At 68.6% G+C, this 55,987-nt stretch carries 55 protein-coding genes (2 of these 55 cut by a window edge); 19 read left to right on the plus strand and 36 right to left on the minus strand.

The window, feature by feature from the left end; all coding sequences use genetic code 11:
• The 3 genes in view from J2W14_RS10320 to J2W14_RS10330 are tightly spaced (at most 6 nt apart) and all read left to right on the plus strand, a layout consistent with a single transcriptional unit that may run on beyond the window.
• Window positions 1–447, plus strand: partial view of a Gfo/Idh/MocA family protein gene (locus J2W14_RS10320; RefSeq protein WP_307461994.1) — the 3' end only. Its footprint begins 732 nt before the window's first position; 447 of the gene's 1,179 nt are visible here — the last part of the coding sequence; its start codon lies off the left edge, out of view; the stop codon is at window positions 445–447.
• Window positions 444–1,463 (plus strand): sugar phosphate isomerase/epimerase family protein, encoded by a 1,020-nt coding sequence (locus J2W14_RS10325; protein WP_307461996.1) that lies wholly within the window; start codon window positions 444–446, stop codon window positions 1,461–1,463. The genes J2W14_RS10320 and J2W14_RS10325 overlap by 4 nt, the downstream gene beginning before the upstream one ends.
• Before the next feature lie 6 nt (window positions 1,464–1,469).
• On the plus strand, window positions 1,470–2,510 hold the full coding sequence (locus tag J2W14_RS10330; protein ID WP_307461999.1) for a Gfo/Idh/MocA family protein: 1,041 nt from the start codon (window positions 1,470–1,472) through the stop codon (window positions 2,508–2,510).
• Window positions 2,511–2,515: 5 nt separating this feature from the next.
• Here the strand turns inward: J2W14_RS10330 and tgt are convergent, their stop codons facing one another.
• The 8 genes from tgt to J2W14_RS10370 all read right to left on the minus strand — a co-directional run bounded on the left by tgt (window position 2,516) and on the right by J2W14_RS10370 (window position 10,101).
• Entirely contained in the window at window positions 2,516–3,814 is a 1,299-nt protein-coding gene (gene tgt / locus J2W14_RS10335; RefSeq protein WP_307462002.1) for a tRNA guanosine(34) transglycosylase Tgt, read from the minus strand.
• Between the two features lie 33 nt (window positions 3,815–3,847).
• Window positions 3,848–4,573 carry an SRPBCC domain-containing protein gene (locus J2W14_RS10340; protein ID WP_307462005.1) on the minus strand — a complete coding sequence of 242 codons (726 nt, stop codon included), beginning with the start codon at window positions 4,571–4,573 and terminating at the stop codon, window positions 3,848–3,850.
• Window positions 4,574–4,621: 48 nt separating this feature from the next.
• Entirely contained in the window at window positions 4,622–5,683 is a 1,062-nt protein-coding gene (locus tag J2W14_RS10345) for a DUF6707 family protein (protein ID WP_307462007.1), read from the minus strand.
• A gap of 104 nt (window positions 5,684–5,787) precedes the next feature.
• On the minus strand, window positions 5,788–6,327 hold the full coding sequence (locus tag J2W14_RS10350; RefSeq protein WP_282378028.1) for an NUDIX hydrolase family protein: 540 nt from the start codon (window positions 6,325–6,327) through the stop codon (window positions 5,788–5,790).
• Window positions 6,328–6,371: 44 nt separating this feature from the next.
• Window positions 6,372–6,980 carry an RraA family protein gene (locus J2W14_RS10355; protein ID WP_307462011.1) on the minus strand — a complete coding sequence of 203 codons (609 nt, stop codon included), beginning with the start codon at window positions 6,978–6,980 and terminating at the stop codon, window positions 6,372–6,374.
• Window positions 6,977–7,423 carry a RidA family protein gene (locus tag J2W14_RS10360; RefSeq protein ID WP_307462015.1) on the minus strand — a complete coding sequence of 149 codons (447 nt, stop codon included), beginning with the start codon at window positions 7,421–7,423 and terminating at the stop codon, window positions 6,977–6,979. The genes J2W14_RS10355 and J2W14_RS10360 overlap by 4 nt, the downstream gene beginning before the upstream one ends.
• Entirely contained in the window at window positions 7,420–8,784 is a 1,365-nt protein-coding gene (locus J2W14_RS10365) for an MFS transporter (protein WP_307462018.1), read from the minus strand. Before J2W14_RS10365 ends, J2W14_RS10360 begins: the two co-directional genes overlap by 4 nt.
• A 132-nt stretch (window positions 8,785–8,916) precedes the next feature.
• A complete protein-coding gene (locus tag J2W14_RS10370) occupies window positions 8,917–10,101 on the minus strand; it encodes a PucR family transcriptional regulator (protein WP_307462021.1) in 1,185 nt (394 codons plus the stop codon).
• A 178-nt stretch (window positions 10,102–10,279) separates the two neighbouring features.
• Between J2W14_RS10370 and J2W14_RS10375 the strand changes: the two genes are divergently transcribed.
• Genes J2W14_RS10375 through J2W14_RS10395 form a run of 5 tightly spaced genes read left to right on the plus strand, consistent with a single transcriptional unit; the run spans window position 10,280 to window position 17,719 of the window.
• A complete protein-coding gene (locus J2W14_RS10375; RefSeq protein ID WP_307462024.1) occupies window positions 10,280–11,614 on the plus strand; it encodes an MFS transporter in 1,335 nt (444 codons plus the stop codon).
• Window positions 11,611–13,236, plus strand: a complete 1,626-nt coding sequence (locus J2W14_RS10380) for a thiamine pyrophosphate-dependent enzyme (protein ID WP_307462027.1) — start codon at window positions 11,611–11,613, stop codon at window positions 13,234–13,236. Before J2W14_RS10375 ends, J2W14_RS10380 begins: the two co-directional genes overlap by 4 nt.
• Window positions 13,237–13,248: 12 nt before the next feature.
• The gene (locus J2W14_RS10385) at window positions 13,249–14,676 is read left to right on the plus strand and encodes a gamma-aminobutyraldehyde dehydrogenase (protein ID WP_307462031.1); all 1,428 of its coding nucleotides are present in this window, start codon (window positions 13,249–13,251) and stop codon (window positions 14,674–14,676) included.
• A gap of 19 nt (window positions 14,677–14,695) precedes the next feature.
• Entirely contained in the window at window positions 14,696–16,447 is a 1,752-nt protein-coding gene (locus J2W14_RS10390) for an amidohydrolase (RefSeq protein WP_307462034.1), read from the plus strand.
• Between the two features lie 9 nt (window positions 16,448–16,456).
• Complete coding sequence (locus tag J2W14_RS10395) at window positions 16,457–17,719, plus strand: M20 family metallo-hydrolase (protein WP_307462037.1); 1,263 nt, start codon at window positions 16,457–16,459, stop codon at window positions 17,717–17,719.
• A gap of 24 nt (window positions 17,720–17,743) precedes the next feature.
• Here the strand turns inward: J2W14_RS10395 and J2W14_RS10400 are convergent, their stop codons facing one another.
• Window positions 17,744–18,517, minus strand: a complete 774-nt coding sequence (locus tag J2W14_RS10400) for a VOC family protein (protein ID WP_307462040.1) — start codon at window positions 18,515–18,517, stop codon at window positions 17,744–17,746.
• 95 nt (window positions 18,518–18,612) lie between these two features.
• Here J2W14_RS10400 and J2W14_RS10405 point away from each other — a divergent pair, with 95 nt between their 5' ends.
• The gene (locus J2W14_RS10405) at window positions 18,613–19,212 is read left to right on the plus strand and encodes a YdeI/OmpD-associated family protein (protein WP_307462042.1); all 600 of its coding nucleotides are present in this window, start codon (window positions 18,613–18,615) and stop codon (window positions 19,210–19,212) included.
• Between the two features lie 30 nt (window positions 19,213–19,242).
• On the opposite strand, the gene J2W14_RS10410 is transcribed toward J2W14_RS10405, so the two are convergent.
• The 5 genes from J2W14_RS10410 to J2W14_RS10430 form a co-directional block, all read right to left on the minus strand.
• Entirely contained in the window at window positions 19,243–21,141 is a 1,899-nt protein-coding gene (locus tag J2W14_RS10410; protein WP_307462046.1) for a glycogen debranching N-terminal domain-containing protein, read from the minus strand.
• 57 nt (window positions 21,142–21,198) lie between these two features.
• Window positions 21,199–22,374, minus strand: a complete 1,176-nt coding sequence (locus tag J2W14_RS10415; RefSeq protein ID WP_307462049.1) for an ABC transporter ATP-binding protein — start codon at window positions 22,372–22,374, stop codon at window positions 21,199–21,201.
• Window positions 22,371–23,963 carry an ABC transporter permease gene (locus J2W14_RS10420; protein WP_307462050.1) on the minus strand — a complete coding sequence of 531 codons (1,593 nt, stop codon included), beginning with the start codon at window positions 23,961–23,963 and terminating at the stop codon, window positions 22,371–22,373. The genes J2W14_RS10415 and J2W14_RS10420 overlap by 4 nt, the downstream gene beginning before the upstream one ends.
• A gap of 4 nt (window positions 23,964–23,967) precedes the next feature.
• Entirely contained in the window at window positions 23,968–25,023 is a 1,056-nt protein-coding gene (locus J2W14_RS10425; protein ID WP_307462054.1) for an iron ABC transporter substrate-binding protein, read from the minus strand.
• Between the two features lie 165 nt (window positions 25,024–25,188).
• Entirely contained in the window at window positions 25,189–26,376 is a 1,188-nt protein-coding gene (locus tag J2W14_RS10430) for a glycoside hydrolase family 76 protein (protein ID WP_307462057.1), read from the minus strand.
• A 139-nt stretch (window positions 26,377–26,515) separates the two neighbouring features.
• Here J2W14_RS10430 and J2W14_RS10435 point away from each other — a divergent pair, with 139 nt between their 5' ends.
• Window positions 26,516–27,346: an SDR family NAD(P)-dependent oxidoreductase gene (locus J2W14_RS10435; RefSeq protein WP_307462060.1), complete on the plus strand. Its 831-nt coding sequence runs from the start codon at window positions 26,516–26,518 to the stop codon at window positions 27,344–27,346.
• Complete coding sequence (locus J2W14_RS10440; protein ID WP_307462063.1) at window positions 27,343–28,569, plus strand: acyl-CoA dehydrogenase family protein; 1,227 nt, start codon at window positions 27,343–27,345, stop codon at window positions 28,567–28,569. Before J2W14_RS10435 ends, J2W14_RS10440 begins: the two co-directional genes overlap by 4 nt.
• 7 nt (window positions 28,570–28,576) lie before the next feature.
• Here J2W14_RS10440 and J2W14_RS10445 read toward each other — a convergent pair whose 3' ends face one another.
• Both J2W14_RS10445 and J2W14_RS10450 read right to left on the minus strand, forming a co-directional pair.
• A complete protein-coding gene (locus tag J2W14_RS10445; RefSeq protein WP_307462067.1) occupies window positions 28,577–29,419 on the minus strand; it encodes a DUF1684 domain-containing protein in 843 nt (280 codons plus the stop codon).
• Window positions 29,416–30,027 (minus strand): TetR/AcrR family transcriptional regulator, encoded by a 612-nt coding sequence (locus tag J2W14_RS10450; RefSeq protein WP_307462070.1) that lies wholly within the window; start codon window positions 30,025–30,027, stop codon window positions 29,416–29,418. The genes J2W14_RS10445 and J2W14_RS10450 overlap by 4 nt, the downstream gene beginning before the upstream one ends.
• Before the next feature lie 147 nt (window positions 30,028–30,174).
• Here J2W14_RS10450 and J2W14_RS10455 point away from each other — a divergent pair, with 147 nt between their 5' ends.
• On the plus strand, window positions 30,175–30,855 hold the full coding sequence (locus J2W14_RS10455; RefSeq protein ID WP_307462072.1) for an NADPH-dependent F420 reductase: 681 nt from the start codon (window positions 30,175–30,177) through the stop codon (window positions 30,853–30,855).
• A gap of 228 nt (window positions 30,856–31,083) precedes the next feature.
• Window positions 31,084–33,900 (plus strand): phosphoenolpyruvate carboxylase, encoded by a 2,817-nt coding sequence (gene ppc, locus J2W14_RS10460; RefSeq protein WP_307462075.1) that lies wholly within the window; start codon window positions 31,084–31,086, stop codon window positions 33,898–33,900.
• Window positions 33,901–33,912: 12 nt separating this feature from the next.
• Here ppc and J2W14_RS10465 read toward each other — a convergent pair whose 3' ends face one another.
• From J2W14_RS10465 to J2W14_RS10475, 3 genes are read right to left on the minus strand one after another with little or no spacing between them, the layout of a single operon-like run.
• On the minus strand, window positions 33,913–34,689 hold the full coding sequence (locus J2W14_RS10465; RefSeq protein WP_307462076.1) for an ABC transporter ATP-binding protein: 777 nt from the start codon (window positions 34,687–34,689) through the stop codon (window positions 33,913–33,915).
• On the minus strand, window positions 34,682–35,791 hold the full coding sequence (locus tag J2W14_RS10470; protein ID WP_307462078.1) for a FecCD family ABC transporter permease: 1,110 nt from the start codon (window positions 35,789–35,791) through the stop codon (window positions 34,682–34,684). The genes J2W14_RS10465 and J2W14_RS10470 overlap by 8 nt, the downstream gene beginning before the upstream one ends.
• Window positions 35,781–36,935 (minus strand): ABC transporter substrate-binding protein, encoded by a 1,155-nt coding sequence (locus J2W14_RS10475; RefSeq protein WP_307462080.1) that lies wholly within the window; start codon window positions 36,933–36,935, stop codon window positions 35,781–35,783. Before J2W14_RS10475 ends, J2W14_RS10470 begins: the two co-directional genes overlap by 11 nt.
• Window positions 36,936–37,076: 141 nt before the next feature.
• Here J2W14_RS10475 and J2W14_RS10480 point away from each other — a divergent pair, with 141 nt between their 5' ends.
• Window positions 37,077–37,850 (plus strand): DUF6390 family protein, encoded by a 774-nt coding sequence (locus J2W14_RS10480; protein ID WP_307462083.1) that lies wholly within the window; start codon window positions 37,077–37,079, stop codon window positions 37,848–37,850.
• Window positions 37,851–37,861: 11 nt separating this feature from the next.
• Here the strand turns inward: J2W14_RS10480 and J2W14_RS10485 are convergent, their stop codons facing one another.
• The 12 genes from J2W14_RS10485 to J2W14_RS10535 are packed head-to-tail and all read right to left on the minus strand — an operon-like array spanning window position 37,862 to window position 47,036.
• Window positions 37,862–38,200 (minus strand): hypothetical protein, encoded by a 339-nt coding sequence (locus tag J2W14_RS10485; protein ID WP_307462087.1) that lies wholly within the window; start codon window positions 38,198–38,200, stop codon window positions 37,862–37,864.
• Between the two features lie 47 nt (window positions 38,201–38,247).
• Window positions 38,248–38,505, minus strand: coding sequence for a HypC/HybG/HupF family hydrogenase formation chaperone (locus tag J2W14_RS10490; RefSeq protein ID WP_307462090.1), 258 nt, complete (start codon window positions 38,503–38,505; stop codon window positions 38,248–38,250).
• Window positions 38,506–38,557: 52 nt separating this feature from the next.
• Entirely contained in the window at window positions 38,558–39,124 is a 567-nt protein-coding gene (locus J2W14_RS10495) for a hydrogenase maturation protease (protein ID WP_307462092.1), read from the minus strand.
• On the minus strand, window positions 39,121–39,240 hold the full coding sequence (locus J2W14_RS21215; RefSeq protein ID WP_370871252.1) for a DUF6893 family small protein: 120 nt from the start codon (window positions 39,238–39,240) through the stop codon (window positions 39,121–39,123). The genes J2W14_RS10495 and J2W14_RS21215 overlap by 4 nt, the downstream gene beginning before the upstream one ends.
• Window positions 39,237–40,622 carry a hypothetical protein gene (locus tag J2W14_RS10500; protein ID WP_307462096.1) on the minus strand — a complete coding sequence of 462 codons (1,386 nt, stop codon included), beginning with the start codon at window positions 40,620–40,622 and terminating at the stop codon, window positions 39,237–39,239. Before J2W14_RS10500 ends, J2W14_RS21215 begins: the two co-directional genes overlap by 4 nt.
• Window positions 40,619–41,275 carry a DUF6084 family protein gene (locus J2W14_RS10505; RefSeq protein WP_307462099.1) on the minus strand — a complete coding sequence of 219 codons (657 nt, stop codon included), beginning with the start codon at window positions 41,273–41,275 and terminating at the stop codon, window positions 40,619–40,621. Before J2W14_RS10505 ends, J2W14_RS10500 begins: the two co-directional genes overlap by 4 nt.
• On the minus strand, window positions 41,272–41,982 hold the full coding sequence (locus tag J2W14_RS10510) for a DUF5947 family protein (RefSeq protein ID WP_307462103.1): 711 nt from the start codon (window positions 41,980–41,982) through the stop codon (window positions 41,272–41,274). The genes J2W14_RS10505 and J2W14_RS10510 overlap by 4 nt, the downstream gene beginning before the upstream one ends.
• Complete coding sequence (locus tag J2W14_RS10515) at window positions 41,983–42,948, minus strand: NifU family protein (RefSeq protein WP_307462106.1); 966 nt, start codon at window positions 42,946–42,948, stop codon at window positions 41,983–41,985. It lies immediately after the preceding gene.
• 5 nt (window positions 42,949–42,953) lie between these two features.
• Complete coding sequence (locus tag J2W14_RS10520) at window positions 42,954–44,747, minus strand: nickel-dependent hydrogenase large subunit (protein ID WP_307462109.1); 1,794 nt, start codon at window positions 44,745–44,747, stop codon at window positions 42,954–42,956.
• Window positions 44,748–44,773: 26 nt separating this feature from the next.
• Window positions 44,774–45,832, minus strand: a complete 1,059-nt coding sequence (locus tag J2W14_RS10525; protein ID WP_301225608.1) for a hydrogenase expression protein HypE — start codon at window positions 45,830–45,832, stop codon at window positions 44,774–44,776.
• A gap of 22 nt (window positions 45,833–45,854) precedes the next feature.
• Window positions 45,855–46,703 (minus strand): hydrogenase nickel incorporation protein HypB, encoded by an 849-nt coding sequence (gene hypB / locus J2W14_RS10530; RefSeq protein ID WP_307462112.1) that lies wholly within the window; start codon window positions 46,701–46,703, stop codon window positions 45,855–45,857.
• A 3-nt stretch (window positions 46,704–46,706) separates the two neighbouring features.
• The gene (locus J2W14_RS10535) at window positions 46,707–47,036 is read right to left on the minus strand and encodes a hydrogenase maturation nickel metallochaperone HypA/HybF (RefSeq protein ID WP_307462115.1); all 330 of its coding nucleotides are present in this window, start codon (window positions 47,034–47,036) and stop codon (window positions 46,707–46,709) included.
• Window positions 47,037–47,172: 136 nt separating this feature from the next.
• On the opposite strand from J2W14_RS10535, the gene J2W14_RS10540 reads away from it, so the two are divergent.
• Both J2W14_RS10540 and J2W14_RS10545 read left to right on the plus strand, forming a co-directional pair.
• Window positions 47,173–48,306, plus strand: coding sequence for a HoxN/HupN/NixA family nickel/cobalt transporter (locus tag J2W14_RS10540; protein ID WP_307462118.1), 1,134 nt, complete (start codon window positions 47,173–47,175; stop codon window positions 48,304–48,306).
• Between the two features lie 36 nt (window positions 48,307–48,342).
• Window positions 48,343–48,648: a hypothetical protein gene (locus J2W14_RS10545; protein ID WP_307462120.1), complete on the plus strand. Its 306-nt coding sequence runs from the start codon at window positions 48,343–48,345 to the stop codon at window positions 48,646–48,648.
• Between the two features lie 16 nt (window positions 48,649–48,664).
• Here J2W14_RS10545 and J2W14_RS10550 read toward each other — a convergent pair whose 3' ends face one another.
• The gene (locus tag J2W14_RS10550) at window positions 48,665–49,291 is read right to left on the minus strand and encodes a DedA family protein (protein ID WP_307462123.1); all 627 of its coding nucleotides are present in this window, start codon (window positions 49,289–49,291) and stop codon (window positions 48,665–48,667) included.
• Window positions 49,292–49,359: 68 nt separating this feature from the next.
• Window positions 49,360–50,337, minus strand: coding sequence for an RluA family pseudouridine synthase (locus J2W14_RS10555; protein ID WP_307462373.1), 978 nt, complete (start codon window positions 50,335–50,337; stop codon window positions 49,360–49,362).
• A gap of 200 nt (window positions 50,338–50,537) precedes the next feature.
• Here J2W14_RS10555 and J2W14_RS10560 point away from each other — a divergent pair, with 200 nt between their 5' ends.
• Both J2W14_RS10560 and J2W14_RS10565 read left to right on the plus strand, forming a co-directional pair.
• The gene (locus J2W14_RS10560; protein ID WP_307462126.1) at window positions 50,538–51,200 is read left to right on the plus strand and encodes a winged helix-turn-helix domain-containing protein; all 663 of its coding nucleotides are present in this window, start codon (window positions 50,538–50,540) and stop codon (window positions 51,198–51,200) included.
• A complete protein-coding gene (locus J2W14_RS10565) occupies window positions 51,193–51,885 on the plus strand; it encodes an SRPBCC domain-containing protein (RefSeq protein ID WP_307462129.1) in 693 nt (230 codons plus the stop codon). The genes J2W14_RS10560 and J2W14_RS10565 overlap by 8 nt, the downstream gene beginning before the upstream one ends.
• A 246-nt stretch (window positions 51,886–52,131) precedes the next feature.
• On the opposite strand, the gene yczR is transcribed toward J2W14_RS10565, so the two are convergent.
• Entirely contained in the window at window positions 52,132–53,643 is a 1,512-nt protein-coding gene (yczR, locus tag J2W14_RS10570; RefSeq protein WP_307462134.1) for a MocR-like transcription factor YczR, read from the minus strand.
• 61 nt (window positions 53,644–53,704) lie between these two features.
• Between yczR and yczE the strand changes: the two genes are divergently transcribed.
• Window positions 53,705–54,352, plus strand: coding sequence for a membrane protein YczE (yczE, locus tag J2W14_RS10575; protein ID WP_307462135.1), 648 nt, complete (start codon window positions 53,705–53,707; stop codon window positions 54,350–54,352).
• Between the two features lie 101 nt (window positions 54,353–54,453).
• Here the strand turns inward: yczE and J2W14_RS10580 are convergent, their stop codons facing one another.
• Both J2W14_RS10580 and J2W14_RS10585 read right to left on the minus strand, forming a co-directional pair.
• Window positions 54,454–55,320: a DNA-formamidopyrimidine glycosylase family protein gene (locus J2W14_RS10580; protein WP_307462137.1), complete on the minus strand. Its 867-nt coding sequence runs from the start codon at window positions 55,318–55,320 to the stop codon at window positions 54,454–54,456.
• Window positions 55,313–55,987, minus strand: partial view of an Lhr family ATP-dependent helicase gene (locus tag J2W14_RS10585; protein WP_307462140.1) — the final stretch only. It continues 4,488 nt past the right edge of the window; only the last 675 of its 5,163 coding nucleotides appear in the window; its start codon lies beyond the right edge, outside the window; it ends in the stop codon at window positions 55,313–55,315. Before J2W14_RS10585 ends, J2W14_RS10580 begins: the two co-directional genes overlap by 8 nt.

A 55,987-nucleotide genomic window follows, 5' to 3' on the forward strand; every position in this document is an offset into this window, starting at 1 on the left:
GACGACTACGCCGCCTTCTCCGCCGAATTCGAGAACGGTGCCGGCGGCTTCGAGGTCTCGCGTGTCGCGGCCGGGCACGCCAACAGCCTCATCTTCGAGGTCTTCTGCGAGAACGGCGCCGCCAGGTTCGACCAGCGCCGCCCCGCGGAGATCGAACTGTTCCTCAACGACGGACCGGCCAACGAAAACGGCTACCGCCAGGTCATCCTCGGCCCCGGACACCCCTACATCGCCGGCGGCCTGGCCATGGACGCGCCCAGCGTCGGCTTCGGCCAGAACGATGCCTTCGGATATCAGGCCCGCGCGTTCCTCGAGGAAGTCGCCGGCATCAACGAGGAATCCTCGCTGCCGCGCTGCGCCACCTTCGACGAGGGCGTGCGCAACATGGAACTCCTCGGTGCGGTCACCGAATCGGCGCTCAACAACGGAAAGAAAGTCACACTATGAAACTCGGTGTCTACAACGCCATCCTGCACGACCGGCCCCTTCCCGAGGCCCTCAAGGTCATTGCCGACCTGGGGCTGACCGGCATCGAGATCAACACGGGTGGATTCCTGCCGGCCGTCCACGTCCCCAACATGGACCAGATCCTCGAAAGCGACGCGGCCCGCGACGACTATCTCGCCATCTTCGAGGGAACCGGCGTCTCAATCGCCGGCCTGAACTGCAACGGCAACCCGCTGCACCCCAAGCGTGAGATCGGCGAGAAACATGCCGAGGACATCCGCCGCTCCATCCGGCTGGCGCACCGGCTGGGACAGGACCGCGTGGTGACCATGTCCGGCCTGCCCGGCGGGGAGCCCGGCGCCACCATGGTCAACTGGGTCGTCAACGCCTGGAACTCGGCGGCCTTGGACGTGCTCGACTACCAGTGGGGCATCGCGGCCGACTTCTGGAAGGAAACCGACCGGCTCGCGGCCGACCACGGAGTGAAGGTGGCCCTCGAGCTGCACCCGCAGAACATCGTGTTCAACACCGCCGATGTCCACAAGCTCATCGAGCTCACCGGCGCGACCCACGTCGGCGTCGAGTTGGACGCCTCGCACCTCTTCTGGCAGCAGATGGATCCGGTCGCGGTTATCCGCGAACTCGGCCCGCTGGTCTTCCAGGCGGCGGCGAAGGACGTGCGCATCAACACCGGGAACGCCGCACTCTACGGAGTCCTCGACAACAGCTTCCGCCGGCTCTCCCCGGAGGAAAACCGCACCAATCTCGGCGGCGAAGAATGGGCGAACGAATGGCCCAAGGACTCGGCGTGGGACTTCGTGGCCCTGGGGCGCGGGCACGACACCGCATACTGGACCGAGTTCCTGCGCGCGCTGTACGAGGTGGACCCGGACATGCTCGTCAACATCGAGCACGAGGACGTGTCCTTGGGCCGGATCGAGGGCCTGCAGGTGGCGGCCAAGGTCCTGCGCGACGCCGACGCGGCGCTCTCGGCGTCGCTGCACCTCACGAACTGACCGCGCGTGCGAATCGGAATCGTCGGCTACGGAGCCGGCGGCAGGTACTTCCATGCCCCCTTCATCGATGCGGCCGACGGCGTCGAACTCGCCGGAATCGTGGCCCGTTCGGCGGACAAACGCGCGGCGGCCGCCGCGGATTATCCCGGCCTTCCGGTCTACGGGAGCCTGGCGGAGATGCTCGACGCCGGGGTGGACGCCGTCACCATCACGACGCCCCCGCACACACGCCGCGAACTGGTGCTCGAGGCCGTCGAGGCCGGCGTCCACGTCGTGGCGGACAAACCGTTCGCCCCCGATGCCGCCTCAGCCCGGGAGCTTGCCGACGCCGCCCAACGGGCGGGCGTGGTCCTGAACGTCTACCACAACCGCCGCCGCGACGCGGATATCCTCACCCTCGCCGGGGTCCTCGCCTCGGGTGACATCGGGGAGGTGTGGCGGGTTCACTCGATCATGGACCAGGACGGTGCCGCCACCCTCGAGACCGGTGCCGCGGGCGGACTCCTGCGCGACCTGGGCAGCCACCTCGTGGACCAGATGCTGTGGCTGTTGGGCCCGGCAACCCACGTCTACGGCACCCTCGACTGGACCGACCGCTTCGGCGAGAGCACGGACTGCGGCTTTTTCGTGACCCTGACCCACGATTCCGGAGCCTTCTCGACGGTTTCGGCCAGCAAACTCAACCACTCCACCACGCGTGAACTGCGCGCCTACGGCAGCAATGGCAGCTACCTTGCCTCGGGCGCCGACGTCCAGGCCGAAGCCCTGGCCGCCGGCCGCCGCCCGGCCCTGGAGCCGGCCACGTGGGGGATCGACGTTCCGGAAAACTGGGGGACCCTGGCGGTCGCCGGTGGCCGGTCCCAGGTCGCCTCGAAGCAGGGTAACTACGCCGGGTTCTACACGGAGTTCGCCCGCGCGGTCCGGGACGGCGGGCCCGGACCCGTGCCGGCCGCCGAAGGGGTGCGGACCCTGGAGGTCCTCGACGCCGTCCGGCGCAGCGCGCTGGAGAACAGGGTCGTGGAGCTGGGTGGCGCCCAGGAGGTGTGAGGCCCCTAGGAGTAGTACTGCCCCAGGGTTTCGGCCTTGAACTCGAAGAAGTTGCCGGCCTCGATGGCGAGACGGGCGTCGTCGACCATCTTCACCACGAAGCGCTCGTTGTGGATCGAGATCAGTGTGGCGGAGACCATTTCCTTGGCCTTGAACAGGTGGTGGATGTAGGCCCGGGAGTAGTTCAGGCAGGCATAGCAGTCGCAGCCTTCCTGCAGCGGGCCGAAGTCGCGCTTGTACATGGCGCCGGACAGGTTGTACCGGCCGGTGGGGTGGTAGAACGCCGAATTCCTGGCGACCCGGGTCGGGGAGACACAGTCGAAGGTGTCTGCGCCGTTTTCGATCGCGGTGAAGATGTCGTCCGGCTCGGAGATGCCGAGGAGGTGCCGGGGCTTATTCTCCGGCAGTTCCTCGTTGCACCAGCGCACGATCGTGCCCAGGTTCTCCTTCTCCAGGGCTCCGCCGATGCCGAAGCCGTCGAAGTTCATCGCGCCGAGGTCGCGGCAGGCCTTGCGGCGCAGGTCCTCGTACTGGGCGCCCTGGATGACCCCGAAGAGCGCCTGGTAGGGCTTGCCGGCACGCTCGGACGTGAGCCGGAAGTGTTCGGTGATGCAGCGTTCGGCCCAGCGCCGGGTGCGCTCCAGGGATTCCTCCTGGTACCCGCGGGAGTTCTGCAGGGTGGTGAGCTCGTCGAACGCGAACATGATGTCCGCGCCGATCTGGTGCTGGACGTTCATGGAGATTTCGGGGCTGAAGCGGTGCCGGTCGCCGTTGAGGTGGCTCTTGAACCACACGCCTTCCTCGTCCACATGGGCCAGGCGTTCCTTGCCGGGCGCGACGGCGTCGTCGGGTCCGGAGTTGTCGACCGATTTCATGTCGATGACCTTCTTGAACCCCGAACCCAGGCTCATCACCTGGAATCCGCCGGAGTCCGTGAACGTAGGCCCGTGCCAGTTCATGAAGGCGCCCAGCCCGCCGGCCTCGTCCAGGATGTCCGCGCCCGGCTGCAGGTACAGGTGGTAGGCGTTGGCCAGTACGGCCTGCGCGCCCAGCTCGGCGACCGACTCCGGGAGAACCGACTTCACCGTGGCCTTGGTGCCGACCGCGATGAACGCGGGGGTCTGGATCTCGCCGTGCGGTGTGGTGATGGTGCCGGTGCGGCCGAGGAACTCCCCGCCGTTGGCGCTGACCTGGGCCGCCGACGGCGAGCAGCTTTCGCTCAGGCGTTTGCCCACGCGGAAGGAAAACTCCGACTGCTGGGCCGGCGGGAGCGGTGGCACGGGTGTTTCGGGATTGGCTGGCACCGTTCAAGTGTGCCAGCTAACAGCCGCCAACCCTTAGTGCAGCGGATCGGATGTGGGGTAGTTCTCAGCCCGCCACTTGTCCCAGTAGTTGCGGATGGACTCCAGCTGGTGCGCCCCGAGGTCATAGGTGGAGACGATGACCAGGGCTCCGCCCTGGGGACGGATGTCCTTGATGACCGGCTGGTCCGCCACGATCACCAGGCCCTCGCCGTGTTCCGCGTAGTGGTGGACCGTGAGCCCCACCTGGTGGTTGCTGCGGAACCAGACCTTGCCGGAGACTTCCTCGCCCGTGGCCAGAGTGAGCGAGTACGGTTCGCCGGGCTTGGGGACGTCGGACAGGCCCAGCTTTTCGATCGCGGACCCTTCGTTCCCGGGGACGGAGAAGAAGAAGGTCCGGCGTTTGCCGTGCGGATGCCGTTCGAGGGCGAAGCGGAGCTGCTGGAGGAAGGTCAGCCAGCCCTGCGTGATGTCCTCGTCCCAGGCCGCCCACTCGGAATTGTGGTCCACCGCCGCCCGCGTGACACTGACTTCCGTGCCGCCCGGCACCGGCTTCAAGGTGAACACGTCCCCGCCGTCGACCACCAGGGACGTGTGGTCCGCGCCTTCGATCACATTGGGGCTGAAGTAGATCGCATTGATCTCGGCCGCCTGGTCGTCGGCTTCCCAGCCGTGCCACTGGGCTACCTTGGCGGGCTCGCGCAGCATTGTCCAAACCTGCTGCGCGTCAGAGTTGATCACAACGCTCAGATTGTTCGTCATGGGGTGAATCTACAACGCCCGGCCGGAAGGGGGTAGGGGTCAAATGCCTTAGGAACGGACGGACTCGAGTTCGTTGCCGATCCGGCGGTCCAGCTCCGGGGCGCCGATGGTTTCCGAGCCGCCGTGGGCGCGCAGGAAGAGCAGCGCCTCGAGCCGCAGGAGCCGCCACTCGCGTTCCGCATCCGGGTTCGAGTTGTCCATCGAGCGGAAGATTTCCTTGTCGTACAGATTCGGTTCGTTGAGCGATCGCTGGCGGACCTTGGCGTTGATCCGGGCCTTGAACGGGTCCGTTTCCATGGCATCGGGGGCGCGCAGGAACTTCTCGTAGACAGCAGCGCGCTCCTCCTGGCCGAGCTGGCGGCAGATGTAGCTGGACAGGGCGAGGGAGGCCTCCACCGAGGCCCAGCGGCCGCGGTTGCCGTCGAAGGGCAGCACATTGAGCAGGTCCGCGACGGCGAGGGCGCTTTCGGCGTCCTTGAGGATGATGAACAGCTCCTGCGCGAGGTCGCTGAGGTCCTTGAGGCAGCTGCCGGACTTCGTGTTGATGCCCTTGGCCAGCCGTTCGCTGAGCAGCAGCACCCCCGCCGAGTTCGGGTGGGCCTCGGCCACAGCCTGCACCACGGACTCTGGCGTGCCCTCAAGGGCTGGGATCAGCGCCAGGTCCTCTTCGCTGGGGCCGCTCGCCGCCGGCGGAACCGGCGGCAGCGGAGGGACGACGACGGCGGGAGCGGCGGCTTCCTCGGGCAGGTCCTCGCCCTGGACGCCGGCCGGGAGGCTGCCGGCGACACTGCTCTGGCTGCCGGCCGCATCGGTGGCGGCATCGGCGGCCGGTTCGTGGGACGGCAGCGGGGAGCCGGCTTCCGCGGCGGTGGGTTCCTCCGTGCCGGCGGCGCCGACGATCAGGACGGTGGAGGACGCCGCGATCCGGAGTCCGCCGCCTCCCGTGAGGGTCGCCAGGACCATGGCAGGGGTGCCGAAATCGTCGGTTTCGACGTCAACGCGCTGGATTTCGGCGGAGCGGTTGCCGTCGGGCAAGAGCAGATGATCGCCGCTCTGCAGAAATCCAGCCTGCTGTTCGATGTAGTTCGGGGCGGCCGGGGGGTGGGTCATTGCAGTCCTTAGATTCTTTTGCGGTCCGCCCAACAGTCTACAAAGGCGCGCGCGGGAAGTCGGGGACGCAGCCGCCGTCGGTCGGTTCCCGCAGCCGCCGTCGGTCAGTTCCCGACGCCGGCGAAGGCCAGGGCCTGGCGGATCAGGGCGCCGCGGCCGCCGCTGAATTCCAGCTGGACATCCGAGCTCATGACTTCCTGCGGGGTCATCCAGGTCAGTTCCAGCGCGTCCTGCCGCGGCGAGCAGTCGCCGGTGACGGGGATGATGTACGCCAGGGCGACGGCGTGCTGGCGGTCGTCGGTGAATCCGGTGTGGGACGGGGACGGGAAGTATTCGGCCACCGTGAACGGCACCGGGCTGATCGGCAGCTGCGGGAAGGCCAGCGGGCCGAGGTCCTTCTCCATATGGCGCAGCAGGGCCGCGCGGATGGTCTCGCGGTACAGGACCCGGCCGGACACCAGGGAGCGGACCATCGTGCCGTCCTCGTCGGCCTGCAGGAGCGTGCCCACCTCGTTCACAAACCCGAGCGGATCCAGCCGGACCGGGACGGCCTCGACGTAGACCATGGGCAGCCGGCCGCGCGCCTCGAACAAATCTTCGTCGGAGAGCCAGCCGGGGTTCGGGTCAGGAGTGCGAACGTTCATGGTTAAGTTCTACCCCATCCCTGACCCGTTCCCCGCGCCGTCCGTCAGATCGCCAGCACCGATTCCAGCGCCTCGCCGGCTGCGATCCGGGCCAGCAACGCCGGTTCGGCGGCGTCGGAGGCCAGAGCGGCACCCAGGACATCGGCTGCCGCCTGGGGTGTCAGGACAATGACGCCGTTGTCGTCACCGAGCACCCAGTCGCCCGGATTCACCAGGATGCCGCCGCAGTGCACCGGGACGTTCACGGCGGAGCCGCCGCTGTGGGTCCGTTTTGTGGTCAGGCACGAGGTCCCGCGGGCGAAGACCGGCAGGCCGGTGGCCCGGAGCTCAAGGATGTCCGTGGCCACGCCGTCGACGACGACGGCGGCGGCGCCCTGCGCGGTTGCCGCCGCCGCTGTGACAGCACCGACGGGCGCATGCCGGTGATCGCCGGACATGTCCACCACCAGCACTGCGCCGGGGTAAAGCGCCAGCAGCGCCCGGTTCATCGCGTAAGCGTCCCGGTCCGCTATCCGGACCGTGACGGCTGGTCCCGCGACCTTGACACCGTCGAGCAGCGACCGGATGGCCGGGTCAACAAATCCGTCCGCCAGGAAGTGCCCGATCGTAGGGTAGCTGACGGCGGCGAGCCCCTCGGCTAGCCCGGCGCTCACAACGCCACCGCGTCTGCCCCGCCGGCCACGACGGCAACGCAGTCGATTTCCAGCGCCACGCCCCAAAGACTGACGCAAACGGTGGTCCGCGCCGGCCGGGCCGCGCCGAAGTACTCGGCATAGACCCGGTTGTAGTCTTCGAGCCGGCCGGGGTCGGTGAGATAGGCGTTGACCTTAACCACATGGTCCAGGCCTGATCCTGCCGCCTCCAGCACGGCGCGGAGATTGAGGATGGTCTGCCGTACCTGGTCCTCGAACGTGTCCGGCTGGTGGTCCAGCCCACTGATCGCCGGGATCTGGCCGGCGGTGAACACGAAACCGTTGGCGACAACGGCCTGGGAGAAAGGGCCGACGGCGGCTGCTCCGCCCGGGATCTCCGCGACCCGGCGGACAGCCCCGGTTACGGGAAGACCAGGTGCAGGCCCTGCGGGAAGGACTGTCACTTGGCAGCCGCCGCTTCGGCAGTCGCCTCGGCCGGGGCCATATCGACGGCGTCGATGTTGCCGTGCCGGGTTTCCGTGAGAACGAACAAGGCACACAGCGACACGAGGGCGGCGGCCATGATGTACCACGCAACGGAGGAACTCTGGCGGGTCACGCCGAGCAGCCACGTGGTGATGAACGGTGTCGCAGCACTGCCGAGCAGCCCGGAGAGCATGTAGGCGACGGACAGCCCCGAGTAGCGGACCTTGGAACCGAAGAGCTCGGCGAGGAAGGTGGCGATCGGGCCGTAGTTGGCGGCGAAGGCGGTCATCATTGCGAGATAGGCGACGAAGAGCAGCGGAACGGACTTGGTGTCCATCAGCCAGAACATGGGGAAGGCCAGGGCCGCCTCCGCGGCCACGCCGGCGTAGATGATCGGCTTGCGGCCGTATGTGTCCGAGAGCCGGCCGAAGAATGGGATCAGGACGAAGCACAGGGCGCAGGCTGCCAGGACCACCCAGAGCATGAGGGCCTCCGAGTGACCGAGTTCCTTCTTGCCGTAGGACACTCCGGAGGCCACGAGCAGCGTGAAGGTGCTTCCGGTGGACAATGTGGCGACGCCACCCAGGACAACCTGCTTCCAGTACTTGGCCATCAGGGCCGCGAAGGGCAGCTTGGCCTTGGCTCCGGCGTCTTTCACTGCCTGGAACGACGGGGTTTCCTCGATGTGCAGCCGGATGTAGATGCCCACGGCCACCAGCAGGGCGGAGGCGAGGAACGGGATGCGCCAGCCCCAGCTGAGGAGGTCCTCGGTGCTGACACTCGAGGCGACAATGAGGAACGCGACATTGGCGATCAGGGTCCCGGCGGGCACGCCCACCTGGACCAGGGAACCGTAGAACCCGCGTTTGGACGGGGGAGCATGCTCGACTGTCATCAGGACGGCGCCACCCCACTCGCCTCCCAGGGCCAGGCCCTGGATGACGCGCAGGAAGAGCAGCAGCAGCGGTGCCATGATGCCGATGCTGTTGTAGTCCGGCAACAGGCCGATGGCGAAGGTGGCGGCGCCCATGGTCAGCAGCGAAATCAGCAGCATGGATTTCCGGCCGAGCCTGTCTCCGAAGTGGCCGAAGATGATGGCACCGACCATGCGCGCGACGTAAGCGGAAGCGAAGGTTCCGAAGGCCAGCATGGTGCCGACAATGGGGTCGAAGCTGGGGAAGAAGATCTTGTTGAACACGAGCGCGGAGGCTGTGCCGAAAACGAAGAGGTCGTACCACTCGACGGTGGTGCCGATGACGCTTGCGAGGGCGATCTTGCGCATTTTGGCCAGGTCGAGCCGGGCGGCGGCGGGGGAGTTGGTTTCTACCAGTTGAGCCATCAGTATCTCCAGATGGGGTGCGGGGACGAATGTCCTGTGCAAGGTAGTAGCCAACTATTCTGTGCTGGTGATCACAGCTCAATGGCGATAATCCCACCAAAAATGGCCACGAAGTGTGCGTTCACACAACTCCTAGGCCCAGGCCACCACCAGCCGGGCTGCCTGGGCCGGAACGGTGAGGTCGATTCCGGTCAGTTCCTCGAAACGGTTGAGCCGGTTGAGGATGGTGTTCCGGTGGCAGAACAGCTGCTCGGCCGTGGCCGTGATGTTCCCGGTGGACAGGTAATGCCGCACAGTCTCGGTGAGGCGCTCGCGTTCCCCGCCTCGGCATGCCTCCAGTGCCTCCTCCAGCTGGGCGGCGAGGTCGAGGCCTGCGTCCTGGAGGTTTTGCTGGGCTAGCCGCGGCCACGCCGCATCCGCGGAGAGCGGCCCGGCGTCGGCCGGGCGAAGCAGCGCGGCGAGGCTTTCTGCCGTCCGGGCGGCAGAGGGGAGGCCGCGCAGTCCGTGCACCTCCGGGACATACCCGCACGGGATGTCCGCCAGTGACGGGGGCAACAGTTGCCCCGTGCCCCGCGATGCCCGGGTCGTGCGCGCGGACAGCGGCCAGAACAGGTACGTGTTTCCGCCTGATTCATGGAGGAATAGCCGGTGGCGTCGCTGGCCGGAGCCGAACTGGGTTGCGGCAGCTCGGAGCCGGGCGCCCGGCTCTCCGCTGGCGGCCACGAGGCCGCAGCGGGCGTCCGGCCCGATGCCCAGGGCCGAGCCGACCTGGGCGGATGTTTCGGCCGAGGGCGTGCTTTGGTTGAACAGCCGGGCGATGAATTCGCGCTGGATGCTGGATTCCTCCTGCGCCATGCGGACCCGCTCCGTCAGGTAGCTCATGTGCGTCCGGGTCGCGAATTCGTCGACGACCCGCCACACTTGGTCCACCCGGGAGGCAAGTAGTGCAGCGTCCCCTGGTGCGGCGATCTCCAGCAGGTCGGCCCACAGGATGCTGAAGTCCAGCCTTACGGCAGATGTCAGGGATTCCGGCGGAATCCCGGCCCGGGCGCGTTTGGAGCCGAGATCCGAGGCGAACTCGAGCAGTCCGTCCCGGGCCTCGTCCTCCTGGCCGCCGCGCAGCCCGTGGATGAGCCTGCGGAACGTCTCACGGGCGGTGTCCCGGATTTCCGGGACGGTCACCTGGCTGTCCCCGTATTCAGGGATTTGTCTGACCAGGGCCGTGAAGGCCTGGGCCAGGACATCCAGCCGTCCCTCCAGCTGGTCCACCAGTTCGCTCCAGCGGAGACCGTCTCCTGATGATTCAAAATTGTGCATTCTCACATCCTAAGGGCCCGGATGCGTGGCGCAATGCTAGTTATTTTGGAAAAAGCTACTGGCAGAATGGAACGAAGCGCCGGGTGAGCCTCATCACAACCCTTCGGAAGCGTCTCCGTTCCCGGGGCGTGACCGCGCCGGCAACAGCAAAGACCAGTCACATTTCTTTGGAGTAATCATGGCAAGCAGCGCAAGCAACGCCACCATCGTCAGCCCCCAGACCCCCGCAGTCGTCGACGAGACCGTCGCCAAGAAAGTCGCACTCGCGGCCCTCGTCGGAACGGCGCTGGAGTGGTACGACTTCTTTCTGTTCACCACCGCCGCGGCCCTGGTGTTCAACGCGCAGTACTTCGTGTCCCAGGACCCCTTCGTTTCGGCGATGAGCTCCTTCGCCACGCTGGCCGTGGGTTTCGTGGCCCGGCCGATTGGCGGCTTCATCTTCGGCTCACTGGGCGACAAGATCGGCCGCAAGAAGATCCTCATGGTCACGATCGTGGGCATCGGCGTCGTCACCGGCCTGATCGGTCTCCTGCCCAACTACATGACCATCGGCGTCGCGGCCCCCATCCTGCTGGTTGCGCTGCGGATCCTGCAGGGCCTGGCCGTCGGCGGCGAATGGAGCGGTGCGGTAATCATCGCCGTCGAAAACGCCCCGGTTGCCAAACGCGCCCGTTATGCGGCCTTGCCGCAACTCGGCTCCCCGATCGGCACGATCCTGTCCTCGGGCGGCTTCTTCGGCATGCTGTACCTGGTGGGCCAGGCCAACTTTGACGCCTGGGGCTGGCGCATCCCGTTCATTGCGGCGATCCCGCTGCTGGCCATCTCCATGTGGATCCGTAGCAAGCTCAGCGAGTCCCCGGAGTTCGAAGCCCTCATGGAGTCCGGCGAGACCGAGCACGCCCCCATCCGCGGTGTGCTGACGAAGAGCTGGCGCCAGATTCTGGTCGGCATGTGCTCCGCGCTGCTTGGCATTGGCGGTTTCTACCTCATCACCAGTTTCGTGGTCTTCTACGGCACCAAGGTTCTCAAAATGCCGTACGAAACCCTGCTGCTCGGCTCTCTCCTGGCTGCCGTGGTGGAGATCTTCGCCCTGATCTGGGCCGGCCGCATGGGTGAGAAGTTCGGCGCCAGCAAGGTCATTCTCTGGGGTGGCGTCGCGTCCGCCGTCATTGCCGTCCCCGTGTTCCTGGCCATCGACACCGCTAACCCCGTCCTGGTCATCCTGGCCATGATCGTCGGTGTGTCCACGCTGTCCATCCCGTACGCCGTGTCCGGAACGGCGCTCACCGCACTCTTCGCCACAAAGGTCCGCTACACGGGCGTCGCCATCACGTCGAACAGCGCCGGCGTCATCTCCGGCTTTGTGCCACTCATCGCCACGGCCCTCGTGGCCGCCAACGGCAACTCTTTCTGGCCCGGCGCCATCATCCTGTTGGTGGTTTCCGTGTTGACCGCCCTGTCCGGATTGTTCCTCCCCGCACTCAGCATCGAAGAAGAGGGAATGAAGCATTGAGCACCACAACCACGGCCGGGCACCTGATCGTCGCCCAGCTCGAACGGGCCGGCATCCAGCGCGTCTACGGCGTCCCCGGGGAAAGCTTCCTGGACGTCCTGGACGGCCTGCACGGCTCCTCCATCGAAACCGTGGTGACCCGCCACGAAGGGGGCGCCGGGTTCATGGCACTCGCCGAAGGCCGGCTCACAGAGCTTCCGGGCGTCGCCATGGTGACCCGGGGACCGGGTGCCGCCAACGCCTTCATCGCCATCCACACCGCGCACCAGGACGCCACGCCGATGATCCTGTTCGTCGGCCTCATCCCGGTCGCCGACCGCGGACGGGAGTCGTTCCAGGAATTCGACATCAATGCCTGGTTCGGCAGCACGGCCAAGAAAGTCGTAACGCTCGACGACGCCGCCTCCGCCGCCCGCGTGGTGGACGACGCCATCTTCACGGCGCTCAGCGGCCGGCCCGGCCCCGTGGTGATCGGTCTTCCCGAGGACGTGCTGGTCCACGCCATTGAATCCGGCACCGTGGAACCGCGCACCGTGCCCCGGAGCGAACCTGCCGCAGCGGACCTCGCCGACCTCGAGACGAAGCTGGCCGCGGCCAGGAAACCCCTCATCGTGGTGGGCGGCGAAGGCTGGGACCAATCGTCTTCCGACGCGCTGGCCGGCTGGGCCTCCCACCACGGGGTTCCCGTGCTCGCGGACTTCCGCGCCTATGACGCCGTCCCGCACAGCAGCGACGCCTACGCCGGCTACCTCGGCTACGCCCGCAGCGACGCCAACGCGCGCCGCCTCGACGAGGCCGATCTGCTGGTCTTTGTCGGCTGCGTCCGCGCCGATGTGCTCTCCGACGGCTACAAGTGTGGACTCGATGCCGTCACCGTGGTCGTGAACCCCGACGCCGATCTGCTCGGCCACTTTGGCCGGCTGGACCAGCACATTCCGGCCCACGTCGCGTCCTTCGCCAGGGCCCTAGCGGCCACGGCCTCGGCCGTGGAACCCGCAGCCTCCTGGTTGGCCGACGCCCGCGCGGACTACGAAAAGTTCTCCACGGCGCAGCCGGACGGCGGAACTGATGTGGACCTCGCCGTCGTGATGGAAATCCTCAAGCAGGAAATGGACCCCGACGCCATCATCACCTACGGGGCCGGGAACCACTCGCTCTGGCCGGCCCGCTACCTGAGGCACAACACGGCGAACTCACTCGCCGCACCCCGGAACGGGGCCATGGGCATGGGGATCCCGGCGGCGGTGGCTGCCTCCCTGGCCTACCCCGGCCGCCAGGTGATCTCCGTGGCCGGTGACGGCTGCTTCCTGATGAACGGGCAGGAAATGGCCACCGCCATGAGCCATGGGGGGAAGTTCATTGCGCTCGTGGTGGACAACGGCATCTTTGCGACCATCCGCGAACACCAAGAAGGCCACTACCCGGGCCGCCCCTCAGGAACCCACATGACGAACCCGGACTTTGCCGCGCTGGCCCGGTCCTACGGCGGCTACGGCGAACGCGTGGAGAAGGCCGAGGACTTCGGCGCCGCCTTCCGCCGCGCCGTCGAATCCGGACTGCCGGCGGTCCTGCACCTCCCGCAGGATCCCACCACCCGCTCACCCAAAACCGCCAGCAACTGACCGGAGCCCGCCATGATCACCCTGCACAACATCATCAACGGTGAGATCGTCCACGGGAGCGTGTCAGAGGGAACAGCCGGGGCCACCCTGCCGTTCTTCGACCCCTCCACGGGAGTCCAGCTCGGCACCGCCCCGGACAGCGACGCCGCCACCGTGGACCGCGCGTTCCAGGCCGCTCACGCCGCGTTCCGGAGTTACAAACGGACCACCCCGGCCGAACGCCAGGCGATGATGCTCAAACTCGCGGACCTCATCGAAGCCAATGTGGACCGGCTGCTGGAGGCCGAAGTGGCCTGCACCGGCAAGCCCAGGCAGATCACCCGCGAGATCGAGATCCTCCGCGGCGCCGACCAGCTCCGCTTCTTTGCCGGCGCCTGCCGGGTGGTGTCCGGGACCGCGCAGACCGAGTACGTCCGCGGCTTTTCCTCCACCGTCCGGCGGGAGCCGCTCGGGGTGGTCGCCCAGATCACTCCCTGGAACTACCCGTTCATGATGGCCATCTGGAAGATCGGTCCGGCGCTTGCCGCGGGCAACACCCTCGTGCTGAAACCGGCGGACACCACTCCCTGGTCCACCGTGGTCCTGGGCGAGCTGGCGCAGGAGGCCTACCCGGCCGGCGTCGTGAATGTCATCTGCGGCGGCCGCGGCACCGGCGCCGCCATGGTGGATCACGAGATCCCGGAAATGGTGTCCATCACCGGCTCCACCCGGGCCGGGGCGCAGGTGATGTCCGCGGCGTCGAAGACCCTCAAAGATGTCCACCTGGAGCTGGGCGGCAAGGCGCCGGCGATCGTCTTCGCCGACACCGACATTGACCTGGCGGCCCGGGAGATCGCACTCGGTGCGTTCTTCAACGCCGGACAGGACTGCACCGCGGTGACGCGGGTGCTAGTGGAGGAATCGATCCACCACGAGTTTGCGGCCGCGCTCGCCGGGGCGGCCGCCGCGCTCAAGGTCGGCGGCGACGCCGCGGACCTGGGGCCGCTGAACAGCGCCGCGCAGCTGGACCGCGTGGAGGGCTTTATGTCCCGGCTGCCAGCCAACGCCAAGGTCCTTGCCGGGGGCAAGCGGACGGGTGCAGGCTTCCACTTCGAGCCGACCGTGATCGACGGAGTGTTCCAGGCGGACGAAGTGGTGTGCGAGGAAATCTTCGGGCCCGTGGTCACCGTCCAACCCTTCGCCACGGAGGGGGAAGCCATCGAGCTCGCCAACGGGACGAAATACGCGCTGGCCTCCAGCGTCTGGTCGAACAACCACGGCGTCGTCACCCGAGTGTCCAACGAGCTGGACTTCGGCGCAGTATGGATCAACTGCCACCAAGTGATTCCCGCCGAGGCCCCGCACGGCGGCTTCAAGCACTCCGGCACCGGCAAGGACCTCTCCGTCTTTGGCCTCGAGGATTACACCCGCATCAAGTCAGTCACCACCTCCCACCGCTGAGACCCACGCTAGGTAACCCATGAAACTCGATCTGCTGCTGCGTAACGCGGACATCATCACCATGGACGGGCGCCGCCCGCAGGCCACCTCGCTGGGGGTTTGGCAGGGCCGGATTGTGGGCCTCGACGAAGACCTGGACGGACTGGACGCCGCCGAGGTCGTGGACCTTGCTGGCGCCACCGTGACCCCCGGCTTCATCGACGCCCACTGCCACACCACCTGGTTCGGGCTCGGCCTCGGTGAAGTGGACGTTTCCTCGGCGCGCGGACTGAACCAGCTCTACGCCCTGCTGGAGGCCGGCATTGCGGCAGACAGCGCCCCCGGGCCCGGGACAGTGCCCGCCCCCGGCACGGCGGCGGGTTGGCTCCTGGCCACCGGCTTCAGCCAGCAGCAGCACGGCGGCGAGTTTCCGGACATTGCCGTCCTGGACCGGGTCACCGGCAACAGGCCGCTGTTTATGCGGCACAACTCGGGCCATATGGCAGTCGTCAACACCGCAGCGCTCCGGCTCGCGCACGCTGACCAGGCGTCGTTCCCGGATCCCGACGGCGGCGTGATCGTCCGCGACGCCGGCGGCCGCCCCACCGGTCTGGTCCAGGAAACGGCGCAGCAGCTGATCCAGGAGCTGATCTTGCCCTACTCCAGCGAGGCGATCGAAGACGCACTGGACCGGGCCACGAGCTACTATGCCGCGGAGGGCATCACGAGCTTCACCGAGGCCGGGATCGGCGGCGGCTGGATCGGCCACAGCCCGGAGGAGCTGGCTGCCTACCAGCGGGCGGCGTCCGCGGGCAGGCTCCACGCACGGGCCCAGCTGATGCCGGTCCTGGACATGCTGCACCCGCTCGGCGGGCAGCACCCACCGGACACCAGGCCTGCAGGCCTGGACCTGGGCATCACCAGCGGCTTCGGCGACGACTTCCTGTCCCTGGGCCCAGCGAAGGTGTTCCTGGACGGTTCACTGCTCGGCGAAACAGCGGCGGTCAGCCAGGATTACTGCAGCCATGGACACACGGACAACACGGGCAACACAGGCTACTTCCAAGCGGAGCCGGAGGAGATCCGGGGCAAGATCGAGGCCGCCTACGCGGCGGGCTGGTCGATCGCGGCGCACGCCATCGGCGACCGCGCCGTTGACCTCGCAATAGACATCATCACCGCCTGTGCGGCGAAGTTTCCGCCCAGGGCCATGCCCAACCGGATCGAACACGCCTCGATGACCAGGCCGGAACAGCTTCAACGGTTGGCCGCCGCTCGCATAGCCGTCACCCCGCAGGCCAGCTTCTTCTCCGACGGCGGGGACGGCATGACCGCCTCCCTCGGCGCGGAACGGCTCGGCTGGGCCTACCGTGCCGCGTCGTTCCTGACCGCGGGTGTGACACTCGCCGGCAGCTCGGACCGGCCCGTGGCGGACGGAAACGTGCTCCGCGGAATGCAGGCCTTCGTGGACCGGCGCACCGCCTCCGGTGCCGTTTTCGGAAACCCGGACGAGCGGCTCACTCCGCTCCAGGCCCTGGCGGCGTACACGACGGGAGCCGCCGCAGCCACAGGTACCACGCACATCAAAGGCTCCTTGAGCCCCGGGAAACTCGCCGACTTCACCGTCCTGTCCGGGTCCCCGCTCTCCGCAGGCAGCATCGCGGAGCTCAAAGTCCTCGCTACCGCCGTCGGGGGTGCCTTTTCGTTCCAAGCGCCCGGCATCGGCTCCCGTGCCGTCGGCGATTCCGCCGCAGCCACCACCATCTTCTGCACAGCTACCAACCGTTCATAGGGGAACAGCGTGACCACTCAGACCACTTTCAGCACCCGCGACGCCGCATTCATCCGCGACTTCCACATCATGAGCGAATTCGGCGCCACCGAGAACGGCGGTGTGGAGCGGCAGGCGGCCAGCGTGCCTGACGGTCAGCAGCGGCAGTGGCTTACGGCTCTGCTCGAGGCCCGGGGCTTCACCGTACGGTTCGACCGTGCCGGCAACCAGTGGGGCCTGTACGAGGCCGTGCCGGGTGCACCGTTCGTCGTGGTGGGGTCCCACATGGATTCCCAGCCGACGGCGGGGCGTTACGACGGCGCGTACGGCGTCCTTGCCGCAGCCCACGCGGCGTTCCGGCTCGTGGAGCAGTGGGCCGCGGCCGGGCCCGCCGGGCAGCCCCGGTTCAACATCGCGGTGGTCAACTGGTTCAACGAGGAGGGCTCCCGCTTCAAGCCGTCCATGATGGGGTCCTCCGTCTATACGGGAAAGCTCGAACTCGACACGGCACTGGCCACCACGGACGCGGACGGAGTCTCGGTCCGCGAGGCGCTGGACGCGGTCGGCTGCCGGGGCAGCTACAAGGGCCCCGAAGCCGCATACTGCGCCGAAATCCACATTGAGCAGGGACGGAGCATGGAGCGCGAAGGCATCACCATCGGCCTCGTGAACTCCAACTGGGCGGCCAACAAATACGAGTTCGTGGTCCACGGCGAGCAGGCCCACACGGGGTCCACCGTCATTGCCGATCGGAAAGACGCCCTGCTGGGCGCGTCCATGATGGTCGTCGCCGCCCGCGAACTCGCCGACACCTTCCCCGGCGTGCTGCACACCTCCGTCGGGCAGCTGACCGTTTACCCCAACTCGCCCGTGGTGGTGCCGTCCCGGGTGAGTTTGCTCCTTGACCTGCGCAGCGCCGACGAAGCCGTCCTGGCCGAAGCGGACGCCCTGCTGCACCAGCGGATTGCCGCGATCGAACAGTTGGCGAATGTCACCGTGGAGCGCCACGACGCCCACTCCTGGCCCGTAACCCCGTACCAGCCCGAGGGTGTCGAGCTGGCCGCGAAGGTAGCTGCTGACCTGGGCTTGGCGAACAAGCAGGTCATGACCCTGGCCGGCCACGATTCGACGAACATGAAAGACCTCGTGCCTACGGTGATGCTCTTCGTTCCCAGCGTGGACGGGATCTCCCACAACGAGCACGAATACACCACCGATGAGGACATCGTCGCCGGGCTGACGATGCTCACCGAGGTCGTCAACCGGCTCTGCAACGGAGTGCTGGAGGACTGACGCCGGAAAGCCGGCCGGTCCCACTCACCCCGCGGACGGCGCCGCGGAAATCCAGAGTGGCGGGTGGCCGGCGGTGCCATCGGCATCGGGGTTGGCCACGTGCAGGGTGGGGATGGCGGCTTCCTCGATGACCGCGGCCTCGTTCCCGGCCTCGTTCAGACGCTCGCGGAGTGCGGCCAGGTCGCCGGCGTATTCGAAGCCCAGGCCGGCAATCCCGGTTCCGGAGCCTGCGCCGACCATCAGGATCCCGCCGTTCTTCGCCATGAAGGCCTCGGATTCGGCTGTGTTCATGTCGGCGTTGCCGACGCCTCCACTGCCCGGCAGCGGGCGGGGCTGGGCGCCGATGTCGCGCAGGGTCCGGGCCGCCGCCACGGCGTCCTCGGAGAACCAGACCCCGACGACGGCGATGCCCGGGTCCGCTTCCGCCGATCCGCCCCAGCTGCCGTCCGTGGCGCGGGTGGCCGGGTCGGCGAGGAAACTGAAGCCGTCCGCGGCCGTGATGCGGCAGGAGGGGCCGTGCTCGGCGTCGAAGAGTTCCGCGGTGGTGCCACCTTCTGCCGCGCCGGACTCCTTGGTCCTCCGCGCGAATTCCTTCAGGTCGCCGACCTCGACGCCGAGGGATGTGGTGCCGTCCTGGGCCGAGCCCTGCTCGACAAAGTGGAGGGCGAGCCGGCCGGAGCCGGCGTCGAACTCCCGCCAGGTGGGCTCGTCGACGGTCTTGACCATGCCAAGTCCGGTGAGAAGCCGCTCCCATTCATCAAGACGGGAGGTGAAGTGGATCGGGCGGACACGCAGCATCTTTGCTCCTCAGGGTCGTGACGGTTTTCGGCTCTCAGGGATATAGTCCCACCAAATCGGTGTCCGTGGTCAGTGCTGAGCGGCACAATGGTGCCATGGCTGGTGAACTTGAGGAACTGCTGGTGAAGGATGCCGCCGAGTGGCGGGCGTGGCTGGAGCGCCACCATGCGGAGAGCCCCGGTGTGTGGCTGGTGCTGCACAAGAAAGGCGGCTCGGTGACGGAGCTGGACTACGAGGCCGCCCTGCAGGAGGCCCTGTGCTTCGGCTGGATCGACGGCCAGGGCCGGCGGCGCGATGAGGAGAGCTCGTTCCAGCGGATGACCCGCCGGGGCCGGAAAAGTATGTGGTCGGCCCGGAATGTGGAGCGGATCGGTCGCCTCGAGGCCGCAGGCAGGATGGCGCCTGCCGGCCGCGCCGCCGTCGAGAGCGCCAAGGCGGACGGCCGCTGGGAAGCCGCGTACTCCGGCGCGGCGACGGCGGAGGTGCCCGAGGACCTGGCCGCGGCCATCGCCGCAGAGCCCCGGGCGCAGGCGATGTTCGATGTCCTGACCTCGGTGAACAGGTTCGCCCTGATTTACCGGACCAACGCCGTCAAGCAGGCCGCCACGAGGGCCCGGAAGATCGCGGGATTCGTCGAGATGCTCGCCCGGCACGAAACGCCCTACCCGCAGAACCAACGCCCGCCGGCCCCCTGACCGGCCCGGCCCCCGCCCTCCGGCCCGTCCTTAGAACCCGACGCCCATGGCCTGGGCGATCACCACGGCAGACGCCGAGGACCACGCCTGCGGATGGCACGACGCCGGATAGGGCACCGCGAGGCCGGACTCCTCGGCGCTAATGCCGGCGAAGAGTTCCGGGAGGCGGTGTCCGAAGGAGCCGGACGCGGCCAGCAGGCCCGCGGCGATGGTCCGGGCTTCGGCGAGGAATCCCTCGGCGAGCAGCCCCCGGACCGCGATCGCCGTGTCGTGGCTCCAGACCGAACCGCAGTGGTAGCTGAACGGCCAGAAACCGGCGGCGCGCCGGGAAATCGTGTGCACCCCGTAGCCGGAGAATAGCTCGGGGCTGAGCAGCCGGTCCGCCACCAGCCGGGCCTCCGAGGCGTCCAGGATTCCGGTGCCGAGCAGGTGCCCCATGTTGGAACCCGGGATGTCCAGCGGCTCGCCGTGCCCGTCGAGGGCCATCGCGGGGAAAGGGCCGTCGTCGTCCTCGACCCAGAAGCGCTCGCGGAAGTTCTGTTGCAGCACTTCGGCAAAGTCCCGCAGCGCCTGGGCGCCGGGCTCGCCGTAGGCGTCAAAGAGATCGGCGGTGTCCACGGCGGCCTGGTAGGCGTAGCCCTGCACCTCGGAGAGCGCGATCGGGCCGTCGGCCTGCCGGCCGTCGCGGAACTGCATGGCGTCCCCGGAGTCCTTCCAGCCCTGGTTGCTGAGCCCGTGGCCGGTGGCGTCCTGGTAGCTGAGGAACCCGCCGTTCGTGGTTCCGGGCGCACCTGCGGCGGCCAGCAGCCATTCCACCGCCCGGGCCGCGTTGGGCAGCAGTGAGCGGACCGCGGCGTCGTCCAGGCCGGCCTGGCCGAGCTCGGCCAGCAGGCACAGCCACAGCGGGGTGGAATCCACGGCGCCGTAGTAGACCGGGGGCAGGCGCAGGCCCTGGCTCTCCAGGATGAGTTCCTTGGCCCGGAGCTCGTGCAGGATCTTGCCGGGTTCCTCGGCGGCACCCGGATCGTTCTTCGTGCCCTGGAACGCCGCCAGGGCGCGCAGGGTGCCGGCGGCGAGCCCGGGATCGAGCGGCAGGAGCAGCCGGGCAGCCCAGAGTGAATCACGTCCGAACAGGGTGAAGTACCAGGGCGCCCCGGCGGCGGCGAACGGCGCGTCCGGCAGGGCGCGGGTGGCCAGGCGGAGGCCGGCGAGCTCGTCGAGCGCGTTGTCCAGCAGCAGGCCCAGGGCGCCGGACGGTTCGGCGCGGACCCGGCGCGAGGCGGGCGGCGGGGCTGCCACCACGGCGTCCTCGCTGTCGGCCAGGACGGCCTGCCATTCCACCTCGAACGGGCGGCCGCGGCCTGCCTTGCCGCGCCAGAGGAGCCGTTCGCCGGACGCGACGCTGCCGGGGGCGGCGACGGTCAGGGTCCGGGCGCCGTCGCGCCAGCGCAGCGTGGAATCGTCGGCGGCGAACGGCTCGGAGGGCTCCCGGAAGCGGCTGAGCCGGATGGCGGCCATGTCGGTGAAGTCCGCGGCGAGCTGGATCTCAATTTCCACGTCGAGCGCCTCGAGGGAGGTGCTCAGCTGCAGGGAGTGCCGGACGACGCCGGGCGTGACCGTCCAGGTCTGGAGAAGTTCGACGGCGGGGTCCTCGGTGGGTCCCGGGATGCCGCGGACCAGCCCCCGCACGCGCATTACACCGCCGGCCTCGGCCTCCACCGTGGCGGGCTCCGGCTCCAGGCCGTTCACCCGCACCTCGGCCCGGGACAGCATCCGGGTGTCCCCGTGCAGCAGGCCGGTGAACCAGCCGCCGCCGGCGGCGTCGGCGGAGCCGTGGCCGCTGGCGAGCCGCCCCTCGGCGTCGAGCCACAACTGGGTGGGGGCGGCAACGGAGCAGTGCTGGCGGTGGAGCGCTGGCTGAACAGTCATGCGCCCCACCCTATGCCGGGAGCCGGACCGGCTCAACGACGGTCCGGCCCGCGGCGGCTAAGCCGGGGGCAGGTCCTCCATCGGGAAGGCCACCGCTTCGCCGACGACACGGAGGCACAGTTCCGTGCCCGGGCGGGCGATCGAGGCGTTCCAGTGCCGGATGGTGATGATTTCTCCGCCGCCGGGGTAGCGGTGGTCCGCCACGGCTCCTTCGGCGAGGACGGGAGGGACGGCGAGCTTGAGCCGCACGGTGGTTTCGGGCCCGAAGTAATCGGTGTCCACCACAACGCCGCGGATGGGCCCGTCCTCGGCGATCCGGATCTGTTCCGGCCGCAGCATGAGCTGGACCCGCCCCTGCGCCGGGGGCCGGCGCACCGGGATGCCGCCCAGGGAACAGGTGGCGAGGGAGCCTTCCATCCAGGCGTCGAGGATGACGGCGTCGCCCAGGAATTCCGCGGTGGCGCGGTCCGCGGGGCGCGTGTAGACGATGAACGGGTTGCCGATCTGCGCGAGCCGTCCGCCGCGCATCACCGCGACCTGGTCCGCAAACGACAGCGCCTCGCCCTGGTCATGGGTGACCAGGATGGTGGTGACACCGGCGTCCTGGAGCACCTTGCCCACCGCGCGGCGGGTCGCCACTCGCAGGCCCGCGTCCAGGGCGGAGAACGGCTCGTCCAGCAGCATCAGCTCCGGCTCGCGGGCAAGGGCGCGGGCCAGGGCCACCCGCTGCTGCTGCCCGCCGGAGAGCTCGTGCGGGCGCCGCTTGGCCATGGCGGCGTCCAGGGAGACCATCTCTAGCAGCTCTGCGACGCGGGCCTTCACGCCGCGGTGCCCGCCGGGGAGCTTGCCGGCGTCGAGGCCGAAGGAGATGTTCTGCCCGACGCTCAGGTGCGGGAACAGCGCGCCGTCCTGCGCCACATAACCCACGTGGCGCTTGTGCGCGGGCACCCAGACGCCGTCGCCGGCCACCTTGGCGCCGTTGAGCAGGATGCTGCCGGTGTCCGGGTGCTCAAACCCGGCGATCAGCCGCAGCAGCGTGGTCTTGCCGGAGCCGGAGGGCCCCACGATCGCCGTTGTGCCGCCCTTGGCCACCGACAGGTTGACTCCCATGAGGACGGCCTGCGAGCCGAAGTTCTTGGTGACGGCGTCGATTTCCAGGTGGTTGTTGGTGCTGGTGGCCACGGAGGCGGCGACCCGCGGTTGCGGGAGCCGGGAAGGGCTGTACTGGGTCACTGTCCCGCTGCTTTCTTGGACTGCTGGAAGAGGAGGTAGGTCATCGGCGCCGAAATCAGGATCATCAGCAGGGCGTACGGCGCGGCGCCGGCGTAGTCGATTTCGCTGCTTTTGCTCCAGAATTCGGTGGCGAGCGTCCGGGTGCCGTTGGGGGAGAGCAGCAGCGTCGCGGTCAGTTCGTTCACGATTGCCAGGAACACCAGCGCGGCGCCGCCCGCGGCGGCCGGGGCGGTGAGCCGCAGCGTGACCCGGAGGAAGGCCAGCAGCGGCGGCTTGCCGAGCGCCTGGGCGGCCTCGTCTAGCTCCTTCGGTGCCTGGGACAGGCCGGAACGGAGGTTGACCAGGGCGCGCGGCAGGAACAGCAGCACGTAGGCCGCGATCAGCAGCGCCGAGGTCTGGTAGAGGCTGGGTGCCGCCTTGATGCTGACCGTCACGAAGGCCAGGCCCACCACGATGCCGGGCATGGAGCTTGTGATGTAGTTGGACAGCTCCAGGGCCTTGCTGAACCAGCTGGGGTGCCGCACGGCCAGGTACGCCATCGGGAACGCCACGACGGTGGTGGCCAGGGCGCCGGCGAGGCCGTACATCAGGGTCTGCAGCAGGGCCGGCAGGAACTCGTCGGCGGCCCAGATGTCCGGGCCGCCGGCGATGATCCAGCGCAGCACGAATGTCAGCGGCAGACCGAAGGCCAGCGCGGTGAGCGCGGTGAGGAACAGCTGGGCCGGGAGCTGGTAGGCGTGCAGCGGAAGGCGCAGGGCGCGGGCCTGGGCGCCGGAGCCGATCTTGGCGTAGCGGGCGCTGCCGCGGCTGCGTACTTCAACCAGCAGCAGGATCAGGCACAGGAACACCAGCACGCTGGCGAGCATGTTCCCGGCGGTGCCGTTGAAGGTGGACTGGTACTGCACCATGATCGCGGTGGTGAAGGTGTCGAACCGGATCATCGCGAAGGCGCCGTATTCGGCCAGCAGGTGCAGGGAGACGAGCAGCGCCCCGCCGGTCATCGCGATGCGCAGCTGCGGCAGCACCACCCGGAAGAAGGTGCGCCACGCGCCGAGGCCCAGGGACGCGGCGGATTGTTCGATGGCCGGGTCCAGCCGGCTGAGCGTGGCGGCGGCCGGGATGTAGACGAGCGGGAAATAGGACAGCGTGGCGATCAGCACGCCGGACCACAGGCCCTCGAGCGACGGGACCGCGGAGACCCAGGCGTAACTGTTGACGAAGGCGGGGATGGCCAGCGGGGCCGCGAGCAGCACGGCCCACCATTTGTGCCCCCTGAGCTGGGTGCGTTCCACGAGCCAGGCGCCGCCGACGCCGAGGACCAGGCACAGCGGCACGGTGACCAGCATCAGCAGCACGGTGTTGAGCAGCAGCTCACCGACGCGGGCCCGGAAGATCAGGTCCACGGCGGTGTCCCAGCCGGTGGCGGCCGTCATGACGATGACGTAGCCCAGCGGAATCAGCGCGAACAGGGCGATCAGCACGGCCAGCACGGAAACAATGGAAACGCCGAAAGGCGGGCGGGGTCGCTTGCCCCTGCCCGCCGTCGTCGTGCCCCCGGATGTTCCGGGAGCCGCCAGCTTGGTTGTCACGTGGTTAGAGCAGTCCTGCCTTGGTCATCAGCTCGGAGACCTTGGCGGAGTTCAGCTTGGCCGGGTCCACCGTCGGTGCCTGCAGTTCCGCCAGCGGGACGAGCTTTTCGTTGGCCGGGACGTCGGAGGCGATGGCGTACTCGAAGGAGGTGCCCTTCTGCAGGACTTCCTGGCCCTTCTTGCCGGTGATGAACTTGACGAAGGCCTGGGCCGCCGCCGCGTTCTTCGAGGAATTCAGCACGCCGCCGCCGGAGACGGACACGAAGGCGCCCGGGTCCTGGTTCTTGAAGTAGTACGGGGTGACGTTCTTGGAGTTCTCGCCGGTCTTGGCCTGGTCGCCGTAGTAGTAGTAGTGGTAGATCAGGGCGGCGTCGACCTCACCGGCGTTGACCGCCTTCATGGCCGTGCTGTTGCCCTTGTAGGGCTTGGAGTTCGCCTTCATGCCCTGGAGCCATTCCTCGGTGGCGGCTTCGCCCTTGAGTTCCAGCAGGGCGGAGACGATCGCCTGGAAGTCGGCACCGGACGGCGAGGCCGCCCACTTGCCCTGCCACTCCGGCTTGGCCAGGTCCAGCATGGACGTGGGCAGCTGGTCTTCGGTCAGCTTGGCCTTGTCGTACACCAGCACGGTGGAGCGGGCCGCGATGCCGGTCCATTTATTGGTGGAGGGACGGAACTCGGCAGGCACCTGATCAATGGTGGCCTGGTCGACGTCGGCGAAGAGGCCGGCGTTTTCCACCTGGGCCATGGCCGGGGAGTTTTCGGTGAGGAAGACATCGGCCGGGGAGGCCTGGCCTTCCTGGATGATCTGGTTGGACATCTCGGTGTCCGAGCCCTGCCGCATGGTGACCTTGACGCCGGTTTCCGCGGTGAACGCGTCCACCCATTCCTTGGTCAGGGACTCGTGCTGGGCGTTGTAGACCGTGATCTCACCGGAGATATTCCCGTCAGCGGCGGCGCTGCTGCTGGGGGCGGTGGCGGCGCCGGAGCCGCAGGCGGCCAGGCCGAGAGTGGCGGTGGCGGCAAGTGCGATACCTGCCAGCGCGTTCTTGCGGATCTTCATGGGGCTGCTTTCTGGAGGAAGGTCGTAGGAGCCCTAGCCCCCTGTGAGCGGGGGAAGTTAGGGCATGCTCACTACGAAAAACTGTAGGTTAGCCAAACCTAAGCAACCAAGCCGAGGGCTCGTTAAGTGATGAGGATCACATCAATTACGAAACTATGGCGTGACTTAATTCGCGGCGGCGATGGCGGCGGCCGCTTCCAGTACCATCCAGGCCTGCAGCTGGGTGGAGAGTTCGACGGCGGCGCCGGCCGGGTACGCGTCCCGCGCCGGCAGTTCGGGGCGGGCGGAGAACACGATCCGGCCGCCGTGGCGGGCGAGTGGGTCACCGGCCGGCAGCAGGTGGCGGCCCTCCCAGAAGGCGTCGGCCGTGTCGGTGACGAGCGCCGCGGCCGTCGCGCGGGTCGCGGCCGGGAGCCGCTGGTCGACCGCGGCGAGGGCCAGATACCGGGCGAGGATGCCGGTGAACAGGCCGCCGTCGCCGGCGCCCTCGCAGCGCAGCACCGCGGCGCTGCGCCCCGCCAGGGGTGCGGGGAGGGTGAGGCTGCGTGCCACCGACGCCACGAGGGAGGCGGCGCGGGCCAGGTTGGCTGCGCCGCCGAGCTCCAGCAGTGCGCCCAGGACCGGGCCCTGGTTGTAGGTGTAGATGGCGCTTTCCAGCACCACGTCGCCGCCGGGGGCAATCCGCAGGCCGTCCCGGTACAGGCCCTGTTCGGGGTCGAAAAGCCGGGCGTCCAGCCAGTCCAGCAGGGCCTGCGCCCTGGCCGCCTCGCCGGTGCGCGCGTAATAGAGGGCCACGGGCGCCGTGGCCGGGGTGTTCTTGAAATCCCGTTTCTTGCTCCAGAAGGTGCCGCCCCCGAGGTCGTCCGTGGACGCGGAATGGAACTGCAGGGTGAGGCTCTGCAGGACCCTGGCGTTGCGGCGGCGTCCGGCCTTGGTGCGGCTGTCCCTGGCAAGGTGCTCCAGCCGCAGCGTGGACAGCGCCAGCCAGGCCATGTCGTCGTAGTAGTTGTTGACGACGGTGAGGAAGTTGCGGAGCCGGATCCCGGTGACCAGCCGGGAGGCGAGCCGGCCGGCGCTGGGCCGGTCCGCGCCGTCGAACCGTGTCTCGGGCCGCCCGCCCGTGCCGAGTTCGCGGCGCCCGGTGTCCACCAGGCAGTCCACGTAGTGCGCCTGCCACCAGTAGTGCCAGGGCCGGGCCAGGTTCTTCAGCCGGCCCGAGGGCCGGACGATCGCGGCGATGTGGGTTCCCGGCAGGAAGAAGAGCCGCTGCCCGAACAACCTGGTCACCGAGCGGGCCGCTTCATTGGCCCGGAAAGACCAGTCGGGGGAAGTGGAAATGTCGGCCGGGGTCATGGGCCCAGCCTAGTAGCGGCAGGGTGAAGGTGCGGAACGCCCGCATTCCAGTTAACATTCACTAACTAATGTTCGCGGTAAATGCGTGACGCTGCCCACAGTGTCGCGGCGGGCTCGGGTTCCACATCAAGGAGGATGCATGGACATCAAAGGTACTGTTGCGCTGATTACGGGCGGAGCCTCCGGTCTGGGTGCCGCGACGGCGCGTCGCCTGTTCGACGCCGGCGCCTCGGTGGTCCTGGTGGACCTGCCAGGCTCCGCCGGTGCGGCCTTCGCCGCCGAGCTGAACGCCGGGGGCAACGAGGCTGCGGCCCCCGAATCCGGCAGCCCGACGAGTCCCGGGAACCGGGCGGTTTTCGCTCCCGCCGACGTCACCAGCGAGGCGGAGATTCAGGCCGCCGTCGACGCCGCCGTCGCCCTCGGTCCGCTGCGGATCGTGGTCAACTGTGCCGGCATCGCCACCCCCGGGAAGGTGCTGGGCCGGGAGGGCGTGCTGCCGCTGGAGAGTTTCAACCGCGTCATCCAGATCAACCTCGTGGGCACCTTCAACGTCATCCGCCTGGCGGCGGCCGCAATGGCGGCCACCGAGCCGGCCGTAACCGAGCTCGGCGGGCCGGAGCGCGGCGTCATCATCAACACCGCCTCCGTCGCCGCGTTCGACGGCCAGATCGGCCAGCCGGCCTACGCCGCCTCCAAGGGCGCGGTGCACGCGATGACACTGCCGATCGCCCGCGAACTGGCGCGCTCGCTGGTCCGGGTGGTCACCATCGCGCCGGGCATCTTCGAGACGCCCATGATGGCCGGTCTGCCGCAGGAAGCCCAGGACTCCCTCGGCCAGCAGGTGCCGCACCCGTCCCGGCTGGGCCGGCCAGCCGAATACGCACACCTCGCCGCGCACATCGTGGAGAACGCCATGCTCAACGGCGAGACCATCCGCCTCGACGGCGCCATCCGGATGGGGCCGAAATGATGCCGGCCGGGATCGCCCCTTCGCCCGCTCCCGCTGAATCCGTCGCGGGGCTGCCGACCGCCGATTTCTTCAACTTCGAGTCGATGCTCAACGCCGGTGAGCAGGCAAAGCTGGCAGAACTGCGGGTGTTCCTGGCCCGCGAGGTGGCTCCCTTCGCCGCCGCGTGGTGGAACAAGGCCGAGTTCCCCGCGCACATCCTGCCCAAACTCGCGGCCCTGGAGCTCAGTGCCCCGGCCCAGCGCGGTTACAGCAACCTGTTTGCCGGGCTGGTCATCGCCGAGATTACCCGCGTGGACACCTCGCTGGCGACGTTCTTCCTGGTTCACCACGACCTCTTCGTCGAATCGCTCTACGGTTTCGGCTCCGAGGAGCAAAAGGAGCGCCTGCTCGAGGACGCCGCCAGCCTCCGGACCACCGGCGCGTTCGCGCTGACCGAACCCGAGCATGGCTCCGACGTGGCTGGCGGCATGGAGACCGTCGCCCGGCGTGTGCCCGGCGGGGCGCCCGACGGCGGCGACAGCTGGGTGCTCAACGGCGCCAAGCGCTGGATCGGCAACGGGACGTTCTGCGACTACATGCTGGTGTGGGCCCGTGACGAGGCCGACGGCGGCATCCGCGGCTTCATCGTGGACGCCACCCTGCCGGGGGTGAGCCGGAGCCGGATCGAGAACAAGATCGCGCTGCGCACGGTGCAGAACGCGGACATAGTCTTCAAGGACGTGCAGGTGGCCGAGTCTGACCGCTTCGCCGGGATCAACAGCTTCGAGGACACCAACGAGCTGCTGCGCGGCTCGCGGATCATGGTCGCCTGGCAGGGTGTGGGCCAGCAGCTGGCGGCGTTCGACGTCGCCCGGCAGTACGCCGTCGAACGCCGGCAGTTCGGGCGGCCGCTGGCGAAATTCCAGCTGGTCCAGCAGCAGCTGGTCACGATGCTCGGCAACGCCGTGGCGAGCATGGGCATGATGGTCCGGATCGCGCAGCTGCAGGACCAGGGCGCCGCGGACATGCCGCAGGTGGCGCTGGCGAAGTCCTATGTAAGCGCGCGGATGCGGGAGACCGTGGGGATGGGCCGGTCCCTGCTGGGCGGCAACGGCATCGTCACCGACTACCGGATGGCCAAGATCTTCGCCGACGCCGAGGCGATCTACACCTACGAGGGCTCGTTCGAGATCAACACGCTGATCGTGGGCCGGGCCGTGACCGGGGTGTCCGCGATCGTCTAGACGAGATCTAGAACAGTGCGGGCTCCTTCTCGCCCGCCTCGATCCGGTAGTCCAGGCTGTTGTTTTTCACCGGCATGGGGCAGGTGCCGTACGGGGTGAAGGCGCTCGGGTAGTTGATCGCCCGGTTGAAGTCCAGGACCACGGTGCGGTTTCCCTGCGAGTCGACGCGCGGCCGGGCCGTGGAGACCTTCCGCCACTCGTCGGTTGATTCCCCGTTGGTCTCATCGTGGAAGGTGACGGTCAGCGCGCCGAGCTTTTCCTCTTCGGCCTGCAGGTGGAACTCGTGGTCCTTGCCGGGGAGCCGGAACACCAATTCGCCGACGGACCGGTGGACCCCGTCGACCAGCGGGTTGGCGGTGCCGATCGGGACCTCGACCGGCTCCGGATAGGGGTGGAAGGTGGCCTCGACCACCAGGTCCGGCCGGTAGTCAAAGGTGGGAACGCCGTCGAACCCCGTGAACACCGGCGACGTCGAATCCCGGGTGCGCACCGCGTACTTGTCGGCGCGCCTGGCGAGTTCCACCACGACCTGCCGGCCGTCCGGGCCGCCGTACTGGACCCATAGCAGCGATTCCTCATTGGCCAGCGCCGCGCTGAGCGTGCCGTCCACGGGCTCGCCGGTCTCCACCAGGGTCAATCCCTCGGCCGCCGCGGCGGTGAGGAACGCCGTCGTGCCGTCCGTGGACCAGAGGCCGGGGACGAGTTCGACTTCCGCCGGCCGTTCCTCCAGCCACTGGAAAGAGGTCAGGGTCAGCCAGCCGTACTCGCTGGCCAGGGCGGTGTTGCGGCTGTTCCGGAAGCGCCGCCAGCGGGCGAGCTGGGCGTCGGGGTCGGGTTGTGTAGTGGTCACGGGTTCCTCCCGAGGTTTGCGGACACAAGTTGTGCTGCGGTGTGGCGGGCGGCGGTGGCCGCCGCCGGGTCGGCGTCGAGCACCCCGCTGGCCAGGCCGCCGTCGAGGACCAGGGTCAGGCTGCGGGCGAGCTGGTCCGGATCCGGGGCGCCGGCCTGGACGGCGAGGTTCCGGATCCAGGCCCTGATGTGTTCCTTGTGCGCCACCGTCCGCGCGTGGATGCGGGTTCCGGAGGCGGACTCGGCGGCGGCATTGATGAAGGCGCAGCCGCGGTAGCCGTCGCGGCGGCAGGCGCTGGCCAGGGCATCGAACAGCCCCACCAACTGGGCCGCGGGATCGGGTCCGGCAGCTTCCGCCGCAGCGTGGAGCTGCCCGGTCCAGACCCCGTCGACCTCCTCCAGGTAGGCCAGGATCAGGTCATCCTTGGCCGGGAAGTACTTGTAGAACGTGGCCTTCGCGACGCCGGACTCGGCGATGATCGTATCGATGCCGGCGGCCCGGAGCCCCTGGGCGTAGAAAAGCCGGAAGGCCGTGGCCAGGATCTTGTCCCTTGCCTGCCCCGGAGGCGTGCGGGCGGCCTGTGGTGCTGCGGCTGCTGGCGGCGTCATGGCTCCATGGTACCCAGACAACTCTGTCTATGGTTGCCCTAGACAGACCTGTCTGATAGCTTCCTGCTGAGGGGTAGACGGAAGTGTCTACCCCGGGATGGCCTGACCCGGCCATTCCGTACTGAACCATCCAGAACTGAGGACGTCGTGAAGATTGCTGTACTGGGAACCGGATCCGTTGGCCCCACGATCGCCGCGGCACTGTCCGCGCTCGGGCATGACGTCGTGATCGGCACGCGGGATCCGAAGGCGACGCTGGCCCGGACCGAGCCCGGTGCGACGGGCGGCCCGGCCTTTGCCGCCTGGCACGCGGCGCACAGCCGGGTCGACGTCGCCACATTCGCGGACGCCGCCGCCCGCGCGGAGCTGGTCGTCAACGCCACCAACGGCGCGGGCTCCCTTGAGGCGCTCACCGCGGCAGGGGCGGCAAACCTGGCCGGCAAGGTGATCATGGATGTCGCGAACCCGCTGGACTTCTCCCGCGGGTTTCCGCCGTCGCTGAACCCCGTGAACACCGACAGCCTCGGCGAACAGATCCAGCGGGCCTTCCCGGAGGCCCGGGTAGTCAAGACCCTCAACACGATGACCGCCAGCGTGATGGTGGATCCGGCGAGTGTGGCCGGCGGCGACCACTCGGTCTTCGTTTCCGGCAATGACGCGGCCGCCAAGGAGATCGTGAGCGGGCTGCTTAAGGGGTTCGGGCACCGGGACATCATTGACCTGGGCGACATCACCACCGCCCGCGGCGCCGAAATGGTCCTGCCGATCTGGGTGCGGCTCTGGGGCGCGCTGGGCACCGGGGCGTTCAACTTCAAAATCGCCCGGTAGGTCTTCACCAAAAACCCACTCGCAGTTGTGGCGCCTTTTGGGTGCCCGAAAGGTGCCACAACTGCCAGTCACATGACAGACATCACGTTGCCCGGACAAGGAACCGGACACAATCTGAGACGGATTCCCCGGCGGCCGTGGCTGCGGGTAGCATCTTTAGGAAGAAAGTAACCCGGCTCACAGTATCCAGCGCAGTGTACGAGCCAAGTCTCTCGAAAGATTGTCTCCATGGCTGACACTGCAACGAATCCCGGCACCGATCTTGCCTCCGAACTGCGCGCGGACGTCCGCAGGGTCTCTACCCTCCTTGGCGAATCCCTGGTCCGCCAGCACGGGCCCGAACTCCTGGACCTGGTGGAGCAGGTGCGCCTGCTGACCAAGGAGTCCAAGGAAGCCGCCCGCGGCGGCGCGGATGCCACCGGGCCCTGGAGCTCGTACGACGTCGTCGCCCAGGTCCGGGAACTGCTCGGCTCGCTGCCCCTGGAGCAGGCGACCGACCTGGTCCGCGCCTTCGCGTTCTACTTCCACCTGGCCAACGCCGCCGAGCAGGTGCACCGGGTCCGCGGGCTGCGCACCCGGCAGGAAAAGGACGGCTGGCTGGCCAAGGCTGTCACCGACATCGCCGGCCAGGCCGGCCCCTCGGTGCTGCAGGAAGTCGTGAACGAACTCGACGTCCGGCCCATCTTCACCGCGCACCCCACCGAGGCCTCCCGCCGCTCCGTGCTGGACAAGGTCCGCCGGCTCTCCGACATCCTTGCCGAGAGCACCGCGGAGGGCACGTCCGCGCGGCGCCGCCAGGACCGCCAGCTCGCCGAGGTGATCGACCAGATGTGGCAGACGGACGAACTCCGCCAGGTCCGGCCCACCCCGGTGGACGAGGCCCGCAACGCGATCTACTACCTCACCGGCATCCTCGGCGACGCCATGCCGGAGATGCTCTCCGACCTCTCCGAGCTGCTCGCCGAACACGGTGTCAGCCTCCCCGCGGAGAAGGCGCCGATCCGGTTCGGCTCCTGGATCGGCGGCGACCGGGACGGCAACCCCAACGTCACCGCGGCCGTCACCCGCGAAATCCTGCAGATCCAGAACCAGCACGCCATCCGGATCAGCATCGGCCTGATCGACGGGCTGATCTCCATCCTGTCCAACTCGACCGCACTCGCCGGGGCGGACCAGGAGCTGCTGGACTCGATCGACGTCGACCTCAAGAACCTCCCGGGCCTGGACCGCCGCGTCCTCGAACTGAATGCCCAGGAGCCGTACCGGCTCAAACTCACCTGCATCAAGGCCAAGCTGCTCAACACGGGCCGGCGCGTCGCCGCCGGATCGACGCACGAACCGGGCCGCGACTACACCGCCACCGCGGAGCTCCTCGCCGAGCTGGGCCTGCTGGAGCGCTCGCTGCGCAACCACCACGCCGCGCTCGCCGCCGACGGCGCCCTGGCCCGGGTCCGGCGCGCCATCGCCTCCTTCGGTTTGCACCTGGCCACCCTCGACATCCGCGAACACGCCGACCACCACCACGACGCCGTAGGGCAGCTGATGGACCGCCTCGGCGGCCCCGGCGTCCGGTACGCGGAACTCAGCCGTTCCGAGCGGCTCGAGGTGCTCGGGTCCGAGCTCGCCTCCCGCCGCCCGCTGTCCGGCCACCCGATCAAGCTCGACGGCGTCGCCGACGGCACCTACGACGTCTTCCGCGAGATCCGGCGGGCCCTGCGCACCTACGGCCCGGACGTGATCGAGACGTACATCATCTCGATGACCCGCGGCGCGGACGACGTCCTGGCAGCGGCGGTGCTGGCCCGCGAGGCCGGCCTGGTCAGCCTCTTCGGCACGGCCCCGTACGCCCGAATCGGCTTCGCCCCGCTCCTGGAAACGGTGGAGGAACTGCGGGCCTCGGCCGAGATTGTGGACCAGCTGCTCTCCGATTCCTCCTACCGCGAGCTGGTCCGGCTGCGCGGCGACGTCCAGGAAATCATGCTCGGCTACTCGGACTCCAACAAGGAATCCGGGGTGATGACCAGCCAGTGGGAGATTCACAAGACCCAGCGCAAACTCCGGGACATCGCGGCGAAGCACGGGGTGCGGGTGCGCCTGTTCCACGGCCGCGGCGGGTCCGTGGGCCGCGGCGGCGGGCCGACCTACGACGCCATCATGGCCCAGCCGAACGGGGTGCTGGAAGGCGAGATCAAGTTCACCGAACAGGGTGAGGTCATCTCGGACAAGTACTCGCTGCCCGAACTCGCCCGCGAAAACCTGGAGCTCTCGCTTGCTGCGGTCATGCAGGGCTCCGCGCTGCACCGCACACCGCGCACCTCGGAGGACCAGCGCGAACGCTACGGCCACGTGATGGATACCATTTCCGATGCCGCCTTCGCCCGGTACCGGACGCTGATCGATGACCCGGACCTGCCCGCCTACTTCATGGCGTCCACGCCGGTGGAACAGCTGGGGTCACTCAACATCGGCTCCCGACCCTCCAAGCGGCCCGATTCCGGCGCGGGCCTCGAGGGCCTGCGGGCCATCCCGTGGGTCTTCGGCTGGACGCAGTCCCGCCAGATCGTCCCGGGCTGGTTCGGCGTCGGCTCAGGGCTCAAGGCCGCCCGCGAGGCCGGCCACTCGGCCCAGCTGGTGGAGATGATGGAGGGCTGGCACTTCTTCCGCTCGGTGCTCTCCAACGTGGAAATGACGCTGGCGAAGACGGACATGGACATCGCCGGCTACTACGTCTCCACCCTCGTCCCGGAGGAACTCCACCACCTGTTCCGCACTATCCGGGCCGAATACGAGCTGACCGTCACCGAGATCCAGAACCTGACGGGCGAGGACCTGCTGCTCGACGCGCAGCCCACCCTGAAGCGATCCCTGGAGATCCGGGACCAGTACCTCGATCCGATCAGCTACCTTCAGGTGGAACTGCTGCGCCGGATCCGTTCCGACGCCGCCGCGGGGAGCATGCCCAACGGCGAGATCGACGAGCGACTCCAGCGCGCCATGCTGATCACGGTCAACGGCGTGGCGGCGGGCCTGCGCAACACCGGCTAAGTCCGGCGTCCTTCACCGTCCGCCGTTTTCCCGGTGCCGCGGTTCTGCGCTCTCCCCGTAGGGGACCACGACGGTCCGGCGCGCTGTGCCGCCGTCGTCATAGGGCAGGGTCCTCACCGGAACGCCGTAGAGCTCCGTGAGTGAGGTGTCCGAGAGCAGCTCTTCCGCGGGGCCGGTCACTGTTCCGCTCCGGCTCAGGAGAACAGCGCTGTCGGCCAGGTACAGGGCGTGGTCCGGGTGGTGGGTGCTCAGGAGCAGGGCCATGCCGTCGGCCATCAACTCGCGCAGGAGTGACAGGACCCGCACCTGGTTCTTGAGATCGAGCCCGGTGGCAGGCTCGTCCAGCACCAGGACGGGACAGCCCGCGGCGATGGCCCGGGCTATCAGAATGAGTTGCTGCTCGCCGCCGCTGAGGGTAGGAAACCGCCGGTTGCGCAGTCCGGGTACGCCGACCCTGTCTATCGCGTCCAGGGCGGCGGCCCGGTCCCTGGCCCCAGGTGTCCGGAAGACCCCGACCTGCCGGGCCCGCCCCATCAGGACCATGTCCAGGGCCGTGTACCCGAACGCGCTGCCGCGGGCCTGCGGCACGTACCCGGCACCGTCGGCGCGGTGGACCGTGCCCGCCGCCGGCGCCAGCAGCCCGGCCGCGCAGCGGACCAGCGTGGTTTTGCCGCTGCCGTTCGGACCCAGCACCGCGGTGGCCGTGCCTTGCGGTACCCGGAAGCTGACGTCCCGGAAGACCCAGTCCTGCCGGGCGTAGCCGAATCCCACACCGTCCAGCTCAAGCACTTTCCCAGATCCTGTCACGGTTCCGGCGCAGCAGCAGGAAGAAAACGGGGGCGCCGATAAGGGCAGTGAGGACACCCAACGGAATTTCCCCGGCGGTAAGGGTGCGGGCCACGGTGTCGACCAGGATGATGTAGGCGCCGCCGAGAAGGAAGGACACCGGCAGGAGTACCCGATGGTCCGGGCCCACCCACATCCGCGCCAGATGCGGCACTACCAGGCCCACCCAGCTGACCGCCCCGCTGACTGCCACGGCGCCGGCGACAATCAGTGCCACCGCCACCAGCACCACCCAGCGCAGGGGGCGCGGTTTGACGCCCAGGGCGGCGGCATCCTCGTCGCCCAGTGAGAGCACGTTGATGCGCCAGCGCAGCAATAGGAGCACTGCGGTGCCGCCCAATACAGGGACCAGCGCGACGGCGACCTTGGCGTACGTCGCGGTGGACAAGCTGCCAAGCAGCCAGAAAACGATGGCTGGCAGAGTGGTGTTGGGGTCCGCGAGGTAGGTCACCAGCGCCACCAAGGCTGAAAAGAACGAACCCGTAACGACACCGCCGAGCACGATCATCAGCATCGAGGAGCCGCCGCGGCCCGATGTGATCAGGATCAGCATTACGAGGGCTGCCATGCCGAAGAAGAAAGAACCCGCGACCAGCATGAACGGCCCCAGCCCGAGCAGGAGGGCCAGCGCTCCGCCGAACGAGGCCCCCGCGGATACCCCGATGATCTCCGGGCTGACCAGGGGGTTCCGGAAGATGGCCTGCAGGGCGGCACCGCCGATCGCCAGTCCGCCGCCCACCAGCAGCCCAAGCAGGATCCGGGGAAGCCGCACGAGCAGGACGACGTTCTGCTCGGTCTCGCTGGCTTCGAGCGGGAAGGGCACGATCTGTGCGGCGAGAATTTGGACGACGTGCCACACCGGCACGTGGAACCTGCCGAGCGCCAGCGCGAGCAGTCCGGCCGCGGTCAGTACGACGGCGGCGAGGGAAACGGGCCCCAGAACGGCAAGTGTCCGGCCGCGTACTCCCGGCCCGGGCCGGTGGGCGGTCCGGCCGGCCCGCGGGCCACGGCGCTTCAGCCGCGCTGGACTGGCCTCATCCAGCATTGAACTGTTGGTAATTGGCTGAACCGCTGTTCTCCGTGACCCACAGAATCCGGTCCAGGGCGTCCTCCGAGGGCTCCTGGCCATAAAGGAACTGGAAGTATTCACGAACTTTGCCGCGCAGCGCTGACCGTTCCTGGGGAAAAGCGACTGCCGTGAGCCAGTGCCACATGAGCGGTGATTCCTGCCCTGGGGGGTCCCAGCGGTAGCCGCCGAGGGGAACCTTGTAGACGCGCCGCGAGCGGACAGCGGAAATGGTCTGCCACACCGGGTTCGAATAGATGTCCTGGGGCATGGCCTGGTCGAAATTGCCCAGCAGGATGACCTCGGGATCCCATCTCAGGACCTGCTCCACGTCCAGGCCCACCATGCCCGAACCGGTCAACGGGTCCTGGCCGGTGGCGGGGTTGGTGCCGCCGACAAGTTTGATGTAGAAGTCGTTGTACGTATCGGCCGCCGCGGCTTTGAGCCCGCCGGTGAACCGGTTGAAGTAGAGAATGCTGGGCCCCTCGGAGCCGCGGCCAGCCGCAAGTGACGAGATTTCTTCGAGTTCCTTGTCGCTGCGGGCCTTGATTTCGGTGGCCCGCTCGGGTTTGCCAAGCATGGCGGCGAACATCGTCACCCAGGCGTCCACGTCCTCCTGTCTGCCGGTATTTTTCAGGCCGATCACCGTCAGCCCGGCGTTCTCGAGCGGCTCGATCAGTTGGGCGTCCGACCACTGGATCACCACGTCGGGGTTCAGGGCGCGCACGCTCTCCACGTTAGGAGTGAAGTCCTGCGTCGCAATGTCGTGGGGCAGTTCCAGCGCCTGCGGAAACATGGTTCCCATGATGCCGTCACGCATCGCGACCCAGGACGCGTTATGCATGGCACCCAGATGTTCGGCACTGCGGTCGACGGCGACCAGCAGCGACGCTGCCGGCATGGGTATGGTCACTACCCTGGTGACCGGCCTGGTGAAGGTGACTGTCTTGCCGCGCTGGTCCGTGATGCTGATGCGGTCAGTTGCCGCGGAACCGGTCCCGCCGGCGGCGGGCGAGGCTGCGGGGGAGAGGCCGGATGCTCCGCACCCGGTGAGCAGGGCTGCGGATCCTCCCGCCATCAACGCCTGAAGCACCGTGCGGCGGGTTGGATCGTCGACTCGCATGGTCTGACCCCCTGAGCGTAGGTTCTTCACAGGATCGCCCCGTTGACCAAGGGTGTCAACGGGCCCGCGGTGCCGGGCCCCTTGTCGGGGTTCGGGGCCGGTGCTACTTTCAGAGGACCTTGTGCAGAAGGTGGCCAGATCATGATTCTTGACGGTGCCCAGTTGTTTGTCCGCTACGCCTACCCGCCCAATTCGAGGGGCAGCTGCGGGCCTCCCGACAGTGATGCGTTGTTGCATTACGGCCAGTCCGGTGTGACGGACCAAGGCCTCCGTGAACTGGCAAAAGGCTTCGCCGGGGCGTGGCCGTACCTGGAGCTGATTGCGGCCTCCACGGGAATCCGCGATCCCCTCGATTACCGCGTGGTGGAAGCCTACTGGGTGGGCAACAGCCTCCTGGACTCCGTCGGAATAACCAACATCGGCAACTCCATGGAGGACCGGTTCCGGGCCCGCACGGGACGGCAATTCCCGCACCTGGCGGAAGGGGTCCTGGCCGGCGGGGTTCCCCACCACAGTTTCCACGTCTTCGAGATCTACCCTTGGCTGGGCCTGCTCCACGATGACCGCCGCCACGCCACCGCCTTGAGTGTGCTCGACCGCTGCCGCATCCGTTGGGGCGAGGTGCTGGCGATCACCGGCGACGAGGCCGTGGTCCGGTCCCGGCCACTGGTGTGGGATGGAACCTCGCTGGCCGTCGGCGAATCCGTGGTCGAGTCCGCGAAATACGCGGTGAACGGATCCGGGTTCGTGGCCGGGCTGGCCGTGGGGGACGCGGTGTCGCTCCACTGGGATTGGGTCTGTGACCGGCTGTCCCCGCGTCAGCTGGAGCGGCTGAAGCACTTCACTGCGCGGCACCTGCGGATTGCCAACAGCGGCGTCGAACACCGCGGCGCCGCGATCGCGCTGGAACACTAGACGGCGGCAGGCTAGGGGGACTGCGGCGCGGCACTGTCCGGGTCCTCCGGAGGCTCGACCCCGGTGGAGTCGCGGGGCGAGGACCCGCCCGAGGGCCGACCGGCCGGCGTCGCGTCTGTTCCGGTTTCTCTCCGCCCGGGCTCCAAACCCTCCTGCTTAACCACGTCCTCCCCCCGCCGTGTGGTGCTCTCGCCGACGCCCTCGGGCGCCCTTGCCGCGTCTTCGGGGGTCTCGTCGGACCCTGGCTGTGCGGGTTCCTTGAGCGGCGGCTCGCTGCCAAAGGCGCGGGCTGTGCCGGGGGAGGTTCCCTCGGCGGGATCCTTGGCCTCGGGCGAATTAGTCGGTGACATGATGCTCTCCTTCATCTGATTTAGGTGGGGCGCGCTCTTAGTCTGGGCTAGCCGGCGTCGCTGTCGGCGTCCCTGGGCCGGCCCATCAGCTCCAGCCCGCCCATGGCCCGTTCCGCGCCCGCGGGATCCACCCGTTCCAGGGCGAAGCCCATGTGGATGAGGACCCAGGTGCCCGGCTCCAGCGGCCCCTCATCCAGCAGACCGATGTTGATCTTCCGCCGTACTCCGGCCACGTCCACGAGGGCCAACTGATTGCCGTAGCCTTCGAGCAGTTCGACGACCTGGCCCGGTATTCCAAGGCACATGATGGGCTCTCCCTTGAGTTGCGCTGGGCCCGGGCTTTGCCCGGGCGCGGGTCTAGACGGGCGTATGCTGCGCGATCAGTTCTTCGACGGCGGCCACGGCCTGCGGTACGGCCGCCGCCACCGGGCCGGTGAGGCCGATTCCCTCGCTGAGGTCGGCGGGGACGCAGCCGACGACGTAGGTCAGGGGAAGCTCACCGCCGAGCGAGCGGAGCCGCCCCAGCACGGCAACCGGGTCCATGCCGTGCGGGTCAAGGGACGCGGCGCCGTCGAGGTCTTCCGGGCGCACCCGGAGCACCCGGATGCGTCCCGGTGCCGCCTCCGGGTCCCCGCCGGAGTCCGCGCCCGGTCCTGTGCCCGAACCCGGGGGCACGGTATCCACCAGCACCAGGACGTCGACGCCGGCCAGCAGATCGTAGGCCAGGTGCATGCCGCGGATTCCGTAGTCCACCGCCAGCACGCCGGGCGCCGCCGCGCCTGTGGCCACGGCCAGCCGCCGGGCGACCTCCGGGCCGAACCCGTCGTCGCGCAGGAACATGTTCCCCACGCCTGCGACGAGGACGCGGGGTAGGCGATCCGCGGTCCCTGTGGCGGGACCGCCCGGCTGGAATGGTGACGTCACATTCGCCGCATTTTCAGGTAGCGCTGGATATCGGGGACCGACCGAATCCCGGCGTATACGGCCGCCAGTGTCAGCGCCACGAGCAGGCCGACCGTGGCCATTCCTACTGTTTTCATTGCGGGTCTTCCTCTCCATCCTCAAGCGGTTCAAGTTCTTCGGGTGCGTAGTAGAAGGACCGGCCGTAGCCTTCATGGAGGTCCGCGGCAGGGTCCTTTTCAAGCACCAGGCCCACGTGGGTGCTGCCATCGACGTCGAAGTGCACACTGGTGACCCGCCCGGTCTGCCCGGCGAAGAAGAGGTCCTGCGCATCGGCGCGCCGGCTCGGGTTCACCCTGACCCGGCTGCCGCGGGCCACCGGAACGCCGTTGATCAGAACGGCATCCAGGGACGGCTGGACGAGGGCTTCGGATTCCGGCGTCCACCAGGCGGGCGGGTCCCCTCCGCTGCCGGCGGCGCTTCCGCGGATGTCCGGGAATTCCACGGCGTGGGGATTGCGCAGGATCCCGTGCAGCTGCTGCAGTTCCTCCGGTGACATGGCCTCGCAATGGTCGATGATCGCGGCCGCGCGGGGATCGGTGGCGCGGGCCTCGGATTTTTCTTCCTCGGTCAGGGTCAGCACCCGCAAGGTGAGGATCTCGTCAATTTCGGTGGAATCATAGAGTGCCACCGGGCTTTCCGGGGCCACCGCGGGGTGGTCGTAGAGAATGATCGGCGAGACCAGCAGCACGTCCGTCTGCCCTTCGGGACCGGCGAGGACGGGCCAGCAGCGGTGCTGCGAGCAGTCCGCAACGGCGTCCTGCGCCCATCCTGGCGGGTCCAGCAGGGAGAGGAAATCCGCGTCCCGCAGGCTGAGGAGCACGTGGGCGCCGATGAAGGACGCGGCGATGGCGTCCTGCCGGTTCCCCGGCTCCGCAGCGGGCTCCGCGGTGTTGGCGACGGAAACCCGTAACCGCTGGAGGCCGCGGGTCAGGCCGGTGGAGTCCAGCGTGAGTTCCCCGCGGAGCGCGTGGCGGCGCCGCACCAACCTGCCTGCCGTCCGGCCGGTGCCGTCGCCGAGGTCCTCAATCTCCTCGCTCGCCGGGATCTCCACCGGCAGCTGCAGCGCTTCCCGGGCCAGCTCCGCCACCGGAAACGGCCCCAGGGTGATCTCCTGTTCCACCGCCTCGTCCCAGCTCAGCCAGCGGGAGGCTCCGATGGTGAGTTCCGCCACCGGGCTGAAGTTCCCGGCGTCGTCCGCTTTTTCGGCGGTGCGGGTCTGCAACTGCAGGAAGCGCAGGTGGATTTCCACATCCGCGTGCGGTCCGGGACTCAGTAGGCAGTCGGCGGACATTGCCGGTTCCTCCCCGGCGCCGGCTTCCGCGGCCCCGGGCGGCCCGAGGATTCCAAACTGCCAGCGGGCCTGGTTCTTCTGCGAGGAAGCCCGGTAGGGGTACAGCAGGTAACCCTCGTAGAGGACGGCGTCGGCGACTGCCCTGGCCAGGCTCAGGCTCATGGTCATGGGAGCCGCTCTCCGCCCACACCCGTCGCCGCAGCAGACAGCAGGGACTCCACCGTGGCCTCCCAGGACGTCAGTCCGCGCACCGCCTTGTACTGCGACAGGGCGGCCAGAGCATCCCGGTCCAGCCTGATCCAGCCCGCATTGGGGAAATACTGGTCCATCAGCCGGTGCCACGCCGCCACCGGGAGGCGGTACGAGGCTTCGAGGTGCCACGGGACCTGCTCCACCCCGAATCCTGCCGGGCCTTTCGTGAAGACGGTGCCGGAGAACAGCAGCTCCAGCGGGATTTCGCCGTCCCGGAGGGCGTGCAGGTACTTCGACGCGGCGACGTCGAAGTCGAACGTGCAGGGCAGCGGCAGGTCCGCTTCGGTGCTGTCCGTGAATCCCTGCACCATGGTGCTGCACTGCAGCCAGAGGAACGACTTAAGCGTGGTGGGCCAGCGGCCGCGCTCGCCGAACAGGTCCAGGAGCCCGCGTTCCTCCTCGTCCGCATATCCGCGGCGCTGCGGCAGGATCCGCACCTGGCAGCGCAATGCGATGGCGTGGATGGTGGCGCCGGTGGACTCGGTCAGCCGGAGCCGGGCGGTCAGTTGCGGCGCCGCGGCGTAGGGCTCCGGCTGGATGTCGACGACGGCGAACGTCAGTTCGGTCATGGGGATCCTCCCGCCAGGGATTGGCTTTTGTCCTCCGGCGCGGGCCGGCTGCGGCTGTCCAGCCGGGCGAAAAACGCGGTGAGTTGCTCGCGGGCCTCCTGTCCGCCGTCGAACCCGCGCCAGAGGCGGCGGAGCTGCCCCACGAGTTCGTAGCAGGCGTCCACGGGGACCAGATGGCAGTCGGCGCGGGATCGGTCCGGTCCGGGGCCGCGGATCAGCAGCGCCTCCGTGTCCGGTGCCGCCAGCGCAAGCGCCGGGTTTTGTGCCAGCACCGTGGCCCAGGCGCCCAGCGGAAGCTCGGACTCGGTGGCGCCGGCGGGGCCCGGGTAGAAGGCGACGGTCCGGTCCAGTTTGGAACTGTGGAAGAAGAATGCCAGTCCCACCGGAATTTCCAGCTCGTCCCACTGGCCGGGGCCCAGTTCAAAATCGGGAAAGGACAGGTACCGGTCCGGCACCGAACGGTAGCGCAGATGCGCCGTGGCGTCAGTGAACAGGAGGTAGCACGGCCGGCACGTGCACATCATGGCATGGCTCTCCAGGTCGACAATGTGCTGATGTTCCTCCGGAATGGGTTCCCCGCACATCTCGCAGCGCTCGCCGGCGGGCGGCGCGGGTGGGCGGGCCGCGATCCGGCGCAACAGGGTGACCGGCAGCCCGCCGGGGGCGGTCCGGCCCCGGCCGGTCTCGGTGCTGCCTCCGGGATTCATTCAGGCGTCCTGGCCGGAAACCATCGGCACGGCCACGGACATCACGCCGGACCGTACCAGGAGCGGCAGCGGATCCAGGTGCAGGTTCCGGTCCTCCAGGCAGCTCCCGGCCTGCCGAACGTCGAAATGGGCGCGGCAGGAGGGGCAGCGCAGCAGGCCGCCGCCCGCGGGTGCCGCGAGGGCACGCTGGAGGGTGGCGCCGGCCATCGACGCCGTGCAGCGCGGGCAGTAGTCGCGGTAGGCGTAGACGTCCTGCCCGGTCCGGCAGGCGAGCACCGGGTACCCGCCGACAAGGAAGCCGGCGACGTCGCCGGGTTCCAGCCCGGCAATCTCCGGCACGGGCTCCCAGGATCCGGCGGCATGCTCGTGCCAGCGGCCGGCATCGCCCGGGCCGTGGCCTGCCGCGCCATCGGCCGGGTGGTTCAGCCGGATTAGCAGCGCGTCCACCGGAATCACGGCCGGAACTGCCGGACGGGATTCCTCCTCGACCACCTCGATGGCCGTGACCTCCGGCGCGGCTGACTCGATCGCCTCCTCGACGGCGAACTTGAGCGTGACCGACGACGAGGGGCAGCCCTGGCAGGTGCCGAGCAGCCTCAGCCGCACGACCCCCGCGGGGCTGATGTCCAGGAGTTCCACGTTGCCGCCGTGCGAGCCGAGGTAGGGACGGACACTGTCCAGCGCGGCAGCCACCCGTGTTTCGACGTCCTGCGGGTGCAGCCCGTGGATCACCAGCAGGCTGGAGACCAGCTCGTCGGCGGTCAGCGCGTCCAGCGTCCCGCCGTCCAGTTGCCCGCGGTCATCGAGGATTTCCAGGATCCGGGCGAGCCCGGAACCGTAGAGTTCCGTCACCTGGCGGACCAGTTCCTCGGCGCGCCCGCGGGCCACCGCCCCGCCGGCTCCGAGGGCGTCGAGGAGGCTTTCGATCCGGTCGCCGGCCTGCGGCGGCCGGTCCTCGCCAGGCATGGCTGCTATTCGCCGGTCAGTGTCTGGGTGGGGGAGTGCAGCTTCTGCAGGGTCTGGCCGTTGCCCAGATACATATGCACCCCGCAGGGCAGGCAGGGGTCGAAGCTGCGGACGGTGCGCATGATGTCGATGCCCTTGAAGTGCTCGCGGTCGTTCTCCTCGAAGATCGGCTGCCCCTGGACGGCGTCCTCGTAGGGGCCGGCGGTTCCGGCGGAGTCCGTGGGGCTGGCGTTCCAGGGGGTCGGCGGGTAGGGATGGTAGTTGGCGATCTTCCCGTCGCGGATCACCATGTGGTGGGATAGGACGCCCCGCACGGCCTCTGTGAATCCGCAGCTGATGGCTTCGTCCGGAACCTCGAAGCTCTCCCACGTCTTGGTGCGCCCGGCGCGGATCTCCTCGAGTGCCTTCTCCGCGAAGTGCAGTGCGGCGGCGGCGGCGTAGGCCTGGAAGTAGGTGCGGGCCCGGTTGCGTTCCAGGGTGTTGCTCCACTGCGGGATGTTCCACTCGAAGGAAACAGGACCTTTCAGCGCGGTCTTGGGCAGGTTGATCTGGACGCTCCGGCCGGTGGCCTTGATGTAGCCGATGTCCACCAGGCCGGCGAGCGCCGTCGCCCAGAGGCGGGCCAGCGGGCCGCCGCCGGTGTCCAGTGCCAGGTTGTCCTGGCCGTCAAACCAGCGCGGCGACATCACCCAGCTGTATTTCTCTGCGAGGTCCCGCTTTTGCGGCCGCGGGTTGGTGTGCTGGTTCCAGGGATGCCGGCGGTCCACGGGATTGCCCAGCGGATCGTGGGTCACAAACATTTCCTGGCCTTCCCAGTCCTCATAGTAGGAGGAACCGAGCATGATCCGGATGCCCAGGTTGATCCGCACCAGGTCGGTAGTGACGAGTTTGCCGTCCACCACAACGCCGGGCGTGACGAACATCTTCCGGCCCCACTCGGTCATGTCCTTGTACTCGAAGTTGCAGTAGTCGGGATCCTGGAGCGAGCCCCAGCAGCCCAGCAGCGTGCGCCGCAGCCCCACCTGTTCGTAGCCCGGCAGGGCCTCGTAGAAGAAGTCGAACAGGTCGTCATGCATGGGGACGACCTTCTTCATGAACTCCACGTAGCGCATGAGCCGGGTGATGTAGTCCGTCATCAGCTGGATGGTGGCAACCGTTCCCACTCCGCCCGGGTAAAGCGTGGACGGGTGAACGTGGCGGCCCTCCATGAGGCAGAACATTTCGCGGGTTGCCCGGCTGACCTGCAGCGCCTCGCGGTAGAACTCCCCGGTGAACGGGTTGAGCGACCGCATGATGTCGGCGATGGTCCGGTAGCCGTGGTCACCCTCATGCGGTGCACGGGTGTTCTCGGCCTTGGCCAGCACCCCGGGGTTCGTCTCCGAGACCATCTTTTCGCAGTAGTCGACGCCGACGAGGTTTTCCTGGAAGATGTTGTGGTCGAACATGTACTCGGCGGCTTCGCCGAGGTTCACGATCCATTCGCCGAGGTTTGGCGGCTTGACGCCGTAGGCCATGTTCTGGGCGTAGCAGGAGCATGTGGCGTGGTTGTCCCCGCAGATCCCGCAGATCCGGCTGGTGATGAAGTGCGCGTCCCGCGGGTCCTTGCCCTTCATGAAGATGGAGTATCCGCGGAAGATCGAGGAGGTGCTCTTGCACTCCACCACCTGTTTGTTCGCAAAGTCGATCTTGGTGTAGATGCCGAGGCTGCCGACGATCCTCGTGATGGGGTCCCACGCCATCTCCACCAGATTGTTGTCACCTGTTCCGCTTCCGGAAGGCATTGGAATCGTTGAGGTCATGTTCTTCACCTGTCTGGAAGTGGGTGCTACCAGGTGCGCCGGGCACCGGTAAGGAGCTCAGTACCGGGCCGGCGCCACTTGGGCTCCTGGTCCAGGGTGTGGGTGGTGATTCCACGCAGCGCCCTGATGGCCGAACCGTACGGGCGGATGGTGTTCGTTGAGAGCTTTCCGCCGGGAGGCTCATCCATAAAGGGCATGAACTTGTCCGGGAACCCCGGCATGGTGCAGCCGATGCAGATGCCGCCGACATTCGGGCAGCCGCCGACGCCGTTCATCCAGCCGCGTTTGGGGACGTTGCACTTGACCACCGGGCCCCAGCAGCCGAGCTTGACGATGCATTTGGGGGAGCCATACTCGGTGGCGAAGTCACCCTGTTCGTAGTAGCCGGCCCGGTCACACCCCTCATGAACAGTCTGGCCGAAAAGCCACGTGGGCCGCAGTGCGTCGTCCAGCGGAATCATCGGCGCCTGGCCGGTGGCCTGATAGAGCAGGTAGGTCATTGTTTCGGAGAGATTGTCCGGCTGGATCGGGCACCCCGGAACGCAGACGATGGGGATCCCCGCCTTGGACTTCCAGTTGTAGCCGAGGTAATCCGGCACGCCCATGGCCCCGGTGGGGTTTCCCGCCATCGCGTGGATGCCGCCGTAAGTGGCGCAGGTCCCCGCCGCGATGATGGCGGTGGCCTTGGGGGCCAGGCGGTCGAGCCATTCGCTGGTCGTGATCGGCTGGCCGGTCTCGAGGTCGTTCCCGAATCCGCACCAGTAGCCGCCGGGGGCGTGGAGCTTTTCGTTGGGGATGGACCCCTCCACCACGAGGACAAACGGCTCCAGTTCGCCGCGGTCCGCCTTGCGGAACCACTCCAGGAAGTCGTCGGCCCCTTCCTGCGGTCCGCATTCGAAGTCGATCAGGGGCCAATGCATGGCAATGCGCGGCAGGCCGGGCAGGGCGCCGAGGGCTATCTCCTCGACGCTGGGCTGCGTGGCCGCCGTCAGGGCCACAGAATCGCCGTCGCAGCTGAGCCCTGCGTTGATCCACAGCACATGGATAAGGGTTTCTTCGGCCTTCAGAGAAGTTTCAGTAGGCATTGTTGCCTCTTTCGGAGGCCCTTTAGGGGCTCAGTGTGTCCGTCAAAGATCCAGTCAAAGTGGCTGACCGGGAACTGGTTCCGCCGAGCCAGTCATACCAGCCGGCGAGGCCATCGCCGGTGGTGGCCGAAAGGACCAGGAAATCGGTGCGCGGATTGAGCTGACGGGCCCTGCGCCGGAACCCGTCGACGTCGAAATCAACGTAGGGGAGCAGATCCGACTTGTTGATGATCACCAGATCGGCTGCCCTGAACATGTGCGGGTATTTCTGCGGCTTGTCATCACCTTCCGTCACGGAAACGACTACTACTTTCGCTGCTTCGCCGAGGTCAAACAGGGCGGGGCAGACCAGGTTGCCCACGTTCTCGATGAACACCGTGGACCCGGTTCCGGGATCCAGGGCGTCCAGCCCCCGCCGGAGCATGTCGGCGTCCAGATGGCAGCCGGCACCGGTGTTGATCTGGACGACGGGCCGTCCCACCGCACGGATGCGGTCCGCGTCCAGGGACGTCTCCTGATCGCCCTCGACGACGCCGGCCTGCAACCGCTCGCCCAGGTCGGCGAGGGTGCGGACCAGCAGCGTGGTCTTGCCCGCCCCCGGGGAGCTCATCACGTTCAGCGCGCGGATTCCCCGGCCTTCCAGCCAGCCCCGGTTCCTCGCCGCGAGCAGCTCGTTTTTCGCGAGCAGGCTCTGTTCCAGCGGGATGGTTTCCGGGTTGTGAACGTGCGGGTGCTCGTGGTCCGGACCGTGGTCGTGTGTGTGCCCGTGGGAATGGTCGTGCGGGTGCACGGGCAGCGGTGCGCTTGAGGATTCCTGCAGTGTGGAAACCCTGACGTTCGTTTCGTCGCCGCATCCGCATGTTGTACACACTTGCTACGCCACCTCCACCGACATCAGCATGAGTTCGCGGCCGCTGAGGATTTCGACGTCGGCGCTTCCGCAGGGACACAGCAGGATCAGGTCGGCCGGTTCGAACTCGTCGTGGCAGTTTCTGCACCGGGCCAGGCCGCGCGGTTCGTCGATCATCAACTGGGCGCCGTCCAGAGGGGTGCCCGCGGATGCGACGTCGAAGCAGAAGCGCATTGCATCCGGGAGAACACCGGACAGGGGGCCCACCTGCACGTTGACCGCAATGACTTTCCGCTCGCCGGTTCGGTCGAGGACGGCTTCAACAAGGCTCTGGGTAATAGAGAGTTCGTGCATGGCGGCACTCCTTCCTGCCAAGATAGGCGCGGGCCAGATAAAACACAACCACCCGAAGTTACGCGGGCGTATACTGCCGCTAAAGCGGCCATGCCGACGCGGCAGCGGGACCGCAAGGGGAACCCGAGGCTGGATCATGGAGCAACCGGAGGTTACGCGCCAGGGCCGAATCCGCGGCGCGCGCAGTGCCCTTTCAGGCCGGGAGTGGGCATCGGTCGGCGGAATGGTCATGTTCGTCGCTTTCCTCCACGTCCTGGGCTGGGGCGTCCTGGCCGGGGTGGCGGACCCGCGAAACGTCCCCGTCGGTTCCACCGGAGTCTTTGGCATCGGCCTCGGCGTAGCCGCCTACACGCTGGGCCTGCGCCACGCATTCGACGCCGACCACATCGCCGCGATCGACAACATCACCCGCAAGCTCCGTGCCGATGGCAAGCGCAGCATGTCCGTGGGTTTCTGGTTTTCGCTGGGCCACTCGAGCATAGTGTTCGGCCTGTGCGCGCTGCTGGCGGCCGGAATCCGCAGCCTGGCGGACCCGGCCGCCGAGGGAACGTCGGAGCTCCATTCCTTTCTGGGCCTGGTGGGCACCACAGTCTCCGGCGTGTTCCTGGTGGGCATCGGCGTCCTGAACCTGGTGGTGCTGCGGGGCATTATCCGGTCCGTAGCGCGGATGCGGAAGAGTGAAGAATCCGGGGCAGACCTGGCAGGGCAGGGGCCCCCGCCGGGTGTGCTGTACCGGGTGTTCGGCCGGGTCACACGGCTGGTGACCCGTCCGTGGCACGTGTACGGCGTCGGACTGCTGTTCGGGCTCGGCTTCGACACCGCCACCGAGGTCAGCCTCCTGATTCTGGCCGGCGGCGCCGCGGCTTCCGCACTGCCCTGGTACGCGATCATGACGCTGCCCGTGATCTTTGCCGCGGGGATGAGCCTGCTGGACTCCCTGGACGGGTGCCTCATGAACTTCGCCTACGGCTGGGCCGTGTCCCGGCCGGTCCGCCGGATCTATTACAACATCGTCATAACGGCGCTGTCGGTGGCCGTGGCACTGGGCATCGGCTCCATCGAACTGGTGTCAATCCTCGTGGAACGGGCCGGGATCAGCACGGGCCCGCTGTCCGCAATCGGCGGCATCGACCTGGACTCGGTGGGGTACACGGTTGTCGCCCTGTTCCTGGGCACCTGGGTGCTGGCCATGGGGGTGTGGCGGTTCGGCCATATTGAGGAACGCTGGACGGCTCCGGTGAGGAACCCCGACCCCGGCACTGGTGGCTAGCGGGCCCGGTCGTACCGCTTCATCTAGGGTTGTTCCATGCCGTCGTTCCAGACCAGACTGAAGATCACCGGGCTCAAGCCGGGCAACCCGCCGGAGTCCGTGATGGCCGCTGCCGTCGAAGCCCTGGAGACGCGGCACCACGTCGAGGCGAACCAGCTGGACCTGGCCGGCGGGGTTCCGCAACTGAACCTGCGCTTCCTGGTCGAGCCCACCTCGTACAGCAGCGAGAACCGCCAGGCGCTCGAGTCGGCCGCGATGATGCGCGACGCCGTCGAACGCGTGGCGGTGACCGGCCATCTGATGGTGCTCCGCCGCAACCGCGGCCGCTGGGCGCCCGTCTAGTCGGGTTCCGCCCGCTTCAGAAGTCGAGTTCCTCGTCGGGTCCGTCCACGACGGGGGAGCGGTTGCCGCGCCTGCGCGTGACGATCACGCCCAGGATGACTCCGACCAGGACCCCGACGCCGACGCCGATCAGGGAGCTCGCCCAGAACGGCAGCCCGGTGGCTGCGCCGGTGACATAGCCGAGACTGACGGACCAGACGGCCCAGAGGAGGCCGCCGAGGGCCGCGCAGAGGCTGAATCCGCGGGTGGAGACGTTGGCGATGCCGGCGGCGGCCGTTGTCGCCAGCCGTCCGCCCGGGATGAAGCGGATTCCGATGATCGCCCCGTAGGTGGTGGACCGGCCGGCTTTCGCGATGGCGGTGTGGACGGCCTGATGGAACGACCGGCCCCACCGCCAGCGGTCCAGGGTATGGCTCAGGCGCCGCTTGAAGAGCTGGAACACCAGGATGTCGCCCAGCCAGGACGCTGCGGCGGCCAGGAAAACCACCAGGAAGGCGTTGGCGCGCCCGACGGCGGACAGGGCGCCGCCGGTGATGACCACCATTTCGGAGGGGAGGGGCGGGAAAAGGGCATCGCCCATAACAACCGGGATGATCCAGAAATAGATCGCGTCCCCCCAGCCGTCTGCGCTGCCGAAGTCCATGGGCACAAGGTACCTCATTTCCGGGCTGCCGCCCGTCCGTGGCGTCGGGCTTAGCTTCCTGCGGCCGCTCAGCGGGCTTCGCTGAGCTCCAGCCCGCTGCGGTACTCCACCGGCTTGCCGGTGATCGGGTCGGCGAACCGGATCCCGCGCGCGAGCAGCTGGAGCGGTTTCGAGTAATCGTCCGGCGCCTTGTCCAGCAGCTCAGGGTAGAAGGCGTCGTTGACGATCCCCAGTCCCAGGGAGGCCATGTGCACGCGGAGCTGGTGGGTCTTGCCCGAGTGCGGCTCGAGCCGGTACAGCGCACGGCGACCGGCGGCGCCGTCGTCCCCGGTACCCGGGACCTTCCCTGGGGGAGTGTCTGGGCCGGGTCCGGGGAAGGTCTGCAGCCGTTCGATCCGGGTTTCGGCGTTGGGCTCGCCGGCGATCACCTCGGCGAGCAGGTAGCTGCGGGACTTCGTCATCCGATTCCGGACCACCACGGGGAAGTCGACGGCGGGGTGCCCGGGCGCGGGCCGGGCCGCGGCCACACACTCGTATTCCTTCTGGACCTGGCGCTTTTCGAAGAGCACCTGGTATTTGCCCCGGGTCTCGGGATTTGTGGAGAGCAGCAGGATCCCGGCGGTCATGCGGTCCAGCCGGTGCATGGGAATGAGGTCGGGCAGGTTCAGCTGGTTCCGGAGCCGCACCAGCGCGGACTCCTGGATGTAGGTGCCGCCGGGGGTGGTGGGCAGGAAGTGCGGCTTGTCCACTACAAGGAGGTGGTCGTCCTGGTGCAGGATGTTCAGTTCCACCGGGATCCGGACTTCCGGCGGCAGGGTGCGGTAGTACCAGATGAAGGTGTGGTTCCGCAGCGGGGTGGCGCGGTCCAGGGCGATGCCGGCCTCGCCCACGATCTCGCCGGCGTCGAAGCGGTCCTCGATGCCCTGGGGGTCGATATGGCCCCAGCGGTGCATCATGTAGTCCATTGCGGTGTCCCAGGGCCCCTCGTCCGGGAGGCGGAGGCGGGTCGCGTTGACGCCGTCGCGCACGGGCAGGGGGGATTGCATCACCGGTCCATTCTACTTTGCCGGCCCCGCCCCGCCCGCCGGTGGCCCGCGGCGAGATCGCCGGAAGCATTCGATTTCGCCGTAAGCCGCCGGCGAGCCAGCAGGCCTCCGGAGACCTCGGCGCACGGACCCGGCGCACCATCCCTCCGACGGTTAAAAAGTTCTTGACAAATAAAACTGTCGGTGGCCACACTGGAAGCATGTTGGACATCGAAGTGATCGAAGACCCGGCCGCGGCGGAGGCCTCGCTGGACCCGATCCGGACCCGCATCCTGATGGAGCTCGCCGAACCCGGCTCGGCCACACAGCTCGCCGCGAAAGTGGGCCTGCCGCGCCAGAAGGTCAACTACCACCTGAAGGCCCTGGAACGCCACGGGCTGGTGGAGCTCGTGGCGGAGCGCCGCAAGGGCAACGTCACGGAGCGCATCCTGCAGGCCAGCGCCGCCTCGTACCTGATTTCCCCGGCGGCGCTGGCCTCCGTGGCCCCGGACCCGCACCGGTTCTCCGACCGGTTTTCGGCCTTCTGGCTGCTGGCGCTCGCCAGCCGCATGGTCCAGGAGATGGGCCAGCTCATCACCGGCGCCGTCGCAGCCAAACAGCACCTCGCCACGTTTGCCATCGACGGCGAGATCACCTTCCGCACCGCCGCGGACCGGGCCGCGTTCGCCGAGGAACTGGGCGTCGCGGTGACCCGGCTCGTGGACAAATACCACGACGGCGTAGCGGGGGTACCGGCGGAGAGCACCACCGCGGGCGGCGGACGCAAGCACCGCCTCGTCGTCGCGCTTCACCCAACACTGAAAACGGCACCACACAAGGCGCCACCCACACACCCATCAGCTAAGGAGCAGGACAATGACTGACAAGCGCAACTTCGAAATCATCGTTGACACGGAACTGCCCGCCACCCCGGAACGCGTCTGGGAGGCGGTCACCAAGAACGAGGCCGGCTGGATGTTCCCCACCGACGAGTGGCCGGCCGTGCGGCCCGTCGAGGACTACCCCCGCCACCTGGTCTCGCGGATGGAGGGCCCGGACGGCTGGTTCAACCAGCTGGAGCATGTGCTGGAACCGCTCGACGGGGGCCGCGCCCGGCTGCACTACGTCCACAGCGGCATCTTCACCGAGAACTGGGACCAGCAGTACGACGGCGCCTCCAAGCACACCGAGTTCTACCTGCACACCCTCGGCCAGTACTTGAAGTACTTTGACGGCAAGCCGGTGGTGTTCACGGACATCCAGGCACCTGCCGCCTCGGCGGCGCCGGACGGCTTTGTGCGGCTCAGGAAGGCCCTGGGCGTGGAAGGCGCGGAGCCCGGCAGCACCGTGGAGCTGGAGCTCGACGGCGTCGGCCAGCTCGCGGGGGAGGTGGACTTCGCCAACGAGAACTTCCTCGGCCTGCGCACCGCGGACACGCTGTACCGGTTCTTCGGCCGCAATGCCTTCGGCGCCACGGTCGGCATGACCGTCCACGATTTCAGCGGCGGCGGGGATTCCGAATCCACGGCGAAGGCATGGGGCGGGTTCCTCGGGAAGGTCTACGCCTAACCCGCCCGCACCTTCTGGCGGCGGGGCGGCCTGCGGCGACACCGGAAATCCCGGGCGACACGCAAACGTGCCGGCGACGCGAGGCCTGCTCGGCGACACCCAAAACCCAGGCCGACACGCAAAAGTCCTGGCGACGCCGGAGTAAGGGCGCGCCAGGACTTTTGCGCGTCGTGGAGTAGTTTCCGCGTCGCCGGGCCCCACCAGCGCACCCACCGCGGCCCTTGGGCGGGTGCCCGGCGGCGGGTGTCAGGCGATGGCGGCCGCGGGCGGGGCTCCGAGGCTGCGCCGCAGCTGCGGGGACGCCTCCAGCTTGTCCTGGGCGGACCGCAGCGCCGCCACCGCGGTCTCGAGCTGCTCCGGCGGGAGCGTAAACGGCACCCGGAGATAGTGCTCGAAGGCGCCGCCCGTGCCGAAGCGGGGTCCGGCCGCCAGCCGGATGCCGAAGTCCGGGGCCACCACGGCGAGGGCTGTGCTGATCGGGGCCGGGAGGCGGCACCACACGGACAAGCCGCCGTCGGGCCGTTCGCTCTGCCAGCCCGGAAGCCGTCCGGCGATGAGCTCCAGCAGCGCGTCCCGGTTGTCGCGCAGGGAGGCCAGGCGTGCCGGGAGCGGTTCGGCGAGTGCGTTGACCAGATGGGCCGCCGCGAGCTGTTCCACCACCGGGCCGCCGAGGTCCATGGTGGTGCGCGCGGCGGCGAACCGCTGGATCAGCGGCTCCTCGGCCCGGATCCAGCCGGTCCGGAGCCCGGCCCAATGCGACTTGCTCAGGGAGCCGATGGAGACAACGGCGGGGCTGAAGGCGGCCAGCGGCGTGGAGTCAACGCCGTCGAGGTTCAGCTCCCGGAGCGTCTCGTCCACAACGAGCACGGTGCCGGCTGCGGCGGCGGCACGGACCAGCCGGCGCCGCTGGGAATCCGGCATCAGCCGCCCGGTGGGGTTGTGGAAGTCCGGGACCACGTAGGCCATGGCGGGCCGCTGCTGCCTCAGCGCGGTCTCGATCGCCTCCAGATCCCAGCCCGGACGGCCGCCGGAAGCCCCGGACCGGGGGTGCGGGTGGACAGCGGCGGGCATGGCCACGGGCACCAGCCGGCAGCCCGCGGCCCGGATGGCGTCGAGCGCATTCGGGTAGCTCGGATGCTCCACCAGGACCTTGTCGGACCGGCCGGCCAGGGTGCGGAGCACGATGTTCAGCGCGTGCTGCGCGCCGGACGTCACGAGAATCTGCCGCGCGGTGGTGGGCACTCCGGCTGCGGAATAGTGCCGGGCGATGGCCTCCCTCAGCGGGATCACCCCGAGCGCGTCATAGCCGAAACCGGGCAGCAGCGCCGGCAGTTCAGTCAGCGCGGAGGCGAATGCCCGGTGCACCACCTCGCCGCTGGCCGGCAGCGAGGCATAGGCGAGGTCGAGGATTCCGTCCGGAACGGCCAGGCCGGGAGCGCCGCTGAGATGCGCACCGCCGCCTCTGTGGCCGCCCGGCGGACCGGACTGCGGGATGCACGTCCGGCCCCGGCTGCCCTGGCCGCTGCTGAGGAAGCCCTGCTCGCGCAGCAGGGAATAGGCGGCGGTGACGGTCGTGCGGCTGATGCCGAGCGTCGCGGCCAGGGCCCGTTCGCTGGGCAGCGCGACATCCAGCGGCACCCGGCCGTCGAGGACCAGCAGGCGGACGACGTCGGCGAGCTCCCGGTACGCGGGGGCCGCGCCGAGGTTCCACTCGCCGAGCAATCGGGCGAGCGAACTGGGGTTCAGGGATCCAGACATAAAGCCAGTATTTCAAACTGGCTATGGAATGCAATGCCAGTTTTCGTGGAGGATGGGGTTCATGATGACCCGCAGGCTCCTCCAGCTCCTTATCGGCCTCGCCATGTACGGCATATCCCTGGCCATGTTCATCCGCGCCGGCCTCGGCCTGGACCCCTGGGACGTGTTCCACCAGGGCCTCGCGATCAAGACCGGGCTGAGCATTGGCACGGTCGTGGTGATCGTGAGTTTCCTGGTGCTGCTCCTGTGGATTCCGCTGCGGCAGTGGCCCGGCTTCGGCACCTTGTGCAACGCCGTGCTGGTGGGCGTCTTCGCCGACGTCGGGCTGGCGCTGATCCCGGAGTTCTCCCACCTTGGCGGGCAGGCCGGCATGCTCGCCGGCGCCATCGTTCTCAACGGGATCGCCTCCGCCTGCTATATCGGTGCCCGGCTGGGTCCCGGTGCGCGGGATGGCCTGATGACCGGACTCGCCCGCCGGACCGGCTGGTCGGTCCGGACGTCCCGGACCGGCATTGAGATTGTGGTCCTCGCCGCGGGCTGGCTGCTCGGCGGCTCCGTGGGCATCGGGACCGTGCTCTACGCCCTGGCCATCGGCCCGCTGGTGCAACTCCTGCTGCCGCGGTTCACCGTGCCGGAGTTGAAGAAGTCCGGGCAGCCGGCGGCGGCAGCCGATCCCGCGGTCGCGGCACCTTGGGCGCCGCACCTATAGCCGCTGCACCTTAGGGCGCCGCACCTTAGGGCGCCGCGCGCCAGGCCGCCGCAGCCTGGCGCTGCCAGCCAGGCCGCCGCGGCACGAACCGCGGAGTGGAACTAAGCGGGCCCCGGCAGCGGCTGGCATGTCGGGCACCAGTAGATGTCCCGCTCTTCGGTGCCGGTGGCTTTGGCGAGGACTCCGCGCCGCACCGGCGTCCGGCACTTCAGGCACGGCTGGTTTTCGCGCCGGTAGACCCAGTAACCGGGCAGCCCGGAACTCCGGCCGACCACAGCGCCGCGCCGATTCAGGACCGTGGTCCGGCGCCCGGCTCCCAGGTTGGCCTCCAGCAGCACCTTGGCGTCGGTGATCATGGCCGCCACGTCGGGCACTGCCGAGACGGGTGCCGCCGGGTGCACGCCGGAGAGGAAGCAGGCCTCGCAGCGGTAGATGTTGCCGATCCCGGCGAGGTTCCGCTGGTCCAGCAGTGCGACGCCGATCGGGACGTCCGGCGCCGCACGGATCCGCCGCTCCGCCTCGGCCAGGTCCCAGTCCGGACCCAGCAGATCGGGACCGAGGTGGCCGACGACGGAATCTTCCTCGGAGGTGCGGACCACCTCGAGGATGCCCAGCGAGAACCCGACGGCGTCTGCCGCCGCGGTGCGCAGCACACAACGCGCGGTGAACCCCGGCTTCCGCCAGCGGCCGCCCGGCGGGTAGACCTGCCAGGTGCCTTCCATCTTGAGGTGGGAATGGATCGTCAGGCGGTCCGGTGCCGCCGGGATGCCGCCGTCACCGGCACGGGCCGGGCCCTCGAGCCGCATGAGCAGGTGTTTGCCGCGGGGGACCACCTCCGTCACGGTCCAACCGCCCAGTTTGAGCGTGGCGAACCGGGGCACCCGGAAGTCGGAGGAGATGAGCTGCTGGCCGGCCAGCGCGGCATGCAACTGGGCGGCGGCGCGGAACACTGAATCGCCCTCAGGCACGGATCCTCAGTCCCTTCGGCGTGGAGTAGGCACCGGCGTGGGCCAGGGCGGCGGCGATGGGTGTGTCGAGAATGCCGTGGCCGTTGACCTTTTCCATGATCAGTTTGTCCACCGCGCCCCGGGTGACCACGCCGACCAGGGCGGCGCCGGCCGCGGCCAGGACCTCGGTGTCCTCGCTGAAGGCCAGCAGGGTCTTGCCGCCGCGTTCCACATAGAGGGCCAGGGCGCCGTCGACGAGCACCACCAGGGCGCCGGCCTTCCGGCCCGGACGGTGGCCGGTTCCCGCTTCGACGTTCAGTGCAGGCCAGGGAAGGGCGGCGCCGTAGGGGTTGGCGGGGTCCGTCGCGGCCAGCGCCAGGGCCACCGGCTCGGGTTTGTGGAGCTGGGTGTCCTCGGCGTAGGAGCGCAGCCGGTCCACGGTCGCGGGGACGGCGAACTGTGCCGCGCCCAGGTGCTCGATGAAGTAGCCGCGGCGGCACCGTCCGGCTTCCTCCAGCCGCGCCAGGACCTTGTACATCAGTCCGAAGCCGCCCAGGATGTTCTCGGCCATGACGGACCCGCGGGTGACCACGCCGTACCGGTCCAGCAGGAGTTCCGCGGTGGCCCGGGCGTGGATGGTGGCATCCAGTTCGGGGGCGGGCAGCGCGGACCAGCGGCCGGCGGCCAG

It is taken from the genome of Pseudarthrobacter oxydans, assembly GCF_030812335.1.
Classification (GTDB): domain Bacteria; phylum Actinomycetota; class Actinomycetes; order Actinomycetales; family Micrococcaceae; genus Arthrobacter; species Arthrobacter oxydans_B.

Bases quoted from the DNA above. Each gene is read 5' to 3' on its own strand.
- J2W14_RS10325 (WP_307461996.1), top strand. From the start codon at position 444: ATGAAACTCGGTGTCTACAACGCCATCCTGCACGACCGGCCCCTTCCC.
- J2W14_RS10340 (WP_307462005.1), bottom strand. From the start codon at position 4,573: ATGACGAACAATCTGAGCGTTGTGATCAACTCTGACGCGCAGCAGGTT.
- J2W14_RS10345 (WP_307462007.1), bottom strand. From the start codon at position 5,683: ATGACCCACCCCCCGGCCGCCCCGAACTACATCGAACAGCAGGCTGGA.
- J2W14_RS10350 (WP_282378028.1), bottom strand. From the start codon at position 6,327: ATGAACGTTCGCACTCCTGACCCGAACCCCGGCTGGCTCTCCGACGAA.
- J2W14_RS10365 (WP_307462018.1), bottom strand. From the start codon at position 8,784: ATGGCTCAACTGGTAGAAACCAACTCCCCCGCCGCCGCCCGGCTCGAC.
- J2W14_RS10370 (WP_307462021.1), bottom strand. From the start codon at position 10,101: ATGCACAATTTTGAATCATCAGGAGACGGTCTCCGCTGGAGCGAACTG.
- J2W14_RS10375 (WP_307462024.1), top strand. From the start codon at position 10,280: ATGGCAAGCAGCGCAAGCAACGCCACCATCGTCAGCCCCCAGACCCCC.
- J2W14_RS10385 (WP_307462031.1), top strand. From the start codon at position 13,249: ATGATCACCCTGCACAACATCATCAACGGTGAGATCGTCCACGGGAGC.
- J2W14_RS10390 (WP_307462034.1), top strand. From the start codon at position 14,696: ATGAAACTCGATCTGCTGCTGCGTAACGCGGACATCATCACCATGGAC.
- J2W14_RS10400 (WP_307462040.1), bottom strand. From the start codon at position 18,517: ATGCTGCGTGTCCGCCCGATCCACTTCACCTCCCGTCTTGATGAATGG.
- J2W14_RS10405 (WP_307462042.1), top strand. From the start codon at position 18,613: ATGGCTGGTGAACTTGAGGAACTGCTGGTGAAGGATGCCGCCGAGTGG.
- J2W14_RS10410 (WP_307462046.1), bottom strand. From the start codon at position 21,141: ATGACTGTTCAGCCAGCGCTCCACCGCCAGCACTGCTCCGTTGCCGCC.
- J2W14_RS10425 (WP_307462054.1), bottom strand. From the start codon at position 25,023: ATGAAGATCCGCAAGAACGCGCTGGCAGGTATCGCACTTGCCGCCACC.
- J2W14_RS10430 (WP_307462057.1), bottom strand. From the start codon at position 26,376: ATGACCCCGGCCGACATTTCCACTTCCCCCGACTGGTCTTTCCGGGCC.
- J2W14_RS10435 (WP_307462060.1), top strand. From the start codon at position 26,516: ATGGACATCAAAGGTACTGTTGCGCTGATTACGGGCGGAGCCTCCGGT.
- J2W14_RS10440 (WP_307462063.1), top strand. From the start codon at position 27,343: ATGATGCCGGCCGGGATCGCCCCTTCGCCCGCTCCCGCTGAATCCGTC.
- J2W14_RS10450 (WP_307462070.1), bottom strand. From the start codon at position 30,027: ATGACGCCGCCAGCAGCCGCAGCACCACAGGCCGCCCGCACGCCTCCG.
- ppc (WP_307462075.1), top strand. From the start codon at position 31,084: ATGGCTGACACTGCAACGAATCCCGGCACCGATCTTGCCTCCGAACTG.
- J2W14_RS10470 (WP_307462078.1), bottom strand. From the start codon at position 35,791: ATGCTGGATGAGGCCAGTCCAGCGCGGCTGAAGCGCCGTGGCCCGCGG.
- J2W14_RS10475 (WP_307462080.1), bottom strand. From the start codon at position 36,935: ATGCGAGTCGACGATCCAACCCGCCGCACGGTGCTTCAGGCGTTGATG.
- J2W14_RS10480 (WP_307462083.1), top strand. From the start codon at position 37,077: ATGATTCTTGACGGTGCCCAGTTGTTTGTCCGCTACGCCTACCCGCCC.
- J2W14_RS10485 (WP_307462087.1), bottom strand. From the start codon at position 38,200: ATGTCACCGACTAATTCGCCCGAGGCCAAGGATCCCGCCGAGGGAACC.
- J2W14_RS10490 (WP_307462090.1), bottom strand. From the start codon at position 38,505: ATGTGCCTTGGAATACCGGGCCAGGTCGTCGAACTGCTCGAAGGCTAC.
- J2W14_RS21215 (WP_370871252.1), bottom strand. From the start codon at position 39,240: ATGAAAACAGTAGGAATGGCCACGGTCGGCCTGCTCGTGGCGCTGACA.
- J2W14_RS10500 (WP_307462096.1), bottom strand. From the start codon at position 40,622: ATGACCATGAGCCTGAGCCTGGCCAGGGCAGTCGCCGACGCCGTCCTC.
- J2W14_RS10505 (WP_307462099.1), bottom strand. From the start codon at position 41,275: ATGACCGAACTGACGTTCGCCGTCGTCGACATCCAGCCGGAGCCCTAC.
- J2W14_RS10510 (WP_307462103.1), bottom strand. From the start codon at position 41,982: ATGAATCCCGGAGGCAGCACCGAGACCGGCCGGGGCCGGACCGCCCCC.
- J2W14_RS10515 (WP_307462106.1), bottom strand. From the start codon at position 42,948: ATGCCTGGCGAGGACCGGCCGCCGCAGGCCGGCGACCGGATCGAAAGC.
- J2W14_RS10520 (WP_307462109.1), bottom strand. From the start codon at position 44,747: ATGACCTCAACGATTCCAATGCCTTCCGGAAGCGGAACAGGTGACAAC.
- J2W14_RS10525 (WP_301225608.1), bottom strand. From the start codon at position 45,832: ATGCCTACTGAAACTTCTCTGAAGGCCGAAGAAACCCTTATCCATGTG.
- J2W14_RS10535 (WP_307462115.1), bottom strand. From the start codon at position 47,036: ATGCACGAACTCTCTATTACCCAGAGCCTTGTTGAAGCCGTCCTCGAC.
- J2W14_RS10540 (WP_307462118.1), top strand. From the start codon at position 47,173: ATGGAGCAACCGGAGGTTACGCGCCAGGGCCGAATCCGCGGCGCGCGC.
- J2W14_RS10545 (WP_307462120.1), top strand. From the start codon at position 48,343: ATGCCGTCGTTCCAGACCAGACTGAAGATCACCGGGCTCAAGCCGGGC.
- J2W14_RS10550 (WP_307462123.1), bottom strand. From the start codon at position 49,291: ATGGACTTCGGCAGCGCAGACGGCTGGGGGGACGCGATCTATTTCTGG.
- J2W14_RS10555 (WP_307462373.1), bottom strand. From the start codon at position 50,337: ATGCAATCCCCCCTGCCCGTGCGCGACGGCGTCAACGCGACCCGCCTC.
- J2W14_RS10560 (WP_307462126.1), top strand. From the start codon at position 50,538: ATGTTGGACATCGAAGTGATCGAAGACCCGGCCGCGGCGGAGGCCTCG.
- J2W14_RS10565 (WP_307462129.1), top strand. From the start codon at position 51,193: ATGACTGACAAGCGCAACTTCGAAATCATCGTTGACACGGAACTGCCC.
- yczR (WP_307462134.1), bottom strand. From the start codon at position 53,643: ATGTCTGGATCCCTGAACCCCAGTTCGCTCGCCCGATTGCTCGGCGAG.
- yczE (WP_307462135.1), top strand. From the start codon at position 53,705: ATGATGACCCGCAGGCTCCTCCAGCTCCTTATCGGCCTCGCCATGTAC.